46 protein-coding genes, 1 other RNA gene, 2 pseudogenes and 1 other annotated feature (2 of these 50 cut by a window edge) are annotated in these 57,671 nt (G+C 32.6%); of the genes and pseudogenes, 9 read left to right on the top strand and 40 right to left on the bottom strand.

Annotated elements, in window-relative coordinates; all coding sequences use genetic code 11:
• From hisB to GYW75_RS02475, 5 genes are all read right to left on the bottom strand, one after another.
• Positions 1-27, bottom strand: partial view of a bifunctional histidinol-phosphatase/imidazoleglycerol-phosphate dehydratase HisB gene (gene hisB, locus GYW75_RS02495; RefSeq protein ID WP_174798291.1) — the beginning only. It extends 1,041 nt beyond the left edge of the window; 27 of the gene's 1,068 nt are visible here — the first part of the coding sequence; it begins with the start codon at positions 25-27; its stop codon lies beyond the left edge, outside the window.
• Between the two features lie 8 nt (positions 28-35).
• Positions 36-1,094, bottom strand: a complete 1,059-nt coding sequence (hisC, locus tag GYW75_RS02490) for a histidinol-phosphate transaminase (RefSeq protein ID WP_174798290.1) — start codon at positions 1,092-1,094, stop codon at positions 36-38.
• 9 nt (positions 1,095-1,103) lie between these two features.
• Positions 1,104-2,405 carry a histidinol dehydrogenase gene (gene hisD / locus GYW75_RS02485; protein ID WP_174798289.1) on the bottom strand — a complete coding sequence of 434 codons (1,302 nt, stop codon included), beginning with the start codon at positions 2,403-2,405 and terminating at the stop codon, positions 1,104-1,106.
• A 4-nt stretch (positions 2,406-2,409) separates the two neighbouring features.
• Positions 2,410-3,309 (bottom strand): ATP phosphoribosyltransferase, encoded by a 900-nt coding sequence (hisG, locus tag GYW75_RS02480; RefSeq protein ID WP_174798288.1) that lies wholly within the window; start codon positions 3,307-3,309, stop codon positions 2,410-2,412.
• Positions 3,310-3,347: 38 nt separating this feature from the next.
• Positions 3,348-3,468, bottom strand: a sequence feature (His leader region).
• Positions 3,469-3,665: 197 nt separating this feature from the next.
• Positions 3,666-4,058 (bottom strand): AsnC family transcriptional regulator, encoded by a 393-nt coding sequence (locus GYW75_RS02475; RefSeq protein WP_174798287.1) that lies wholly within the window; start codon positions 4,056-4,058, stop codon positions 3,666-3,668.
• A gap of 118 nt (positions 4,059-4,176) precedes the next feature.
• Here GYW75_RS02475 and GYW75_RS02470 point away from each other — a divergent pair, with 118 nt between their 5' ends.
• The gene (locus GYW75_RS02470) at positions 4,177-4,740 is read left to right on the top strand and encodes a cysteine hydrolase family protein (protein ID WP_034913065.1); all 564 of its coding nucleotides are present in this window, start codon (positions 4,177-4,179) and stop codon (positions 4,738-4,740) included.
• A gap of 187 nt (positions 4,741-4,927) precedes the next feature.
• On the opposite strand, the pseudogene GYW75_RS12310 reads toward GYW75_RS02470, so the two are convergent.
• Positions 4,928-5,337: pseudogene (locus GYW75_RS12310) on the bottom strand (DoxX family protein).
• A gap of 110 nt (positions 5,338-5,447) precedes the next feature.
• Here GYW75_RS12310 and GYW75_RS02460 point away from each other — a divergent pair.
• Entirely contained in the window at positions 5,448-6,392 is a 945-nt protein-coding gene (locus GYW75_RS02460; RefSeq protein WP_342366953.1) for a LysR family transcriptional regulator, read from the top strand.
• A gap of 742 nt (positions 6,393-7,134) precedes the next feature.
• On the top strand, positions 7,135-8,118 hold the full coding sequence (locus GYW75_RS02455; RefSeq protein WP_065590963.1) for an AEC family transporter: 984 nt from the start codon (positions 7,135-7,137) through the stop codon (positions 8,116-8,118).
• A gap of 448 nt (positions 8,119-8,566) precedes the next feature.
• Here GYW75_RS02455 and GYW75_RS02450 read toward each other — a convergent pair whose 3' ends face one another.
• The gene (locus tag GYW75_RS02450) at positions 8,567-9,289 is read right to left on the bottom strand and encodes an outer membrane protein (protein ID WP_174798285.1); all 723 of its coding nucleotides are present in this window, start codon (positions 9,287-9,289) and stop codon (positions 8,567-8,569) included.
• 171 nt (positions 9,290-9,460) lie between these two features.
• Here GYW75_RS02450 and GYW75_RS12425 point away from each other — a divergent pair, with 171 nt between their 5' ends.
• Positions 9,461-9,604 carry a hypothetical protein gene (locus GYW75_RS12425; protein WP_238786378.1) on the top strand — a complete coding sequence of 48 codons (144 nt, stop codon included), beginning with the start codon at positions 9,461-9,463 and terminating at the stop codon, positions 9,602-9,604.
• A 197-nt stretch (positions 9,605-9,801) separates the two neighbouring features.
• Here GYW75_RS12425 and GYW75_RS02445 read toward each other — a convergent pair whose 3' ends face one another.
• The 4 genes from GYW75_RS02445 to GYW75_RS02430 all read right to left on the bottom strand — a co-directional run bounded on the left by GYW75_RS02445 (position 9,802) and on the right by GYW75_RS02430 (position 15,661).
• On the bottom strand, positions 9,802-11,325 hold the full coding sequence (locus GYW75_RS02445) for a Ppx/GppA phosphatase family protein (protein WP_202983904.1): 1,524 nt from the start codon (positions 11,323-11,325) through the stop codon (positions 9,802-9,804).
• A gap of 10 nt (positions 11,326-11,335) precedes the next feature.
• The gene (ppk1, locus tag GYW75_RS02440) at positions 11,336-13,393 is read right to left on the bottom strand and encodes a polyphosphate kinase 1 (RefSeq protein WP_174798284.1); all 2,058 of its coding nucleotides are present in this window, start codon (positions 13,391-13,393) and stop codon (positions 11,336-11,338) included.
• A 112-nt stretch (positions 13,394-13,505) separates the two neighbouring features.
• Positions 13,506-14,918: a pyruvate kinase PykF gene (gene pykF / locus GYW75_RS02435; RefSeq protein ID WP_174798283.1), complete on the bottom strand. Its 1,413-nt coding sequence runs from the start codon at positions 14,916-14,918 to the stop codon at positions 13,506-13,508.
• A gap of 323 nt (positions 14,919-15,241) precedes the next feature.
• On the bottom strand, positions 15,242-15,661 hold the full coding sequence (locus GYW75_RS02430) for an META domain-containing protein (RefSeq protein ID WP_065590958.1): 420 nt from the start codon (positions 15,659-15,661) through the stop codon (positions 15,242-15,244).
• A 111-nt stretch (positions 15,662-15,772) separates the two neighbouring features.
• On the opposite strand from GYW75_RS02430, the gene hrpA reads away from it, so the two are divergent.
• Positions 15,773-19,612 (top strand): ATP-dependent RNA helicase HrpA, encoded by a 3,840-nt coding sequence (gene hrpA / locus GYW75_RS02425; protein WP_174798339.1) that lies wholly within the window; start codon positions 15,773-15,775, stop codon positions 19,610-19,612.
• A gap of 48 nt (positions 19,613-19,660) precedes the next feature.
• On the opposite strand, the gene GYW75_RS02420 is transcribed toward hrpA, so the two are convergent.
• The 21 genes from GYW75_RS02420 to thrS all read right to left on the bottom strand — a co-directional run bounded on the left by GYW75_RS02420 (position 19,661) and on the right by thrS (position 46,201).
• A complete protein-coding gene (locus GYW75_RS02420) occupies positions 19,661-20,704 on the bottom strand; it encodes a YdgH/BhsA/McbA-like domain containing protein (RefSeq protein ID WP_174798282.1) in 1,044 nt (347 codons plus the stop codon).
• A gap of 49 nt (positions 20,705-20,753) precedes the next feature.
• Positions 20,754-21,467 (bottom strand): helix-turn-helix domain-containing protein, encoded by a 714-nt coding sequence (locus GYW75_RS02415; protein ID WP_238786377.1) that lies wholly within the window; start codon positions 21,465-21,467, stop codon positions 20,754-20,756.
• 349 nt (positions 21,468-21,816) lie between these two features.
• Positions 21,817-23,754: a peptidase U32 family protein gene (locus GYW75_RS02410; RefSeq protein WP_174798280.1), complete on the bottom strand. Its 1,938-nt coding sequence runs from the start codon at positions 23,752-23,754 to the stop codon at positions 21,817-21,819.
• A gap of 137 nt (positions 23,755-23,891) precedes the next feature.
• Positions 23,892-24,761, bottom strand: coding sequence for a protease HtpX (gene htpX / locus GYW75_RS02405; protein WP_174798279.1), 870 nt, complete (start codon positions 24,759-24,761; stop codon positions 23,892-23,894).
• A gap of 101 nt (positions 24,762-24,862) precedes the next feature.
• Positions 24,863-28,996, bottom strand: a complete 4,134-nt coding sequence (locus GYW75_RS02400) for a CDP-glycerol glycerophosphotransferase family protein (protein ID WP_174798278.1) — start codon at positions 28,994-28,996, stop codon at positions 24,863-24,865.
• A gap of 79 nt (positions 28,997-29,075) precedes the next feature.
• Positions 29,076-30,161 (bottom strand): stealth family protein, encoded by a 1,086-nt coding sequence (locus GYW75_RS02395; RefSeq protein WP_174798277.1) that lies wholly within the window; start codon positions 30,159-30,161, stop codon positions 29,076-29,078.
• A 34-nt stretch (positions 30,162-30,195) separates the two neighbouring features.
• Positions 30,196-31,422 (bottom strand): acyltransferase, encoded by a 1,227-nt coding sequence (locus GYW75_RS02390; protein ID WP_174798276.1) that lies wholly within the window; start codon positions 31,420-31,422, stop codon positions 30,196-30,198.
• Between the two features lie 23 nt (positions 31,423-31,445).
• A complete protein-coding gene (locus tag GYW75_RS02385) occupies positions 31,446-32,639 on the bottom strand; it encodes a capsule biosynthesis protein (RefSeq protein ID WP_174798275.1) in 1,194 nt (397 codons plus the stop codon).
• Between the two features lie 417 nt (positions 32,640-33,056).
• The gene (locus GYW75_RS02380) at positions 33,057-35,150 is read right to left on the bottom strand and encodes a capsular polysaccharide biosynthesis protein (RefSeq protein WP_174798274.1); all 2,094 of its coding nucleotides are present in this window, start codon (positions 35,148-35,150) and stop codon (positions 33,057-33,059) included.
• A gap of 26 nt (positions 35,151-35,176) precedes the next feature.
• Positions 35,177-35,836, bottom strand: a complete 660-nt coding sequence (locus tag GYW75_RS02375; RefSeq protein ID WP_174798273.1) for an ABC transporter ATP-binding protein — start codon at positions 35,834-35,836, stop codon at positions 35,177-35,179.
• On the bottom strand, positions 35,836-36,639 hold the full coding sequence (locus tag GYW75_RS02370) for an ABC transporter permease (RefSeq protein WP_174798272.1): 804 nt from the start codon (positions 36,637-36,639) through the stop codon (positions 35,836-35,838). Before GYW75_RS02370 ends, GYW75_RS02375 begins: the two co-directional genes overlap by 1 nt.
• Positions 36,639-37,538, bottom strand: a complete 900-nt coding sequence (locus GYW75_RS02365; protein ID WP_034913158.1) for a hypothetical protein — start codon at positions 37,536-37,538, stop codon at positions 36,639-36,641. The genes GYW75_RS02370 and GYW75_RS02365 overlap by 1 nt, the downstream gene beginning before the upstream one ends.
• A gap of 29 nt (positions 37,539-37,567) precedes the next feature.
• Positions 37,568-38,710, bottom strand: a complete 1,143-nt coding sequence (locus GYW75_RS02360) for a polysaccharide biosynthesis/export family protein (protein WP_174798271.1) — start codon at positions 38,708-38,710, stop codon at positions 37,568-37,570.
• 148 nt (positions 38,711-38,858) lie between these two features.
• Positions 38,859-38,954, bottom strand: an RNA gene (ffs, locus tag GYW75_RS02355) — signal recognition particle sRNA small type.
• Positions 38,955-39,099: 145 nt separating this feature from the next.
• A complete protein-coding gene (locus tag GYW75_RS02350; protein ID WP_034913150.1) occupies positions 39,100-39,393 on the bottom strand; it encodes an integration host factor subunit alpha in 294 nt (97 codons plus the stop codon).
• Positions 39,394-39,397: 4 nt separating this feature from the next.
• Positions 39,398-41,827: a phenylalanine--tRNA ligase subunit beta gene (pheT, locus tag GYW75_RS02345; protein WP_174798270.1), complete on the bottom strand. Its 2,430-nt coding sequence runs from the start codon at positions 41,825-41,827 to the stop codon at positions 39,398-39,400.
• A 16-nt stretch (positions 41,828-41,843) separates the two neighbouring features.
• Entirely contained in the window at positions 41,844-42,827 is a 984-nt protein-coding gene (gene pheS, locus GYW75_RS02340; RefSeq protein WP_174798269.1) for a phenylalanine--tRNA ligase subunit alpha, read from the bottom strand.
• A gap of 213 nt (positions 42,828-43,040) precedes the next feature.
• A complete protein-coding gene (gene rplT / locus GYW75_RS02335) occupies positions 43,041-43,394 on the bottom strand; it encodes a 50S ribosomal protein L20 (protein ID WP_024496189.1) in 354 nt (117 codons plus the stop codon).
• A 32-nt stretch (positions 43,395-43,426) separates the two neighbouring features.
• Complete coding sequence (gene rpmI / locus GYW75_RS02330; RefSeq protein ID WP_025315575.1) at positions 43,427-43,624, bottom strand: 50S ribosomal protein L35; 198 nt, start codon at positions 43,622-43,624, stop codon at positions 43,427-43,429.
• Between the two features lie 84 nt (positions 43,625-43,708).
• Positions 43,709-44,248, bottom strand: a complete 540-nt coding sequence (infC, locus tag GYW75_RS02325; RefSeq protein WP_065590951.1) for a translation initiation factor IF-3 — start codon at positions 44,246-44,248, stop codon at positions 43,709-43,711.
• A 27-nt stretch (positions 44,249-44,275) separates the two neighbouring features.
• Positions 44,276-46,201 (bottom strand): threonine--tRNA ligase, encoded by a 1,926-nt coding sequence (thrS, locus tag GYW75_RS02320; RefSeq protein ID WP_174798268.1) that lies wholly within the window; start codon positions 46,199-46,201, stop codon positions 44,276-44,278.
• A 242-nt stretch (positions 46,202-46,443) separates the two neighbouring features.
• Here thrS and GYW75_RS02315 point away from each other — a divergent pair, with 242 nt between their 5' ends.
• Entirely contained in the window at positions 46,444-46,893 is a 450-nt protein-coding gene (locus tag GYW75_RS02315) for a YaiI/YqxD family protein (protein ID WP_065560286.1), read from the top strand.
• A 41-nt stretch (positions 46,894-46,934) separates the two neighbouring features.
• On the opposite strand, the gene recO is transcribed toward GYW75_RS02315, so the two are convergent.
• A complete protein-coding gene (recO, locus tag GYW75_RS02310; RefSeq protein WP_065610871.1) occupies positions 46,935-47,627 on the bottom strand; it encodes a DNA repair protein RecO in 693 nt (230 codons plus the stop codon).
• Between the two features lie 155 nt (positions 47,628-47,782).
• On the opposite strand from recO, the gene GYW75_RS02305 reads away from it, so the two are divergent.
• The 3 genes from GYW75_RS02305 to GYW75_RS02295 all read left to right on the top strand — a co-directional run bounded on the left by GYW75_RS02305 (position 47,783) and on the right by GYW75_RS02295 (position 50,395).
• Complete coding sequence (locus GYW75_RS02305; RefSeq protein WP_065590948.1) at positions 47,783-49,414, top strand: Na+/H+ antiporter; 1,632 nt, start codon at positions 47,783-47,785, stop codon at positions 49,412-49,414.
• 21 nt (positions 49,415-49,435) lie between these two features.
• Positions 49,436-49,921 carry a ubiquinone anaerobic biosynthesis accessory factor UbiT gene (ubiT, locus tag GYW75_RS02300; RefSeq protein WP_174798338.1) on the top strand — a complete coding sequence of 162 codons (486 nt, stop codon included), beginning with the start codon at positions 49,436-49,438 and terminating at the stop codon, positions 49,919-49,921.
• Between the two features lie 327 nt (positions 49,922-50,248).
• Positions 50,249-50,395, top strand: coding sequence for a hypothetical protein (locus GYW75_RS02295; RefSeq protein ID WP_174798267.1), 147 nt, complete (start codon positions 50,249-50,251; stop codon positions 50,393-50,395).
• 11 nt (positions 50,396-50,406) lie between these two features.
• Here GYW75_RS02295 and GYW75_RS02290 read toward each other — a convergent pair whose 3' ends face one another.
• From GYW75_RS02290 to GYW75_RS02260, 7 genes and pseudogenes are all read right to left on the bottom strand, one after another.
• A complete protein-coding gene (locus GYW75_RS02290) occupies positions 50,407-50,769 on the bottom strand; it encodes a DUF1353 domain-containing protein (RefSeq protein ID WP_174798266.1) in 363 nt (120 codons plus the stop codon).
• Positions 50,759-52,150 carry a phage tail fiber protein gene (locus GYW75_RS02285; protein ID WP_174798265.1) on the bottom strand — a complete coding sequence of 464 codons (1,392 nt, stop codon included), beginning with the start codon at positions 52,148-52,150 and terminating at the stop codon, positions 50,759-50,761. The genes GYW75_RS02290 and GYW75_RS02285 overlap by 11 nt, the downstream gene beginning before the upstream one ends.
• A 43-nt stretch (positions 52,151-52,193) precedes the next feature.
• Positions 52,194-55,175 (bottom strand): annotated as a pseudogene (gene gpJ, locus GYW75_RS02280) (TipJ family phage tail tip protein); the annotation flags it as partial.
• Between the two features lie 253 nt (positions 55,176-55,428).
• On the bottom strand, positions 55,429-56,046 hold the full coding sequence (locus GYW75_RS02275; protein WP_174798263.1) for a tail assembly protein: 618 nt from the start codon (positions 56,044-56,046) through the stop codon (positions 55,429-55,431).
• Positions 55,989-56,702, bottom strand: a complete 714-nt coding sequence (locus GYW75_RS02270; RefSeq protein WP_174798262.1) for a C40 family peptidase — start codon at positions 56,700-56,702, stop codon at positions 55,989-55,991. The genes GYW75_RS02275 and GYW75_RS02270 overlap by 58 nt, the downstream gene beginning before the upstream one ends.
• Before the next feature lie 2 nt (positions 56,703-56,704).
• On the bottom strand, positions 56,705-57,409 hold the full coding sequence (locus tag GYW75_RS02265; protein ID WP_174798261.1) for a phage minor tail protein L: 705 nt from the start codon (positions 57,407-57,409) through the stop codon (positions 56,705-56,707).
• Positions 57,406-57,671 carry the 3' portion of a phage tail protein gene (locus GYW75_RS02260; RefSeq protein ID WP_174798260.1) on the bottom strand. The gene runs 64 nt beyond the window's last position, so 266 of the gene's 330 nt are visible here — the last part of the coding sequence; its start codon lies beyond the right edge, outside the window; it ends in the stop codon at positions 57,406-57,408. Before GYW75_RS02260 ends, GYW75_RS02265 begins: the two co-directional genes overlap by 4 nt.

Below are 57,671 nucleotides of genomic sequence, written 5' to 3'. Positions count from 1 at the left end.
ATCAATAAATAAGTACTTTTGTAACATTTTTGCTCCTATTTAATTGTTTTGAGCGCAGAAATGACTGCTTCGCACTCGGCTTGGGTTCCAATGGTAATACGAATAATATTTTGTTGCCCAATAGATCTACTTTGATCTCGTAAAATAATACCTTGGCGCCATAAAATATTAAATACATCTTTATCATGTTGAAATTTAACACACAAATAGTTGGAATAACTTGGATAAACTTTTTCGACAATTGGCAATTGTCGAAGTAAATTGGCAAATTTTTCCTTTTGATTATTTAAATTTACCACATGTAGCTTCATGGTATTCACACCATCTTTACTCAATGCTTGAGCTGCAATATCAGCAACAGGGGTTGCTAGAGGGTATGGTGCAATAACCTTCTGTAAGGCTTCGATCACAGGTTTATTAGCAATGGTGAAACCGCAACGTAATCCAGCCAAAGCAAAGGCTTTGGATAATGTTCGTAAAATCACCAAGTGAGGATAGTCATTAAGCCAACTAACGACACTAGATTCAGGCGAAAACTCAATATAAGCCTCGTCAATAATGACCAAAGCACGATCTTTGGCAATATTAAGTAAAGCTTTGATATCATCAGAATCGATTAAATTACCGGTCGGATTATTTGGTGAACAGACATAAATTAGTTTTACAGTATCAATATTTTGTTTTATACCCCCAAGATCAAGCTGCCAATCAGAAGTGGTTGGCACAGTTTTGGTTTTAATACCTAATGTCTCAGCACTTACTTGGTACATACCATAAGTTGGTGGACAGTACAAAATGCTGTCTTTTTCAGGCTCACAAAATGCACGCATTAATAGCTCAATACCCTCATCCGCTCCACGGCTAACAATTAACTGATCGGCTTGCACGCTTGCATATTGAGCATAACGCTGAATTACTTTTTCAGGCTGTGGTTCTGGATAACGGTTTAAAGTTTGCTCGGACAACTCAAAATGCGGAGCAACGGGATACTCGTTAGCATTCAGCCACACATCGCCTTGACCACCAATACGGCGAGCAGATTGATAAGGCGTTAATTGCTGAACATTTTTTCGAACTAATTGATTGATATCCATTTAAGCCACCTATTTTTGATTTATTGAATTTAATACCGCAAGCCTAAGGCTAACCGCCTGTTTGTGGGCAGTGAGTTGTTCTGCTTCTGCCATCAACTCAACCGCATGACCAATGGCTTTTAAACCTTCTGGTGATAATTTTTGCACCGTCATACGTTTTTGAAAATCTGCCAAACCAAGGCTAGAGCAGGTTGCGGTATAGCCATAAGTTGGCAAAACATGATTCGTTCCTGATGCATAATCACCTGCTGACTCCGGTGACCAATCACCCAAGAAGATCGAGCCAGCACTAGTAATTTGCTCAACTAATTCATCCGCATTCGCAGTTTGAATAATTAAGTGTTCTGGACCATAGCGATTGCTAATAGCAACACATTCATCCAAATCTTTAGTTACAATAAGGCGACTTTCTTGTAATGCTTTTTTAGCGATATTTTGGCGCGATAGTTGCGTAAGTTGCTTATCGACTTCAATCGATACTGCTTGTGCTATTTTTTCATCAGGTGTTAACAAAATAACTTGTGAATCAGGACCATGTTCAGCTTGCGACAAAAGATCAGCAGCAATAAAAGCAGGATTTGCTGAACTATCTGCAATCACTAACACTTCAGACGGACCAGCTGGCATATCAATGGCTGCGCCATCAAGTCGCTGACTGACTTGTCGTTTGGCTTCGGTAACGTAGGCATTTCCAGGACCAAAAATCTTATCGACTTTAGGAACCGACTTGGTGCCAAGCGCCATTGCGCCAATGGCTTGTGCACCGCCTAATTGATAAACCTCGCTAACATCACATAATTGTGCCGCAAATAAAATTTCGTCAGCAATGGGCGGTGGTGAACATAAAATAACTTGACGACAACCGGCAATTTTAGCAGGTGTTGCAAGCATTAACACAGTAGATAATAAAGGGGCAGAACCACCCGGAATATAAAGCCCAACTGAATCAATAGGGCGCGTTACTAACTGACATTTTACGCCCGGCATTGTTTCGACCATAATGGATTGATAGGCTTGTGCTTGGTGGAATTTTTCAATGTTGGTAACCGCTAATTGCATGGCTTGTTTTAATTCAGGATTAACACGATTTGCGGCGGTTTTTATTTCTTCTTGTGTAAGCTTTATTTGCTCAATTTGAATTTTATCAAATTTGCTACTTAGTGCTTTTAATGCCTTATCACCATCTTGTTTAACTTGTGCCAAAATATCTGCAACAGCTTGGCTAATCGAATCAGAGGCTGTAATTGCTGGACGCATTAATAATGCTGTTTGTTGTTCATTTGTACATTGTTGCCAATAAGAGAGTTTCATATTATTACTCCATCATTTTTTCAATTGGTAATACAAGAATTGAGCTTGCACCTAACGCTTTTAGTTTTTCCATCGTTTCCCAAAAAAGCGATTCACTGCTCACCATATGTAGTGCAACCCGATTTTGCTCGCCAGTTAAAGGCAAAATGGTAGGATTTTCAGCGCCGGGTAATAGTGCAACAATATCATCTAACACCTCGGTAGGGGCGTGGAGCATAATATATTTGGATTCACGAGCTTGAATAACGCCTTGAATGCGTGTCATGATTTTATCGATTAACGCCTGTTTTATTGGCGACATTTCACCTTGACGTTGAATTAAGCAGGCTTTTGATTTATAGATAACTTCGATCTCTTTTAGTCCATTGGCCTCAAGCGTTGCACCACTCGAAACCAAATCACAAATTACATCGGCAAGCCCAGCCCGAGGGGCAACTTCGACCGAACCATTAAGCAAACATGTTTTAAAGTTAACATTATATTGAGCAAGATAACGGCGGAGCAGGTGAGGGTAAGTGGTGGCAATACGCAAATCATTTAAACATTCTGGTCCTGTATACTCAAAATCACGAGGTGCTGCGATCGACAACCGACAGCCACCAAAATCTAAACTGCGCAATTTTTTAAATTGTGGATCTTCGCCTTCGGCCTGCCTATCTAATACTTCCTCTTCTAAAACATTTTCGCCGACAATCCCAATATCGACAACGCCATCAATAACCAGTCCGGGGATATCGTCGTCACGAACACGCAAGATATCAATGGGCATATTTTCAGCAAAAGCGATCAAACGCTGTTCTTGAAGATTAATTTTAATACCACATTGGGCAAGTAACTTTTTTGATTCGTCACTTAATCGACCTGACTTTTGCATAGCAATGCGTAAACGCGAATTATCCAACATATCTTTCTCCAAAGTTATCTAAAAATTTATAAACTACAAACAAAAAACCCTCGGAAGTTTGATCTTCCGAGGGTTTCTGTTTGCTTTTGCGACATCACCGGAAGACCAAAGTCTTCCAGCACCAATTGCCCGAAGACTATTCAGGAATGATGGTGATGATGTGTACTAATAGCATTAGTAATAAAAACGCAAAAACAATTCATAAAAATAAAAAACCTTTAACTGAGTTGATAATTAAAGCTACTGAACAGAATATAACAGAATTTATTTGCTCGCAACTTTTTTTGTTTTTTATGTAAAAAAATCTTTATACAAAAAATAGTCAACAAGTTTAGGTGTAAATTTTTAAAATAGCGTTATTTAATCACTTTTGACTGATGACTAACTTTATAACGGCAATAGAGCTCAAGTTTGTCTAAAAAATGTGGTAAGTTTTGGTCTGTAAATTCACTTTTTATAAAATAACACCCATCGCCTGTGATTTTATAAAATTCGATGATTTCTTTAAACGACATGACCATGTTTTCGAACGAGGTGAATTGATTTGAATTCATATAAATCGTTATAAACTGAAGCTGATTTGTTTTTTCTTTAATAGTAAATTTTTCAATAATATGATTATTATACAATTCTTGAACTCGCTGTCCAACAGCCTGTCCTGACAAATATACTTTTTCGCCAATTTCTTTCCATGATTGACGACTATTTTTTTTAAGTTCATCTAAAATAGCGCGATCTTTTTTATCCATACTTGTTTATCTTTTTCATTTTGAAAGTAGGTAAGTAATAATACTTTCAATTCATTATGTAACAGATAGCGTAATTATCGCATAATTATCAACTCAAACATAATTTAAGGACAAAACAATGAAACAAGGGTTAATAATTATCGACGTACAAAATGACTATTTCCCAACGGGTAAATTTACTTTAAACAATACAGAATTAACTTTACAAAATACCTTAAAACTACAAAAACACTTTAGAGCACAACAATTACCGATCTTTTATATTCAGCATATAAAGTCTGATCCTCATGCGGATTTTTTTGCTAACGGAAGTTTAGGCGCTGAAATTCATCCAAGTTTGTTACCGCTTGGTAACTTGCATGAGTATCTTGTCAAAAAAACATTCCCTAATAGTTTTTATCAAACTGAGCTACAAAAAAAATTACAACAAGAACAGATCCAGCAGATGGTTATTTGTGGAATGATGAGCCATATGTGTGTTGACTCAACAACACGTCACGCATCCGAACTAGGTTATCAACCGATATTAATCCACGATGCTTGTACAACTTGTGATCTCGAATTTGATGGTAAAACGATTCCATCCCAAGTGGTACATAACAACTTTATGTCTGCCTTAACCAATTTTGCATCGGTTGTAAGTTGTGAAATGTTTGTTCAAACCAAACTGGCTATTTTATAAATTATAGCATTGTAATTAAATGATTATGGATAATGGATGCCAAAAAAGCGATAACATAATTATAAACAATCTAAATTGGCTCGATTAACCCACTCAACCCTAAGTAAAGATCAGTCAGAAAAAGTATTTATTTTATTGAGGTTTTTATTCAACTGTTTTGTCAAAAAAACAACTAATATCTCCCCCTCTAATACGCCAAATATTTAGCTAATACACTAAAGCGACCACTTCCTAGCAATGCTAAACTGAGTGCTGTTAGCGCCATAAAGGCAGGATATTCCCAACCGCCACCTGCGTTACTAAATGACCAACCATTCACTGAGTGAATAAATGTAATAACAATCATTTGAATCACTGCCAATAAACTAACAATGCGGGTTAAAAGACCTAAAAGCAATAACAAACCGCCGCCAATTTCAAACATAATCGCTAAATAACCAATGAACCAAGGAACCAAGGAAAGCCAAGTGATTGAAAATATTGCGCAGTACCTGAGGGAGTAAAGACGAGTAGTTTAGTAAAACCGTGCGCCAAGAACATGACACCCAAGGCAATTCGTAACATGAGTGAAGCTAGATCTGTTTGATATTGTTTCATTTTATTTTTCCTGTAAGTTAATTATTGTGATTGGTTAGCACCATTTGTTTATGATAATGGTTATTATTTTGTAGATAAATAAGCTATTATGTGATTTATTGTCAAAATAAGTGGGACAATTGTTTGGTGTTGGTGAAAGGCAGATGGATAGATCTAATAAATTACTAGAAATGATGGTTTTTGTGGCGGTAGTTGATTGTAATAGTTTTGTTGATGCGTCAGTTAAGTTAAATATGTCTAAGCAGGCAGTGTCACGTTATATTCAAGCATTAGAAAATCGCTTGCAAGTTCGGTTGTTACAACGTACAACTCGCAAAATGGTCATTACCCATGAGGGGCAAATTTTTTATTTGCAAACTAAAGCCATTATTAATGCTACTACAGAAGCAGAAAATAGCCTCACTTTAGATCATGCAAGTCCACAAGGTATTCTTCGGGTTAATGTGCCTGTTAGTTTTGGTATTTTGCATTTGGCGCCTTTATGGCAAAAATTTATCAATAAATACCCTAAAATTGAGCTAGATATTACGTTGTCAGATCGTGTGGTTGATCTGCTTGAGGAGGGCTACGATCTTGCTGTTCGAATTGGTCGGCTAGAAAGTTTGTCGCTGATTAGCCGTAAGTTGGCAACTACGCAAATCATAGCCGCCGCGTCGCCTGATTATATTGCTAAATATGGCATGCCGAATGATCCTGATGATTTGTTGAATCATAAAATTGTGATGTATAGTCAGTGGGCAAAAAAAGAGCAATGGCATTTTTATAAAGACAATGCCCATTACTCGGTGAATTTAAAAGCGAATATCTATTGTAATAATGGCGATACTTGCCGCCAAATTATGTTACAAGGAGGTGGTATTTCGTTGCAACCTGATTTTATTATTGGTAAAGATATTAAAATAGGCCGTTTAGTTCGTGTTTTGTTGAATTATAAAGTCGAGAATTTGAATATTTATGCCGTTTATCCAAGCCGTAAATTATTACCGCTCCGAACTCGATGTTTAATCGATTTTTTAGTTAGCGAACTAAAAAATTATCAATGGTCAGTTAGTTAAAACATAACCGTTATTATTTGATATGTAAAAAATCTTTAGACAAAAAATAGTCAAATGTATTACTGATTTTACAATAACACAGAAATGATTTACATTATACTAGTTATTAATTGATTATTCAGAAACAATCTTTACTATATATTGTTTTCAAGATTTATTGTCATTATATGAATATCAATAATAAGGCTTTGTGGCAGCAATTCTATATAAATAAAGTAAATCAAATTATTATCTATAATAGGTATGTTTTTTTATAATGAATAACACATTATAAAAAAGCATCATTTAAGAAATTTTAGTGCAATATTAATTTTTACTATAATTTAACACTCATGTTTTATATTTTCTTATTGATTGTTTTTTAAAGAAATAAAACTCTATTATTAACAAGCTTAGAGCAAAGTTTTAATGTTTTTTTGAGTTTTTAAGACAGTTAGTAGATCTTGATTTACACAAGATCGAAAAGAATAAGTATAATAATACCTAAGTTACTATATTTTACATTTGAATATAACAAAGGTTTTCATTAAAGAATGTCTTTAATTAAACATAATGAGTGCGAAATCGCATTTAATAATATCAAGTTTCAACAACGAAAAATATCGTTTTACATGTAATAAATATATTTGATTTTGTTACCCACTTATTTTAGCTAGGTCTATAAATATAATATCTAATCTGAAGTTACCGACCATTTACCGAATTTGTATTTTTAGTAATATTATTTTAGGAGTTTTAAAAAATGAATCTGATCTGGTCAGCAGTTGGGCAAGTTGTTAGTTCTTGTCTTCCGGTTTTTTTGTTAATTTTTCTTGGTTGGTTATGTGTGCAGCAAGGGATCTTTTCGAAGGATTCTAAAAAATTATTATCAGGACTGGTATCAAACTTTGTCTTTCCTGCTTTACTTTTTGTGCATACGTCTCATGCTAAGCCATCGCAAATATTCAATGGCATTTGGATGATTGCATTTTTCTGTACTATGTCATTTTTATGGATAATTTGTTTTTTAACCAATAAATACATTTTGCATAAAGAGTTAAAGTCAACAGCTATGAATGCAATGCTATGCTGTTTTCCAAACATGGGCGGGATGGGTGTTCCTTTCTTGACGTTAATGTTAGGAGCCGCATCAACTATTTCCGTTGCGATTGCTAATTTTGTTGTTGCATTATCATTGATTCCAATGACAATATTTTTATTAGAACTTTGTGATACTAAATTGTCTGGTGGTAAAGTCACCGGTGGTATGATCTTTAGTGCAGTAAAAAATTCACTTATGAAGCCAATGTTTTTAGCCGTTATTTTAGGGTTAATTGTGAGCGTTACCGATGGAACTAAATGGCTACCACATTTTGTGTTTAACACTTTTGATATTATGTCAAATGCCTGTAACTTCATTTCACTTATTGCGGTCGGTGTTGGTATTCATGGTGTTAAATTGAAATTATCTAAACCATTAATGATTAATGTTGTGTTGAAAAGTTTTATTACACCAATTGTTGCACTTATTTCCGTATATCTATTTGGCATAACAGGTATGGAAGCAGAAGAATTAGTTTTCTTATTGGCAATGCCAACGGCATCAACAGCGGTTATTTTGGCTTACAATTGGAATGTTGAGCAAGAACAAGCATCAAGCATTTTCTTTGCATCAACAGTTTTATCTATCTTCATTTTACCAACCTTATTGCTTATTATGGACTTCACCATTCCAGGTGTTGCTTAATTAAAAGCTAAATATAAATGCTCTCATTTAATTTTAGATGAGAGCTTTTATTATCAATTACACGTTTCTTTGGCAAGCCATGCTGGAATTACTCGGGTTGTTTACAGTAATAATAACCACCGTATTTCAAAAATCAACTAAACTTGCTGCTTACAAACGAATGGAAAAGTAAAAAGAGTAATACCAACTTTGGATTAAAATACGGCATAATCAACAAGTATATAGTGATTCAAAAGGTGAAGACTAAGTCTTAATTGATTAATTATTATAATTTTGTTAACCCCCATAAGGTGATTTTAGAAAAAACGCCTTATGGGGTTTTGGAGTGGTTACTTAACCATGAAGTGTAAATAACCCAGTTTTTTTCTACATATTAACAGTAGCAAGAAATGTAGCGATAATATTGGTAACTAAACTAAAAAGAGCCATTGTTTTTTTAGTTTATTAATTAGAAGCTATAGCGAACACCAGCTAATAAATCAATTGAACTTAGCTCAGCACTAGCATTAGTTCGATAGTATTCATTATGTTTTTTGATGTTTACTTTACCTGCATCCACATAACGAGCAGTGAAATCAACAACCATATTATTATTCAACTTATAAGCTACGCCAGCAGCAACATTCCATGCAAACTTTGTTTTTGTTTTTGATAATGAACGTTCATAATCAACACCATCAACAGAAACGTTATATTTTTCCTTATGGCTATTTTCTAGTTTAGTGAAGGCAACACCAAATCCTGCACCAATAAATGGAGTAATTGGTGAGTCAATATCAATATCATAATAACCATTTAACATTAATGTATTCATGCGGGCTTTGACTTTTTGAGTAGTACGAAGACGATATTCTTCATAATCAGTGTATCTATTTTCTTTTTTATCTGTATTGCCACGTAAGGTAAGAGATAATTCTACACGTGCAGGAATATCATAATTAGAAAAGTTGTAACCTAAATTTAAAGCACCTGCTAATTTAGTTTTATGCATTGAGTCAAAAATACCATCGTTGATAACACCGCCGTGATTATAATGTAAGGTATCCTTAATATTTTTCACTTTTATTATAGAAGCTCCTAATTGACCTCCTAGGTAAAGTTCATTTGTTTCAGCATAAGCAAAATTTGAAAAACAAGCAAAAGTTGTTAGTGCAATTAATGTCTTCTTCATTTTATTTCCTTTATTTATTATGGTTGTTTAAGATTTGCCAATTATAAAGCAAATAAATTAAAAATCAATTTGAGGTATTAGGAAATTATTTCAACGAAAAACAAAAGCCGTAACTGTAACTATCCCTTAAAATAGTACAGCAAGAAAGTAGAAAATTCTCTATAGTAACAAATGCTTGCCGAGTTAAATCTAAAATCGCAGCCTCAGGAAGAAATCATAAAAGCTGTAGTGCCCACAATGCAACGAAAAACATGGGCAAGAGAGCTACAAGCCACTAAATTAATCTCAATTGCCATTAGCTGTCACATTGTGTAATTAAGTCGTTGTGTCTACTATTATCAACCTCACACAGTATTACCATATTTTATACTTGAATCTTGTACTAAGTTTGAGGTATTCACAATAGTTACAAACTTACAAATATACAAAATTTAGGGTGGGTTTAGTTTACTATGAAGTGTAAACAACACGTTTTTTTCTACATATAAATTGATTTACAGGGGCTTTTATAATTAACAGACTACAATCGATAGTTTCCAATCCTCAATTTCTTTCCAATATTTTTTTTCTTGTTCTAAATCAAATAATATCAATTTATTATTTTCAACAAATTCCCGATTAATTTCTATAGTCACTTTAGTTAGTTTATTTTTTATTAATTTTAAACGAAATGCTTGTAAATTAATTTCTGTATTTCGCTGATTATTGATGAGTATAGATAATCTTAGGATTTGCATTAGCGGTATTATATGTTTGTATTCGAACAAACTAAAATAGGGTAGTGTATCTATATTGATAGTCTTTCTATGGTAACGTACAAGAGTAGACAAAAGTAATTGCTGTTCTTCGTTAAATCCGGGTAAATTACTATTTTGTAAAATATAGCTTGAATGTTTATGAACTGAAGAAAAGTTAATTTTTAACCCTACCTCATGTAACAAAGCAGCCCAATATAAAATAGATTCAAGGCTTGCCGGAATAGATGTTGGTGCTTGTTGTTGCCATTGAGAAAATAAATATTTTGCAGTTTTAACAACTTGCGTAGCATGGCGTTGGTCTATATTGTAATGTTCAGAAAGAGTTTGCGCGGTATTTTGTCTAATATCTCGGAAATTAAGACCTCCAACCAACTCATAAAGCACCCCTTCACGTAATGCGCATGGGCTAAATTGTAAAGTATTTAACCCAAATGCGTTAAAAACCCCACTAAATATAGCTAGCCCGCTGACAAATACACTTTTTCTTTCACTAGAAAGTGAAGGGTAGTCAATATCTTGAAAAGAGTTGAATTCTAAAACATAACTAATTAAATCATCGAGCCTTTTTTGGGTAATAATTCCATCACAAACCCCAATATCTAATAAGATACGATAAATAGACTTGATGGTTCCCGATGTACCAAATGCAACAGTAATATTTTGTTTTTTTATAATATTAATCAAGCTTTCAATTTGTTGTTCGGCGGCAAGCTTTGCTTGTTCGAATGAAATAGCGTTAATTTTTTTTTCATGAAAAAACTGTTTAGCATAAGTTATGCATCCCATAGGGCGACTAGCAACAATCAACGGTTTTAGATCATTTCCTCTACCTATTGCAATTTCTGTAGATCCTCCACCGATATCTATTACAAATTTAGTATCATTTGACGATGTTGGTTCTGATGTCATAGTACCTAAATAAATAAGACGTGCTTCTTCTTGTCCCGATATGATTTCTATAGGAAATGGAAATACTTTAGCCGCAGCCATTAAAAATTTATATCTATTTTTTGCAACCCGTAATGTATGAGTTGCTACAACACGAACATTTTCGGGAGGAAAGCCAATTAATCTTTCGGAAAATAGTGTAAGACATTCCAGACCTCGCATAATGCTTGATTCACTTAGATGGTTATTAGCATTAAGCCCTGTGGCAAGATGAATATTTTTTTTATTTTTATAAATGATCTGTATAGCACCATCTATAATACGAGCAATAACCATGTGAAAACTATTTGAACCAAGATCAACTACCGCATATTCATTGAATTTATTCACTTTAAATCCCTTATTCAACCGTTTCTAACTGATTCAAATAATCATAAATGGCATATTGTGCTCTAATTTTTTTCTTATTACCTCTTTGTACATAATTATTAGTTGCATCTTTATCAATAATACGAGCCTTTACATTATCATTGCATTGAATATTAAAAATATTATGGATAGTTGATTTTATTATTGGATCGAAGATTTTTACACCTACTTCAATACGATTATCTAGGTTACGAGGCATCCAATCAGCAGAAGAAATATAAGTATCTTTTTTCCCATCATTTTCAAAAATATACACACGAGCATGTTCTAAAAACTGATCAACAATACTTGTGACAGTAATATTTTCGCTTAAATTAGGAATTTTGGGTATCAAGACACAAGTTCCTCTTACTACAATTCTAATTTTTACACCTGCACAAGATGCACGGTATAATTGGTCTATCATATCTTTATCGGTTATTGCATTGAGTTTTAAATAGATACCAGCTACTTTACCTGCTTTAGCATTATTTATTTCTTGTTGGATAAATTCATAAAATCTCAATCGGGTATTTTGTGGAGACACAAGTAAATGATGGAATGAAACTGGTTTAAATGGGTTTTCAATGAAATTAAATACATTTTTAACTTCATCTGTAATTACAGGATCTGCAGTTAATAACGAAAAATCGGTATAAATTCTTGCAGTCCTTTCATTAAAATTACCTGAACCAATATGGGCGTAACGAACAATTTCGTTATTCTCTTTACGATCAATCAAAAATAATTTAGCGTGGATCTTTAGTTTTGGTTGTGAATAGATAACTTTAATTCCACTACTAATTAATCGTTTTGCCCATTTTATATTTGCCTCTTCATCAAACCTTGCTTGCAATTCAACAACTACATTGACCTTTTTACCATTATTGGCAGCATTAATGGCCGCATGAATAAAGCGGGAATCTTTTGCAACTCTGTAGATATTCATGCGAATATGCGTAACAGATGGATCAAACGAAGCTTGGCGCATAATCTCTAATACATGTCCAAAAGAGTAATAGGGATAATAAAGCAATACATCTCGATCTTTAATCGCATCAAACGAATTACGAAATTGTTTAAATCGATTATAGCTTAGGCTTGGAATTTTTTTATTTAATAGCTTTTTTTGACCAAAATCAGGAAATTTCACAAGATCTTTAAAATTAGGATAGCGTCCACTTGGCATTGCGTCTTGTTCAGTTAATAACAATTTATTAATCAATAACTCAAATAATGCTTTTGGCATATCTTTTTGATAAGTAAAACGAACTGGCTGAGCAGTCAAACGTTGTTTTAAACCTTGTGACATAAGTTCAAGCAAACTGTCTAATTCTGTGTTTAATTCGTATTCAGCATCTCTATTAATATTAATAGAATAGGCATTTAATTCTTTGGCATCAAAAAACACTTTAAAAATATCGGGTAAACAGTAACGTAATATGTTATCCAAAAAAATGATCGATTTATTTTTAGTTGAAACTTCTGACGGTAATAAAACAAAACGAGAAATATTATCCGTCGGTAACTCAAGTAACGCATAATTGGTTTTATCTTCACAAATAATTTCTACAGCCAAATAGGCATGATCATCTTTTAAAAATTGAATAAGTTCGGTATGACTATCGAGTAAAATAGGGGTAATATATTGTCTAAGATTTTGTTTATAATAGTTTTTTATCCAACCTTCTTGATAAGAAGAAAGTTGTCTTTCGTTAATCAAAAAGATTTGATTTCTCGCCATTTCTAATAATAGTTCATTATAAAGCTGGTCAAACTGTAATTCTAGTTGAATAACTTTTTGGTTTACTTGGCGTAATAAGTTTTTAGAGTTAGAAGATGAGTTGGCTTGTTCTTGTTCAATAAGTACATATTTTTTTAAGTTGGCAAACTGTACTTTATAAAATTCATCAAGATTACTTGAGTATATACCTAAAAAATGTATCCTCTCTATAAGTGGATTACTTTTATCAGCAGCTTCTTGTAAAACTCGCTGATTGAAAGATAACCAACTTAGTTCCTTAGGTAAATATACTTTTTCTTCAATCATTTTAATCTTTCAAATTCTATTAATAGTATTTTATACAGGATATCTTATGTAAAAAAAAAAGCTAGCATGTAGCTAACTTTTTTATTTCAGGACAAATAATAAGTATGCCGTTTTAAATACGGTGAACAGATGTTGTGTTAGTAGTTCCACTTGGTACTAAAGCACCAGATACCATTACAATGATATCACCTTGTTGTAAACCGCATACTTTCACAGCCATCTCTTTACCTAAACGATAAAAATCGTCAGTTGAGTTAATTGAATCAATTAAAATAGGCTCTACACCTTTTGTCACGGCTAACTGATTAACTGTCTTTTGACTTGAAGATAATGCTAAAATACGAGCTCTAGGAAAATAATGACGAACTTCCCTAGCTGATTTACCGCTACGAGTTGCTACAACAATTAATGGAGCATTTAAACGCTCAGCAATTTCTACAGCACCACAGCAAACAGCTGAAGTTATACTCAACTTTTCTTCTTTTGATGTCAATTCTAACGATGCTGGAATTATGCTATCAGTTCGGTTACAGATAGTTGCCATAACATTCACAGTTTCGAGCGGATATTTACCTTTAGCACTTTCACCCGAAAGCATAACTGCATCTGTACCATCAATAATTGCATTAGCTACATCACCAGCTTCCGCACGAGTTGGACGTGGGTTTTTAATCATTGAATCAAGCATTTGTGTTGCTGTTATGACTGGTTTAGATGCTTTATTACATTTTTTGATCATCATTTTTTGAGCAAAAATAACTTCTTCAACAGCGATCTCAACCCCTAAATCACCACGTGCAACCATAATACCGTCAGAAGCATCAAGAATTTCATCAAAATTATCTAAACCTTCTTGGTTTTCAATTTTAGATATAATTTTAATGTTTTCACCACCATGAGCTTTTAAGTGAGTACGAATATCATCTACATCAGAACGTTTCCGAATGAATGATGCAGCAATAAAGTCAACACCTTGTTCACAACCAAAAATCAGGTCATTTTTATCTTTTTCTGCTAGTGCTGGCAATTTAATTGAAACGCCAGGTAAATTAATACCTTTATTTTCACCGAGTTCACCGTTATTTAAAACAGTACAAATAACCTCATTACCTTTAATTTCTTTAACGTCCATAGCAATTAAGCCATCATCAACTAAAACACGATTACCTGGTTTAAGGTCATGCGCAAAACCATCGTAAGTTACGGCTACACGGTCTTTGTTTCCGATAACATTTTTGTCTGTAGTAAACGTGAATGTTTGACCTGCAACTAGGGATACATCATTACCGCCTTCTAATTTAATAGTGCGAATTTCAGGGCCTTTGGTGTCTAGCATAATAGCTGCTTTTAAACCAGTTTCTTGCATTACTTCACGTAAATTTTTGATGCGGTTGCCATGTTCTTCGTAATCACCATGCGAAAAATTTAAACGCATAACATTCATGCCTGCATTTAATAATTTTGCTAACATTTCTTTTGATTCAGATTTTGGTCCGATCGTACAAACAATTTTTGTCTTTTTCATAATAGTATCTACTTAGTAATTTATTTAATGTTAAGGTTAATGTTTTAATTCAATTTAAAAAATTCGATAAACCAACTTTTTGCAAAAAAAAAACCAATGGCAAAGCATTGGTAGTTTTATTGGTTAAAAAAGGTATTTGTAGCTCAATATGGCTACCAAAATCACATAAAATCTTTGAAGAATATAATAATTTCATCAATAAGTTAAACCCTTTAAAATTCTTCTTATTATATTCTTAACAGTATTTTAAATAAAGTATTTTATCTTTAATATATTTTGTTATTTATAATAACATACTAAATTATAGCAACTAAACATTTGGCTTACATTAAGTCTTTAAGTTGATAAATTAGTTCATTATTGTTATTTTTCAAGGTTAGTTGATTATTTTTTAAATTGATTTTTGTACCTTCAGTAATTAAGTTCTCAATAATATAATCTAATTGATTTAATTGATCATCATTACAAAGCATTTTAGTCATCACAATTCCACTACCTTTTATGCTACCGTTGTCTAAAGTAACTTTACCAGAAAAATGGTTACACATTTTACCTGTAATTGTCATATTTTCCCCAAATATAAGCTCTGCTTGATCATCTAACGGAATATCTTGACCATTTACTTTAGTGAGTACAAAACGGTGGTGCATGAGGTCGGTCTCTTGTAAAGTACTTGAGTCATTACATCCTGATAAAGCCAGTAAAGCCATAAATAGAGCAGTTAACAAAAACGTTTTTTTCATTTGAACTCCTAATAATAGGTTAAATTTGTTATAATCGTGCATTAATGTAACTATAATTGAAATATCTGAAACGCTATGCTATCTCAACAGCAATTAAAAAATCTTGATTCAATGACTTTCTTAAATAAGCATAAAATAATCAAATTAGCTAAGAAAAGTCAAACTATAGCTGATATAGATTCCGCCATACAAAATGCTAACTTACATTATCAAAGCAGACTAGAGTCGTTACCGAAAAATATTATTTTTCCCAAAAATTTGCCTGTGACTGAAAAAAAACAAGAAATTTATGATGCTATTAAAAATAATCAAGTAGTTATAGTTGCAGGTGAAACTGGCTCGGGAAAAACAACACAGATTCCCAAAATCTGTTTAGAATTAGGCTTAGGTGTCAAAGGCTATATTGGTCATACCCAACCAAGACGATTAGCAGCACGTTCAGTAGCTAATCGTATCGCTGAAGAGCTAAAAACAGAGATAGGGCAGTTAGTTGGTTTTAAAGTCAGATTTTCTGATCATGTCAATGACACAACTCTGATTAAATTAATGACTGACGGAATATTGCTTGCTGAAATTCAGAAAGATAAATTCTTACTACAATATGATACTATTATTATTGACGAAGCACATGAACGCAGTTTGAATATTGATTTTATTTTAGGCTATCTTAAGCAGTTATTATCTAAACGTCCAGACTTAAAAGTCATAATAACATCAGCGACTATTGATGTGGAACGTTTTTCTAAACACTTCAATGAGGCTCCAATTATTGAAGTATCGGGTCGTACCTATCCAGTCGAGGTTAGATATCGTCCCCTAATCCTGAAAGAAGATGATAATAATGATAAAAGTTTTGATTTTCAACCGATTATAGATGCCATTGATGAATTATCAACTGAAAGTCTTGGGGATATATTAATCTTTTTAACAGGAGAACGAGAAATTCGAGATCTTGCCGATACACTTAATAAGTTAGAACTCCGTCATACGGATATTTTGCCATTATATGCAAGGTTATCAGCATCAGAACAAAATCGAATTTTTCAATCACATACTAAACGTCGAATTGTCCTTGCTACTAATGTGGCAGAAACATCGTTAACCGTTCCGGGTATTAAATATGTGATCGATTCGGGGTTAGCCAGAATTAGTCGTTATAGTTACCGAACTAAAGTTCAACGTTTACCTATTGAACCAATATCACAAGCCTCTGCCAATCAGCGTAAAGGACGTTGTGGACGAACATCTAATGGTATCTGCATACGTTTATATGATGAACAAGATTTTTTATCTCGCCCCAAATTTACCGAACCCGAAATATTACGGACCAATTTAGCTTCAGTAATATTACAAATGACATCATTAGGCTTAGGAGATATTGCCGCTTTTCCTTTTGTTGAAAAACCTAATTCAAAATATATTCGTGATGGACTTCGCTTATTAGAGGAACTTGGGGCAATTCATACCATACAGAATAGATATCATTTAACTGAAATAGGTAAAATTTTAGCACAATTACCAATTGATCCAAGATTAGCTAGGATGCTGGTTGAAGCAAGGCGCCTAGGGTGCATTAAAGAAATAATGATAATTACTGCTGCTTTATCGATTCAAGATCCAAGAGAAAGACCTTATGATAAACAGCAAGCTTCTGATGAGAAACATCGTCGTTTTGTTGATAAAGAGTCAGATTTTATTTCTTTAATTAATTTATGGAACTACATTAAAGAACAGCAGAACGTATTATCAGGGAATCAATTTAGACGATTATGCCAAAAAGAGTTTTTAAATTATCTTCGAATCCGTGAATGGCAAGATGTCTATACGCAAATTAGACAAACAATTAAGCAATTAGCGTTTCCGATTAATAGTAAAGAGGCTGATTATAATTCATTACATATCTCGTTACTAAGCGGTTTACTATCTCATATTGGAATGAAAGAGCTTGAAAAGCGTGAGTATATAGGTGCACGTAATATAAAATTTGCAATTTTTCCTAATTCAGCACTTTTCAAAAACCAACCCAAATGGTGTATTGCTAGTGAACTTGTTGAAACAAATAGATTATGGGGAAGAACAGCAGCAAAAATTGAAGCTGAATGGATTGAACCTATAGCTAAACATTTAGTGAAATATGACTATAACGAACCTAGGTGGTCTAAAAAGCAGGGCACAACAATAGCAAACGAAAAAGTAACTTTATTTGGGTTACCAATTGTTACTAATAGAATAGTAAATTACAGCAAAATTGATCCTATTCTAAGTCGCACTCTGTTTATTCGACATGCATTAGTTGAAGGTGATTGGTTCACAAGTCATAAATTTTACAAGCAAAATCAAAAATTGATTAATGAAGTTGAAGATTTAGAACATAAATCACGTCGTCAGAATATTTTAATTGATGATGATGAATTATTTGATTTCTATGATAAACGCATAGATAAATCCGTTATTTCATCTAAACATTTTGATAAATGGTGGATGCAGAAACAAAAATCTGATCCTGATTATCTTAATGTACAAAAAGAGATGCTGATCAGGCAATCAGCACAATTAATTAACTTAAATGATTTTCCTGATTTCTGGTATCAAGATCATTTTAAGCTAGCACTTAGTTATCACTTTGATATTGGTCATAACCGTGACGGCGTCACTATAAAAATTCCACTTGATATCTTAAACCAAATTAAAAACAAGGGATTCGATTGGCAAGTGCCAGGTTTTAGAAAAGATTTAATAATTGCATTAATCAAATCATTGCCTAAATCTTTACGACGAAACCTTGTCCCTGCACCAAATTATGCAGATGCATTTTTAGATAGGGTAGATACTACAGAAAAACCGCTTCTTGAATGCTTAGAAAATGAATTTCATAAAATGACTGGTGTGAAAATTACATCAGAAAATTGGCAATTAGAGCAAGTCCCTGAACATTTAAAAATGAATTTTAGTATTATTGATAGTAATCATAAGGAAATTGCTTCAAGTAAAGATCTTGATATGCTAAAACAGCAACTCAAAACTCAACTTCAACAAGCTTTATCATCTATTACTATTAATAAAAAAGATAACTCAATTGAGCAAAATAATTTGACAGATTGGACATTTGGAAAACTTCCTGATGTTTATGAAGAAAAACAAAAAAACTATACTGTTAAGGCTTATCCAGCTATTATTGATAATCAAAATTCCGTAAGTATAAAGTTAGTTGATAATCAATCAGAGCAACAAAGATTAAATAAATTAGGTTTAAGACGCTTATTAATGCTTAATATTCCTTCTCCAATCAAGTATTTACATGAAAAATTACCCAATAAATCGAAATTAAGTTTATATTTTAATTCGTTTGGTAACGTGTTAATGCTTATTGATGATTGTATCGCTTGTGGTATTGATTATTTAATTGAAACAAATAATAAAGCAATACATTCAACTGATGATTATCAGCAATTACTTGATTATACTAAAACTCATATTAATGAAATAGTTGTTGATATTGCTAAGCAAGTCGAATCAATACTAACTTTGCATTTTAGCATTAATAAAAAGTTAAAAGGGCGCGTTGATTTATCTTTAGCATTTGCCTTGTCAGATATCAAACATCAACTTAATAGATTAGTTTATAAAGGATTTGTTACTCAATCAAGTTATAGAAGATTGAATGATATCTCTCGATATTTATCGGCAATTGAGAAAAGAATTGAAAAATTATTTCAAAATATGGCAAGAGATAGGCAATCAATGAGTATTATAGAAGATGTTCAGAATCAGTATGATAATTGGATTAATAGTTTACCAAACAATCAACGATCGGACACTAAAGTGACAGATATCCGTTGGATGATTGAAGAATTAAGAGTAAATTTATTTGCGCAACAGCTTGGTACATCATATCCAATTTCAGCAAAACGCATCAAGCAGCAAATTGATGTAGTTAAATCACAACTATAGCTTCATACAAAAAAATAGGGCGCTTATGCGCCCGATTGTCTATATAAACTATCGATACAGATCTACAAAAACAGTTATATTTGGACCATTTGAATCATGGGCAATTCTAGCAATATGATAATACTTGGCCCCAGCATCAATAGCTCGTTTACCCGCTTGATAAGAAATTTCCTGATCAGTTACATAGTAACCTCTGAATTTAATTGTATCAAACGCAACCATTTTTGCTGCAGTTGCATCATTCAATTCTTGGATCTTTCGTCCATCGGGTAGAGTGACAGTGTAACGTGTAATGCGTTGTGGCTCAGTTGTTATCGTCGTAACTTGAGATGCAGAAGCATTAGTTGTTGCAGAAGTTGTTGCTTTTTGTGTGGCTTGATTAATGACTTTTACTTTATTATTAAATTTATCGGCATAAAATTTTTCATTAAAAGCTGAAGAAGAATAATAGCCAGGTTTTTCTACCTGCATAGCCGCATCACCACCTTGTGCAAGAGCTTGTTGACCAGCTTCAGAGTCATATGGAATTGCATCCTCAGGTTGAAGTTTACGTTCAGGTGCATCTTTCTTAAACAAATAAGCAGCAACTTGTATATTACTACCTAATTCACTACGTGAATCAATATAATAAGCATAAGCACCTTTTGCTGATGCTTCTCTAGCAATTGCTTGGTTAATATCATATTCACTAGGAAAATAACCACGAATACGCACAATGTTGAAAGGCTCTAAACGTATGGCTTTAGATTTTGGATATTCATAAATACCTTCAAACTTGCGAAGGCTTTCAGCTTGTTCTTCTGCTTTAGGAGCATCGGCTTTATATAATTTCGCATACACAATCCTTAAAGTATCATTAGAAGGACTGATATTAGTTGTGGTTATATAAAAGGAAGCAGCTCCTTCTTTATCCGCAGCTCTCGACATTGCCATGATATAATCACTATCAGTATAAAAAGCTCCGCGGATAGTTATACTTTTAAATGACTGTAAACCTTTAGCTTGTTGCTCCGTTAATTGTTGAGCAGCAAACGAAGAAAAAGAGGTTAGGGACATAGCAACTACAATAAGCGTGTTCTTTAAACTTGCCATATATTAAGACCTTACAAAATTTATTCTGATTATTTTAACATAAATAAATCTAATTACCTAAATCTATTAAACCGTTTAAATTTTTGATAAATAAATATTTTCCTCTAGCTAATAAAATATTTTGTTCTTGCAACTTTGATAAATTTCTGCTAACTGTTTCAATTGTTAAACCTAAATAATTAGCGATATCGGCTCGGCTCATCATGAGCTTAATATTCAATGAAGAATGACCTTTCTTTTCATAACGCTGATAAAGTGAATAAATAAAAGTTGCTACTCGTTCATCAGCCTTTTTTTGAGAATAGCATAATACTAATTTTTGGTAATTATAAATATCAGAGCTTAACAAATTAAACACAAGGTCTCTAATATTTTTTTGAGTATCAACTAACGACATCAGCTCATCATAATAAAGCTCACAAACCAATGTATTACTAAGAGCTTGAATATTATTATTATACACTTGAGTTGCAATTGAATCTAAACCAACAATATCTCCTGGTAAATAAAAGCCATTAACTCGTTGATGATTATCAGAAGTTGTAACAAAAGTTTTTAATGCACCCGAATGAATAATATAAAATTTAGTAAAGGGCGTATTAGATTTTGCTAGGATTTCATTTTTAGCATAAGATATTTTTCTTTCTAATATACTGTTTAATTTATTGTTAAGCAACATGGGAATGCAGAAAGATCCCATACTACATAATTCACATGGAACGGAATAACTTTTTGAACGTAATGTCTTAAAAATATTTTGCATATTAACGAAAGGAAATAATTAAAATTTATTAATTTATTAGAGTAGCATATTTTATAATAAAACAACAATTGCTCATTAATTAATATTTATATTTATTCGTTAAAAAACATTATTTAACATAATATACATTATGCGAACCACGATAAACGTACGTAAAACTAGACGATGAAACCTGTATAATCATGACCTCAATTTAAAAAAACACGATTTACCAGTAAAATGTTAAATTAATCAATCTACTAACAAATTAACAAAAATAAATAATCATTAAAATCAATATGTTACAATAATGTATATTATGTTAAATAATATTTGGTATTATGAACTTAAACCACCATTTTTAAATACCTTATTTTTTTGCCATAAATATAATCTCACTTCCAGAAAGTGGCATTTTTAAAATGTGTTTTTTTATTTTACCCCATACTTGCATTTCGCAAGCTTTACAATTGAACTTTAACAATAATTCTTCATTATTTTGAATTAATTTCATTGGCGTAACTTTAGTTTTAACACCTTGAATTCCTTTTGCTTGTTTTGGACATAGATTAAACGCAAACCGTAAACAATGTTTGGTTATCATTAAGGGCGCATCGTTTTTAACTTCATGTGCTTCATAGGCACTTTCAATTAATTCAACTCCATGTTGTGTATAAAATTCTCTTGCTTTATGATTATAAACATTTGCCAAAAAGCTCAAATGATTTTCAGGATAAAACGGAACTGGGTTTTGTTCTGGTTTACGTTTTTGGCGACAATAACTTGTTAATCTTTTAGCAGTCAATTTATTAATAGTATCCCTTCGAAGCTGATTTAGTTGACTACTTGGAAAAAAATAAATTTTTGATAAATTTAAATCAAAATCAGTAAGATAATATATAGTTTTTCCTAATTTAGATAAATTATCTCTAATATTTTTTAATGATTTATCTGGTTGTTCCGCAAGTTCGAATTCCCCATTAAGTTCTACCTTGACACAAACGCCCTCTTCGCTTTTTGCAATTAGCTCTATACCTTTTTCAATATTATATAGTTTAAGTAACACACCAATTCTGCGATTACTTGATGCTTTCAATAAATTTTGTTGCCACACATGATCAAGATTTCGATTCACTATATAAGGTAATTTAACTGAAAAAAGCGGCTTAGGAATTTCATTTGGATAAATTCGATATTGATTAGCCGAAAGTTTCTCCACCTTATCAGCTCTAAACCCAAAGATCTCTCGTTTTATTAGTACATTTAAGCCATCTCCATTAGTTAATATTTTCTCAGATTTAATATCGATAGTTTTAGGTGTAATTTGAGTTATCTCACCAATTTGCAAACCAATGAATTTAGGTGAATCGAATGCACCTATATTGGATTTTCTTCCATGTACAAAATAATCTGTACTTCCTCGATGAAATGTTTGGTGAGGATCTGGTATAAAAAAGTGCTCAGTTCGACCACTTGATGCTGATTGTAAATTAGACGAATTTGACAAAATAGTATCTAATTTTTGACGATAAAAGGCTGTAATGTTTTTAACATAACTTAGATCTTTATAACGTCCTTCTATTTTAAAGGAGCGTACACCTGCTTGAATTAATTCGTTCAAATTATCTGATTGGTTATTATCTTTCATTGATAATAAATGTTTTTCATAAGCAACAATGCGCCCTTGATCATCTTTTAAGGTAAAAGGAAGTCGACAAGCTTGGGAGCAATCTCCTCGATTTGCACTACGCCCTGTCTGTGCATGTGAGATATAACACTGTCCTGAAAATGCCACACAAAGCGCACCATGTATAAAAAATTCTATTTTTGCATCAATTTGCTCATGAATTTTAGCTATCTCAGTTAAATTAAGCTCACGAGCTAATACTATTTGTGAAAAACCAACATCAGATAAAAATTTGGCTTTTTCAGGTGTCCTTATATCCATTTGAGTGCTAGCATGTAAATCAATAGGAGGAATATCCATTCTCAAAATGCCCATATCTTGCACAATTAATGCATCAACACCTGCGTCATAAAATTGCCATATAAGTTGTCTTGCTGGTTCAAGTTCATTATCGTGAAGAATGGTATTTAAGGTTACAAATACTTTTGCATAATAATGATGAGCAAATTCAACTAACTGGGCAATATCACTAACCGAATTACCAGCATTATGCCTAGCACCAAAATTTGGCCCGCCAATGTATACGGCATCTGCGCCATGTAAAATAGCCTGTTGTGCAATCTCAATATTTTTAGCGGGACTAAGCAATTCTAATTTATTATTGGTGACAAGATTTGACATTATAAACTCTTTGAAAATCTAACTAGTGAATAATTTGGTTTTTATTTTACAAGCATTATTATAAAATTAATAATACTTGTAAAAAACTTTCAGGAAAGTATGTGTTTGAATATAAATTTGATATAGATCATCTAGCCTTAGTTGCGATAAGTTTCATTCCTTAAAGCTTCTATACGTTTTTCTAATGGCGGATGAGACATAAACAATTCAGAAAATTTTGCTTTTTTAGCTCCATTAATGCAGAATGCTAAAATTGAAGTATCTTCACTTGGTTCATGGCTAGTTTTTAGTTTTTCTAACGCGGCAATCATCTTTGTACTGCCTACTAATTTAGCCGAACCAGCATCAGCGTGAAATTCTCGATAACGAGAAAACCACATAGCTATAAGGCTTGCTAAAATACCAAATACGGTTTCAAAAACCATAACTATCAAGAAATAGGTTAACTGTGATAAACCACGATTACGATCATCCAATGCTTGAGCTACAACGGATGCTAACATTCTTGAAATAAAAATAACAAAAGTATTAAGAACTCCTTGTAATAAAGTCATTGTGACCATATCACCATTAGCAACATGACTCATTTCATGACCGATTACTGCTTCAGCTTCATCTTGAGTCATAGTACTTAATAAACCAGAACTTACTGCAACAAGAGAACTATTTTTAGTTGCGCCGGTTGCAAAAGCATTAACATCTTGAGCATGATAGATGGCAACATCTGGCATTTTTATATTAAGTTCCGTTGACAATCGACGAACAACATCAAGTAACCATTGTTCTTGACTATTACTAGGTTGAGTAATGATTTGTCCCCCTACTGACCTCAAAGCCATTCTCTTAGATAATAGAAGAGATATAAAAGATCCTCCAAAACCGAAGATTGCTGCAAATATAAGTAATCCTAAAGTACTATGCGCATCAACGCCTAAAATACTTAAAATGATTCCAAATACAAACATAACGGCTAAGTTAGTTAGAATAAATAATCCAATTCGCATCATGAAAGTGTCCTTTTTTATTGGTGTTAATGAAACTAATAATCAATAAGTAATATTTATTAGCAACCTATCTATTAATAAATAGGTTGCCTTTTAAAAATAAGTTATTTTTTATTGTCCGCAAATTTAATGATCTTTTCTAAATTAGCTATTTCATTATTTACAAACATAGTCAAACCTTGAATATAATCAGCTAAAACTGATGGTGGCATTGACTGATAATTATTATCAAATAACCTATTCAGTAAACTTATAACTTTCTGGTGATCCTTCTGAGAGAGAGCTAGCTTTGCCATTTGTATATGATTCTCCACATCATTTGGAGTATGTTGTTCAAATTCAATTAATAATTTATTTGATTTTTGGTATTCTCCTAAATTACGAAAAATATTAGCCAAAATTAATTGAGGTAAATATTTTCTTAAAAAATATTTGCATGTATTGGAATTTATTAAATGATTAAATTGGGAAATCGCTTTTTCCCATTTTTGTTGCGTAATATATACAAGCCCATTTAACATATATAATTCTTTTTGTTCAAATAATTCGTTTTTTAAATAATTTGAACTAATTTTTATTGCATAAGAAGAATCCTGAAGATTATAACAACAAATTAGCTGATAAAAGAGGTTTATTGCTTTTTTATTAGTAATTTTTTCCCAACATTGATAAGCTTCATTCCATTTTTCTTGTGTCATAAAAAGAAATGCTTTGGTTTTTTCATCTTTAATATCCTCAATTTTTTCCTTTATATTATTAGTAAATAAAGATATTTTATATGTTCTATAGCTTGCTTCAGCTAACATTTGCTGTGCTATAATTTTCCAATATCCATCTTTCTTCAATAACGCTTTAGAGAAAGCTATAATTTCTTCCCAATTTGCCGACATTTTTAAAGCTTCAATATAATTAATTAAAGCTGAATTAGGAATTATCATAAAATTATTTTTAAATGTTTTTTTTAAATAGGAAATTACGTTGTAATATTCTTTTTTAGCTAAATCTAGTTTAACTTTTTGTAACTTATATTCAAAATTATCAGTAGTATGTTTTTCAAAATTAGCTAATTGTTTTTGACAGTTATCTAGTTTATTAATTTTTATATATACATCTGCCAAAATTAATTCAGGAAAATATTTCCTCAAAAAGGATTTAGTTACATTACTCTTAAGTAAAAGATTTAATTGTTCTATAGCCCCATTCCAGTTTTTATTAGATATGAATATTAATGCATTGATTAAATATAACATTTTTTTATCATTATTAAAGTTTTGCAAATACTCATTTTTAACTGTAACAGCATAACTACTGTTGGTTAAATAGTGGCAACAACATATTAGCTGATAAAATAAATCGGAGCTTGATTTATTTATTACTTTACTCCAACTTTTATAAGCATTTTTCCACTCTTCCTGTGCCATAAAAAGAAATGCATCAATTTTATTATTTTTAATACTATTCTTATTAACATTATTAAGAAATACTGAAGGTTTTCTCAGATAATAACTTGCCTCAGATAATACAAGTTGGGCAAGTTCTACTTGTTCTTTATTACCTGATAACAACAATTTTGCTCGCTGAATTGCTATTGGCCAATTTTGCTCTTCGTACGCTCTTAACATAAAATCAGCTAAAACTGTAAAATTAATTATTTCTGGGCTTTCAGATTTTTTATCCAACGCTTGGATAGCATCAAAAGTTCTTTTACAGCATAGTCCATCTCTATAAGGGTAAACATTCTTAATTCTTGATAAAAATGGTTCTTCAATAGTAAAACCATTTTTGATAATAGTTTTTAAAGTATTATTTAAATCATCCTCTGTAGTAACTACAGGACCAAAACCATGTTGTCTATAATCAAAATAACCTTTTGAAAAAGTATGTTTACCTGAAAAGAAATCATGCTCATCAAATTGATAATATATGATTTGTTTTTCTAAATATGCCATATCAAACGCTACCGATGAATAGTCAGTTATAAGGAGTGTGGATTTCAAAAATAATTCTTGAATACTACAGCTGTCAGAGTGCCATTGCTCAATATAAGATGGAATATTAAAATCATCTAAATATGGTTCTATGTTTTTATGAAGAGCAAAAATAACTTTTATTCCTTCATTTGTTATTTTTTTCAATACTTCGTTATGTAAAAAACTTCGCCAATGTATAGCATAATCTGTAGTTATAAAATCAGGGTTTATATCTCGCTCAGAACAATCTGTTTTCGCTTTCGGTAAAATAGAATCACGCCATGTTGGCATTATTAAAATAGTCTTATTATTAGATCCAAATTTGTTTTTTTGCGAAAACAAAGCATCATGCCTAGCTAAACCTGTTAATATCACTTCCTTATTAGTTAAATAATATTTATTATCAAATGCAATGGAGTTAAACTCTGCTTCGGTACTAGTGATCATCAAACTTATATTTTTCTTTGTATTGATCCAATTTGATAAATCGTCTTTAATAACACCATGTTGTAAAAATATAAATTGTTGCTTTAACATTAAGCCATCAGAAAAATAATCATTGACATATTTATCAATATGGCTACTAATCACTTTTGACGCTGTTTTTAATAATTTTTTATGTTCAAATGATCCAAAATTTAACAAATTAAAATTATCTTTTTTTAAACGATTCCAATCATGAGATTTATTTGACAATACATAATAAATTTCTTGCTCAGGGTGTTGAGATCTAATATATCTATACAAATGTTCTGCATTATCATCCGCTTTAGTATCTCTATCCATAAGAATCCAATGATCCTTTTTATTTTTTTGAACAAAATGACTTAAATGTTCCATCATTTTTTGATTAGAAACTCCTGTATAAAAAAAAGTTCCTTTAATAAAAATTTTTGAATGAACACCATTAAATTTGATTTCAAATTTGCTAAAATTATCTGGTAAACTAATCCATAATTTATACGTTGTTACAAAATATTTATCGCCAAATGTATGTTTTTTCTTTTTTTGATACTTAGGTATTGTATCTTTATTATCAAACAATATAGAAATATCACTTTCTCTATAACTGTGATATGAAATCAAAATTTCTCTTTTAGTTTGATCATATTTTTCAATATATGCTATCTGAGTTATATCAGTTATACCCTTGAAGGAGCCTAGTAAACCTACTTTATATAAGAACCAAATTCCAGCTAAATCAAAATTTAAAATTGTTTTAATATCAATAAAGGATAAAATCTTTTCAGCATTTTCATAAAATTTTATTTTTTCATCATTACTCAGAATATTTAGAGGATTAGGATTATTAAGTAAATGTCTACAAATCCAAGCAAAATCATATAAAGCTTGTCTTTGTATAAACTCTGGTATTTGTTGTAATTTTTTTTTGTAGAATTCCAAAACAAAAATTGGACCATATTCTAAAGCATCTAAAAATTTACGTTTATCGTTCCATGATGTATCTAAAGTCGATGAACTATCTTCTCTTTTCCTGTAATAATATCTAGCAGATGGTAAAAAAACCACTTTTGATGATTTGATATAATATATGTATTCTGAAGCAAAGCGAGCATCTTCAAACGAAGGTCTTAGCCTAGGATCAAAAAATAAATCATTTTCAAAGATTACCTTTGCAGAAAATACCCCTGAATTAACAGACATCACTATATTTTTACCAAAATCAAAATTTGAATTATATGTAATTCCTTCAGTGAAACGATATTTTAATGGATGTGAATCACTGTATTGATCAATACTTTCACGATAAAAAATAAAATTACAACTAACTAGTCCAATATCTTCAGGATTTTTATCAATTACCTTAGCTATTTCTTCAAAATAGTCCAAACTAACAAAGTCATCGGGATCAATGAAACTGACCCACTTGGTTTTTACATAATCCATACCTAAATTACGTGCAGAAGCTTGTCCACCGTTTTCTTTATGAATATAAGTAATATTATTAGGATATTTTCTTATCCATTCTTGAATTATTTCCGAAGACTGATCTGGAGAATCATCATCAACTAAAATTAAATTAATATGTGTTTCAAATCCAATAGTTTGATTTACTAAGCTTTCAAAATAATCTTTCAAATATTTATCAACGCCATAGACTGCAGATACTACAGTAAATTTTTGTTCGGTCTTATATATCCTTTTTGGAGAATATTTTAATATATTCTCTCTCCTATTTTGATACATATCGTAAAAAAAAAGTTTAGGATTTTTTTTGAATTTTCTCCATTTCTTACTTATTGACATAGTCGTACAATTCCTATCGTAATACAAAAAAGTTAACCTAATATTATTATAGTAAATAGGTATGTTATTAATAAAAAAATCACTGCATATAAAAAGATTCTAAAAATTTGATTAAATTCTTCCGGTATAGTAATTCTGTATTTATTGTAGTCACAAAATCATTCGCACAAATAGAATGAGGAGATGTTTTGCTTTTATAACTTAATATATCATAATAAGTATTAGCAGAGCTCGATCGGATATTGAAGTAATAACAGATATCTCTCGCTAATACTGATTGCTGTTCAAAATACATAATCCATGGAACTAAAAATGTGGCTAAATTAAGATCATTATCATCCCTAAATCGATTATTAATAAAAGAGTTAACTTCAAAATTAAAAAGTGACCATGCAAGAGTAAAATAAGATTTTTTTAATGGGATATATGTATGCGCTAAGGGAATGCATACATTTTTTTGATACTTTTTAAGTAATAATTTTCTTGAGTTAAAACAAGCTTTTAGTGTTGGAGTTGTTACACCTTTTTGCAACATTTCATCTAAATTTCTTTTATTTAAAAAAAGAGAGGATATATTATTTCCTGACAAAAAGTGGGATTTTGGTAAATATCTAGCAACAAATACATCATCATTAAAGTAAATGAAATTTTCAGATAATTCTGGAATATTATGTAAATGAGCCTCAATAACATGGGAATTGAAAGTAGGAAGATATTTTTTATCTATAATTTGGCTATGATCAATAATCTTAACTTTGCTAGGGAGATCAAAGGTGGGTATTTGATTATCTGTAATTAAAAAAATTGTTCTTACCCATGGCATATGTAGTTGAATACTTCTAATTACGTAAAATAACTCCCCATGATCTTCAAATCTCGCATCATCTACAGAAATAGGATTAATATCATTAATTTTTTGATTTTTATAATATTCAAACTTTGCTAACCAATCAGGATCTTTATTATTTACCCATGTAATAACTACATCAACAGGTTCATTACTTTCATTTGCAGTAATATCATATAATCTCAAATCATTTTCAATTAGAATATTTTCATGCAATAAATTATGGTCTTGTTCATCTAAGGACAAGGGATATTTTTTTATAAAATAATCTCTAAAAAATATTCCTGGTTTTTTTAAAAGTTTATTAAGTTTACTCATATTATGAATCTAATGTATATTGATAATAAATTTATTATATTAGAATTTTGGTTGTTTTTTCGAAATAAATAATATTTTGAATAACATATAGTTTTAATATTAATTCATCATTTTGATAAAACGATTCTTTAAAATTCTCACATTTAAGATCAATATAATATTCTAATTTATTGAAAGTTAATTTTATCTTCAATTTATAAGTCCCATCAGGAATATCATCAATTGATAAACCTTCATTTCTAAAACTGAACATACCTGCTTTATCATAACTAATATAATCACCATTAAATAACTTCCTACTAATATTCGGATCTGAAAATTTTGCTAATTGCTTTGAGTGACATGAACTTTCATTGATAAATAATAAGAAGTTTTTTATACTTGGACTATATTCTGGACAGGGAATTCCAATAATAGCCGCAATTCCCTTTAAATAAATTCTATTTTCCTGAAGAAATATATAATATAATTCAACATAAGGATGATATTTTGTTTTATTAGTGGATTCTTCAAAGGGATTTAATTTGTGTATATTATGAAATACGCCTTGACCTACATAGATGGGTTTATTTTCAATTGTCTTATTCCAATATTCCTTTTTAGATTTTATTTGATTTTGATGGGTTCTAATCCAAGGTTCTCTGAGCATTACATGAGGTCTTTCCCAAGCAATGTTATATTTAGTAGCTCTTGCGGGAGCTCCTACAATTATACAATTATTTAGGTATTTCCCTTTTACTATGCTAGCAAACCCGACAACTGAACCTTCTCCAATTTGACTTCCAGATAAAACTACTGAATTAAAAGCAAACCATACATGTTCACCAATAATAATATCTTTAGATTTATTTACTCGTTCTCCTGAATTAACATCATAAATTGCGTGAGCATCATCAGAACGAATTTGGTTACCTGTAGCAAACATACAATCATCGCCAATGATGATTTTTGTTTTTTCTGCTGATGTGATATATATTTTATTTGTACAAGTAACATTATCACCAATGTTAATGTGACAAGAATAGCCTGCTCTTATTTGTCCTGATAAGTTTCCATTTTTCCCTATTAGGATAACCGCATTATGCGATGGAAAATCAAAATTAATATTACGAATTTTACTTGTATCCGCAATAATTAACTTATTATTATCGCCAACAAAATTTACTGTTACATTATGCAAATTTTTTGGTGCTACAATCAAATTTCCTTTATCATCTGAATAATCACCATCCACATTGATATTTGCCACTGTATATTTCATTTATGTTTTCTCGTATGAATAAACTATTCAATATTTAACTTAAAGTCAGCATAATAAATAGATCCCTTAATTTGGGACTTATTACACAAATAACTACGATATCTTTCAAACAACTGAGTATCGGGTTTATGCCCTTCCATCCAAAAACGGTCAAGTCCATTTTGAAAAGTTAACCCTTTTATATCATAATGTGCTTTACCGAGAGCAATAACAGGTAATCCATGAATCAAAGCTGAAAGTCCACAAGTGCTGTTAACTGTTACCAATCCGATTGCTTTTCTAAGTAAAATTGGCATAGGAACGCCATGGATATATATCACCCGTTTACTAACACCATAACGACTAGCCAGTTTTTTTATTAGTCGGTTATAATTATTAAAACCTTCATCCATCGGATGATGCTTGATTAGTAAATAGCTTTTTTCATCAGCAAATAAAGAAAATGAGCGTATAACTCTGAAAATATATGATTTCATAGAGTGATAATGGCTATGCTCTTGAATTTGAAAATCTTGATTGCATTGTAAAGGAAAAATGTAGAATGGTTTATATTCATTGTCAATAACATTTTTTATCAATCTAGGCTCTATTAACTTTGATTTCAATTTTCTAATTAAAGCTAAAGCCCAATGAAAAGCATAAAAAGATAATGATGTTTTCCTATGATGTATATAATTAGAATATTTATATTTCTTTAATAGCATAAAAAAATAATAAACAATACTGTAGTAAATCATTGAATAATAATGAGACTTCCCATTACTATCATCTATAGAGGTAATTTCAATATTTTGATAAAAATCATGATTTTTAGGTAAGAGAGAAAAACCATTAACCCCATCTTTCTCAAAAGTAATATAATGCGGTCTAAGATAACCTTCTTCAAACACCCAAAATGATAAATTTGGATTAGAATTTACTATTGACTTAGCTATTTTGTGGTATATCCGACAATCGCCAAAAACAATAATTGCGTCGATAGAATGTTGATAGATATAATCTTGTAAAAATTGAGGGAACTCTTCAACTGATTTACAGAAAGAAACACTATTTTTTGAATAAAAATACTCATCACCTCCATTTAAATTTATTTTATAAACGTTACATCCTGATTTTTTCAACCACTCTGCAACGTTTTTAAAAAAAGGACCAATAGGACCTTGTAGAAATAATATATTTCTTTGAGTATGGATTAGTTCGTATAAATAGTGGTTCATTGCTTCATTGAAAGTAACAAATTATATATCAAAAACTATTTACTACTTGAATAATTTATTTTATTGTAATAAAAAATATTTATGAAAATTTAATTTATTAATCTATTCCTATAATATTTATTTTCAATTAGTCAACAAAATTAAACGTCCACATTGAAACATGAAGAAACAAAGAAAGATTAACTTCAGATTCTGGGTAATTAATTAAAACGTTCTATTTTTGCATATATTTTGAATATTCTAACATAAAAATACTAATTTGTAATTTTTTGTTAAAAAATATAGAAATCTTATTTAATCACATAATTGTATGGTTAAACCCAATAAAAGCGATTTAGGAAAAAACGCTTTATGAATTTTTAGTGGATTATTTTAACCATGAGTGTAAATAACTCTATTTTTCCTACAATAAAAAATTTATAGTTGTTTAATTTTCTTTAATTTTAATTTACAAATAATAAAAACAACTTGTTTTAACTTGTTAAATTGTTTTTTTAACCAAACCTGCCTAATTTCTCTTGAAGCTTTTAATTTTTTATCATTTAAATAATTTATTAAAGTTTCTGGATCGGTAAAATTTAAAGAATCAGGATGAATATAAATCGGGTAATCATACATAACTATATAAATTAGTTCATGGAGTGTTAATGACCTATTTCTTCTAACATTAGGATATATATCAATTGTTAACCCCCAGCCTGAGTAAAATGGTTGCCCATAACACACTACTAGTTTATTTCTGATTAAAGCTTCAAAACCTGCTAATGAAGTGATTGTATGGACTTCATCAACTTGCTCAATACAATCGATAATATCAACAAACTCAATAATATTATCAACATATTTTTTTATTTCAAATGCATCAACTTGACCTCTTCGATTACCACTTAAAACATCTGGATGAGGTTTATAAACAATATAATCGTCAGGGTTATTTTGTCTAACAGCTTTTATTAATTCTAGATTTGTTTTTATAACAGGAGAACCATATAAAATAGATGCGTCATCCTCAACCTGTCCAGGTATTAAAATGATTTTTTCCTTATTTCCAATAGGTCTAATATTCATTTTCTTACCAACATTGTATTTACCTAATTTAGTTACAATTAGTAAGTTTTGTAGTGAGCTGGCTTTTTCTTTTTCCTTTTTAGTAACTTTTTTATTTGTTAATAAAATCTCTAATTCACTAATATTTTGGGAATTAAAATAAATACCTAGTTTATCAATAACCAGTGAATATGGCATAACTAGATTGGATCCTAAACCAATAGAACGGATAAAGCCATCCTCAATACGAAATGGATTCATACTGTTAATAATTGGAAGTAACTCTTTTTTTCCTTGCCCCCATATTAATAATTTTTCAGTTTTAAGTTTATTTTTTGCATCTTTGTTATTGAGAATTTTTATATATCTACGCACTGAATAGAATCGACCTTTTACAGAAGGTAGCCTTAAATAAGGTAACAGTACTTGTTTCTTCCAGAATGAAAACCCAACTAAGTCAATATTACCTCTAAGTTTATTATTGAGTGTTTTGATTTTGATTAAATAGTTAATAACATCAAAAATAGTTCCTTTTTTGCCTGTATAAGGATTAATGTATTTACAATATAATATGTAGCTTGCGATAAAAAGCTCTAAGACTGTGGCTTGAGTTCTTCTATCATTTGCTCGTAAATGGTTTATATTTTTATGTCGATCATCAGTACATCCCCAACCAGCATACCAAGGTAAACCAAAGGTAACAACATGTTTACCCAATAAAAGTGCTTCAAATCCCATATGCGATGTAACGACATACACTTTATCAAAATGTTTAAGCAATGAAAGAGGGTTTACATCTTCACTAAATAACATAACAGACTTTTGGTTAACTATTTGAGTTAAATAACCTTTTTTATATCCATTAATTACATCTGTATGGGTTTTTACATAAATTGTTGAAAGTGGGTTCTCATTGACTGCGCAATTTAGCATTGATATAAAGGTTTGTTGATTTGCTCCACCTAGCTCGACAGCCATATCTCCAAATGTTTGATCAATAACTAATACTTTTTTATTTTTATTATTGGTTTTATCCTCGAAACCACAAAAATCAGGTGCATGATTATATTTTGATAACTGTGCTTCAATAATTAATTTTAATGCAAAGGTTGCTTCATTTATATATTTATTTAAATTTGTTTTATTTTTAATTAATATTTCTAATTCTGAAGGCTTTCTAGAATCATAATAAATTCCAATTCTATCGGCAATAAGTGATAGTGGAGGATAGCCTTCTAGACCTAAACCAATAGAACGTAAAAAGCCATCTTCAAGAGCAATAAATGGTAGTAAATGTTTAGTTGCATATGCCCTAGCTTTTATTGTTGTTGGGCGATATCCCCACCCTGCAACTGCATCAATTTTCTTCTTAGTATTTTTTTTACTAAATGACAGATCAGAAAAAAAGTGATTAATACTTTTTATTGTCAGGATTTTTTTTGAAAAGACTAGAACATTTTTCATTTAGAATAATTCTATTAATAATAAGCTTATGTAATTTTTTGTTGTTTATTATGGTAAATATAAGCTTGTTCAATTGTATCAAATTGATATAAGTAACCAGCATCAAGCACCATAGCTTTATCACAATAATTTTTTATAGCATTCATATTATGTGAAACTAAGATAAGAGCGCGATCTTTTTTATTTTCAAATAATTCTGTTTTACATTTTTCTGTAAATCTAGAGTCACCAACAGCAATTACTTCATCAATTAAATAACAATCAAACTCAATTGATAAAGACAACGCAAAAGCTAAACGAGCTTTCATGCCAGAAGAGTATTTTTTTATTGGTTCATATAAATAATCACCTAATTCCGCAAAATTTTCAACATACTCTTTCGTTTTTTCGATATTACATCCATAAATTCGACAAATAAATCTTAAATTATCCATTCCCGTCAAACTACCTTGAAAAGCACCAGAAAAAGCTAATGGCCAAGAAATTGACATATTCCTTATTATTGAACCTGTAGTTGGTTTTTCTATTTCACTTAGAAGTCTAATTAGTGTAGATTTACCTGCACCATTACGTCCCAAAATGCCAATTTTTTCTCCTCTATATAATGAAAAATTGATATTATTTAGGACTGTTTTATATCCTTTTCTTGTTGAGTACCGTTTACCTACATTTTTAACAATAATCATCAATTATCCTCAAGAATATAATTCTCATTAATTTTTACCATGGTTAATCCCACAAATAATAAAACTATATTACAAAAAACTAAATAACTTACACTTTGATGTGTTATAGTTGAGGGGCCAAAATAACCTGCTCTAAACATTTCTGTTCCATTAATTGGTGGAATATAAAGCAGTAACTTTTGTATTTCATGGGGAAAGGTATCAACCCAAAAGAAAGCTCCAGATAAAGGCATAAGGATAAAACTTAAAGTACCCCACATTTTATCAAAAGCACCATATTTGGCAGATAAAACAAAAATGATTAGACCTAACCCCAGAGAAAACCAACACATCAACCCCCATGCACATAACATATAAAAAGGATCATAGGGTATAGCAATTAGCCCAGCAAAAATAAAAATTGATATAACAAAAACTTGAGCAGCACTTGCCCCAATCACTTCAAGAAATACACGTGCATAGACTAGATCTAAAATTTTGATATTACGATGATATAACAATGCTTTATTGGCAGTTACTGAACCTTTTGCTCGAGATGAAGCATTACGCCACATCATTACCATTGGATAGCCTGTTAATACAAATGCAATAATATTAAGATTGGATACAGAATTTATTTTAAAAAAAAACCACATTAAGCTTATTAACAACGTTAACGACATAGGTTCAACAAATAGCCAAAGAAAACCGATATTATTACGTCCATAACGGGTAATTATTTCCCTTAAAATTAAAGCATTCAATACATTAATTTGTATTTTTAATGAACGCATAAATGATGTTTTACTAATTACTTCCGTCATCAATCTTTATGTTCTCTTATACCAGCTGAAAGTAAATTAATAATACCATATACTAAAAAGCTAATTATAAAAGTTGCAATGATATTATAAATGCGTGCGGGTTTAAATGATACATCTGATATACTCGGCTGCTCTATTCGCTCTAGATAAAGTTGCTTTTTAGTTATTTCCACCTGAGCATTACGTAATGATAATGTGGCTGCCTCAAATTGTTGTTTAGCAACCGTATTATTAATTAATATCTGTTGATACTCAGCTAAATTAGCATCTCTATTTTTATTTCTTTGAAATTCAGCTAGAGCATGAGCTTCTTTCTTCATCTGTGATTCAGCATTTTTCAGTTCTGCTAGCGATGCGGTTATGAGATCTTGTTTGGCTCGTAAATTTATTTGGTTTACAAAACCTTCAGCTTGTTTTAATAATTGTTCATTTATTTTGAATGCATCTTGCATATCAAAAGCATTTACACTAATTGTAGCAATACCTGTAGAACTGTCAAAATTGACACTTATCATATTACTCATGTATCGATAGAAATATTCTTTTTTATTATACGAGTCAAGATTAAATCCATTAAATCGAGATATTATATCGCCTTTTTGAGTATACCACTTTTGTACTGGTAAAACTTTTTCAACAGAGGATAGAGCATCTCTAGATTTTATATATGACAAAACAACATATGAATCATCATTAGAGCGTGAAATTCCAACTTTTGAAAAAAAACTTCCCAATCCTCCCAATGATGATTGAGTATCCGAAGAACGTATAATATATGTTGCTTCAGATGTATAAATATTTTCAGCAATTAATCCAAAATAAATTATCGATAATAAAGTTGGTAATGATACAATTAGATGTAATAACCAACTTTTTTTTCTTTTAAAATTTAAAAACATAAAATCTCACGAGTGCAATAATTAAAAACTTATTCACTAATCTGGTTAATTTGATTAACAACTCCAACACCTGGTGAGAAAATCGCATATAAGAATTTTTGTAGTTCTAGAATTGGTGCAGATGCAACATAAACAATATCATTATTCTTAATTTGAAAATTCTTCATTATGAAGAATGAATTAGGATTATTTAAATCTATTTGGTAAACAGTTGGTACAAGCTCTTTCTTATTATCTATCGACAAAGTGTCTTGATATCTAAACACAAAAACACCTCGGGCATCAGATTGACTATCTCGTAAACCACCAATACGAGCTAATGCTTGTGACAAATTAATTCCAACAGCTTCAAATCTGACTTCTTTTGTTGAGCCTATTGCCCCCATAGAAATAAAAGAACTAGGCTTATTAATCAAAGTAATAACATCATCTTTTTGAAGATGAACATTAAATTTAGGATTAGATAATACTAAACTTAGTGGAATTTTATTAACTTTATTATTCCTAGTGACTTGTATTAAAGTATCTTTAATATCATACATATTGCTACCTAACATGGTAACGGCATCTAATAAACGCTCCCCCTTAGCTGTTATAGGCATTTTACCACTAAATTTATCACCAATAACTGTAACATTTGAAGAACGTTTTTCTAAAACAGTGACAATTACTTGGGGTCTATTTGCAATTCCAGATAACTTTTCAATTATTTCTTTTTGTAGCTGAGTGGGAGTTTTATTAGCAACTTTCACATTTCCAACAAACGGCAAAGAAATAAACCCTTTAGAATCAACAATTACTATTGGTAATTCAGTTAATCCAGTTTTTGGAGCACCTGTATCACCTGAACCTACAAACAGTATTGCTGGAGGGGTTTCAATTACAGAAATCTTTATACTATCGCCTTTACCTATATTATCAACTTTTTTATCTTGGCTATCCCTTTCATTAATAAGCTTTGTAAAGTTAAATAAATTAGTTTGCGCTTCTTTTATAGAATCAGATGAAATATTTAAATCAACGATTTTTACTTTATTATAAATTTTATCTAATTCAGCATGTTGTTTATTTATATTTTTTATAGATAAAAAATTTGGTCCTGAATGAGGTAAAACAGTACAACCACTCAAAATAATTGCTAGCGTTATTGGAAGAAGGGACGGTAATTTCAAAATAAATTTCCTTACTCATCAATTAATTATATATTTTTAAAAGTTTTGGATTAGAAATTTACACATGTATTTTAGTTGATAAAATATATTTAATTTTATTTATAATTAAAAAATAGGTAAATTTACTGCAAACATGCATTGGAGGAGACCCTATCAGCTACATCCCACACACATGTATTTTACTTTGGCTGCTTCCTTCCGGACCTGACCTAGTGAGCAAAAAAATGTTGCAAGAGAACCCATAGAGCCTCCATTGAATCGGAGGTATCATACTCGAATTATTAATTTTTTACAACTACTTTTTAGTATAACACAACTGTTCGGCTTTTCTTTAGATGCTATATCAAAAGAAAAGCCATTATTTGAAATGATAGTATGTAATTAAGAAATTAGATTACTAGATTTTTCTCAACACGCTCTCTAAATTTTATACCTGGTCTAAATGTAACAACTCTACGAGCTGAAATATCAACACTTTCACCTGTTTTTGGGTTTCTACCTGGGCGTGAATTTTTATCACGTACTGTAAAATTACCGAATCCAGATAATTTAACTGGTTCACCTTTTTCTAAAGCCACCCGAATCTCTTCAAAAAATAGCTCTACAAGGATTTTAGATTCTTGTCGATCAATATTAAATTTTTCGGCAAGACGATCTGCAATATCTGCTTTAGTTAATGTCATATTATTATTCTCTTAATAGGGCTTTAAAACGATTTTGTAAGGTAGTAACGCATTTGCTTACAATGTTAGTTATATCTTCTTCTTCAAGCGTACGTGATTTATCTTGTAAAACCAAACTAATAGCAATGCTTTTTTGATCTTCTTTGATATTTTCACCTTGATACACATCAAAAAGAGTAACTTTAATAAGTTGCTCACCACCCGCTTTTTTACACTCTAAAATAATATCCGCTGCTGGTATTGTATTTGAAACAATAATAGCTATATCACGTTTATTTGACGGATACTTGGATAAATCCTGAGCTACAGGTACCTCTTTTTTACTAATTTTAGCTAAATTTATTTCAAAAACAAGCGTTTTACTATTTAAAGACAATTTTTTTTCAATTTCTGGATGCAAGACTCCTAAATGACCTAATAACTCATCATTTAAATAAATCGCAGCACTTTGTCCAGGATGTAAAGCTGGGAGTTCAGATTTTTTAAATTGTATTTGATCACCACACCCTAAAAGAGAAAAAATTGACTCAAGATCACCTTTAAGATCATAAAAATCTACATTCTTTTTAGGGAGTTGCCAGTGTTCTTCGTATAAATTACCAGTAACAATACCAGCTAACATTAACTCCTGACGTACACCAAATTCACAATTTTCATCAGGAATAAAACGCAAACCAGTTTCAAATAATCGGGCACGCGTTTGCTGACGATTTTGGTTATATAGTATCACATCTAATAACCCAGACCAAAGTGATAAACGCATAACTGACATTTCACTTGAAATTGGGTTAGGTAATTTGATTTCTGAATGTTCAGGATATAATATTTGCTGAACTTTTGGATCGACAAAGCTGTATGTTACCGCTTCTTGATACCCTCTATCGACCAATAAATCCTTTACTCTACGTAATGGGATTTGACTTTCTGGTTTTGGTTTCATTACTGATTCAATTTTCAAATTAGCATTTGGGATATTGTTATATCCATAAATGCGGGCAATTTCTTCAACTAAATCCTCTTCAATTTGTAAATCAAATCGCCAACTTGGTGATTTTACAATCCAAATGTTATTGTTATTGTTATTGTTATTGTTATTGTTATTGTTATTGTTATTGTTATATTCAACTTCACAACCAAGTCTGTTTAAAATATCACTGATCTTTTGTGTTTCAATTTTATAACCAATGATACGATCAATTTTATTGCGGTGTAACTCAATAGTTGCCTGTGTAGGAAGATCATTTTGATTTGTGACATCAATAATTGGACCTGCTTCACCACCACAAATTTCAATTACTAATTGACTAGCTCTTTCCATTGCCACCAACTGTAAAGCAGGATCAACGCCACGCTCATAACGGTGAGAAGCATCGGTATGTAGACCATACTCACGAGCTTTTCCTATTATTGCTAATGGATTAAAAAATGCTGACTCAAGAAAAATATCTTTAGTTGATTGTGTTACGCATGATTTTTCACCGCCCATAATTCCTGCTAATGCCAAAATTTTTTGGTGATCAGCAATAACTAAGGTTTTATTATTAAATTTAACTTCATTACCATTGAGTAAAACTAGTTTTTCATTTTCTTTAGCATAACGGACAACAATGCCCTTTTCTATCTGAGCCAAATCGAAGGCATGCATTGGATGACCAAGCTCTAATAACACATAGTTAGTAATATCAACAACGGCATCAATTGAACGAATCCCACCTCTACGTAATTTTTCTTTCATCCAAAGCGGTGTTGTAGCATTAACATTAATATTTTTTATAACTCTACCCAAATAACGTGGCGCAGCTTTAGTTTCATCAACCTGAATGGGTAATGTATCGGTCATTGTTGTCGGAACGCTGTCTACTTTCATTTCTTTCATAACTATATTGTTAACTGCAGAAATATCTCTAGCAATCCCAACAATACCAAAACAATCTGCACGGTTTGGTGTTACACTAATATCAATTATTACATCATTAAGATTTAAATATTCGCGAATATCCATACCTAAAGGAGCATCATCAGGTAATTCAATAATACCATTATGTTCATCAGCAATCCCTAATTCTGAGTATGAACATAGCATGCCTTCTGACGGTTCACCTCGTAACTTAGCTGATTTGATTTTAAAATTACCTGGTAAAACAGCTCCCACTGTAGCACATGCAACAGTCAAACCTTGTCGGCAATTTGGTGCTCCACAGACAATATCAAGTAATTCTGGTTTACCTATATCAACTTTTGTAACACGTAATTTATCTGCATTTGGATGCTGCATACATTCAACAACTTTGCCAACAACCACACCAGAAAAATCACCTGCAACCTTTTCAATATCATCAACTTCTAAACCAGCCATTGTTAATTGATCGGCTAGCGTTTCGCTACTAATTTCTGGATTGATCCATTCACGTAGCCAACTTTCACTAAATTTCATGCTTTGATCTCCAGAATCAATTAAATTGTTTTAAAAAGCGTAAATCATTTTCAAAGAAAGAACGTAAATCAGTGACACCGTAACGTAACATAGTTAATCGTTCTATCCCCATGCCAAATGCAAAACCGCTATATACTTCAGGATCAATACCAACATTACGTAATACATTAGGGTGAACCATTCCACAACCTAATACTTCTAACCATTTACCATTTTTAGCTTTAATATCAACTTCGGCTGAAGGTTCAGTAAATGGGAAATAGCCTGGTCTAAAACGAATTTCCATATCATCTTCAAAAAAGCAATGTAGGAAATCGTGTAATAATCCTTTTAAATGAGTAAAGCTGATATCTTTATCAACAAGCAACCCCTCCATTTGGTGGAACATTGGTGTGTGAGTTTGATCGTAATCATTACGGTAAGTCCGCCCTGGAGCAATAATTCGAATCGGTGGTTTTTGATTTTCCATTGTACGAATTTGTACGGTTGAGGTTTGTGTTCTTAATAATCGTTTTGCATCAAACCAAAATGTATCGTGATCAGCACGAGCTGGATGATGAGCAGGAATATTTAATGCATCAAAATTATGGTAATCGTCTTCAATTTCTGGGCCTGTTTCAACAACAAACCCTAATTCACCAAAAAAATCGACTAAGCGATTGATTGTTTTAGTAACGGGATGCAATCCACCTAATTCAAGAGTTTTACCTGGTAAAGTAATATCTATTGTTTCATTAGCTAATTTTGCATCAAGAGCCTGACGCTCTAAAAAATTGCGCTTTTGATTTAATATTTCAACGACTTTTTGTTTTGCGTCATTGATTTTTTGACCGACTGCTGGGCGCTCATCAGCAGGAACATCACGTAATGAGGCCATATGCATTGTAAAATGGCCTTTTTTACCAAAATATTCTACTCTAATTTGTTCGATCATATTAATGTCATTAGCACTTTCAATAGCGGATTTGGCTTTATTTACCAGTTCAACTAATTGAGACATACAGTTCTCCTGCTTATTGTTCATTATATAAAAAAAGCCTCTTTTTGAGGCTTTTATAATCATTTTTTGTTTTTTCTTTGCCTCACGAATTAGTATTACTAAAGAAGCCAAAAAAGAAACAAAAAACAACTAAATTCATAATTAAATTACTCTTTATGATAAAAATCAAAAATTAAAATAATAAAAGCCGAGATAACTCGGCTCTCATAAATATTATAGTGCAGCCTTAGCTTTTTCAACTAATGCAGCAAATGCATTTTTATCAAATACTGCAATATCAGCAAGGATCTTACGATCGATCTCAATTGAAGCTTTCTTTAAACCATTAATAAAACGGCTATATGAAAGACCACATTGGCGTGCTGCAGCATTGATACGCACAATCCATAATTGACGGAATTGACGTTTACGTTGACGACGGTCACGGTAAGCATACTGCCCAGCTTTGATTACAGCTTGGAAAGCAACACGATACACACGTGAACGAGCACCATAATAACCTTTTGCTTGTTTTAAAATTTTCTTGTGACGTGCACGAGCAATAACACCACGTTTAACACGAGCCATAAACTATATCCTCTAAATAATTAACCAATAAATTAAGCGTATGGAACACACGCAGTAACTAAACCTAAATCGCCTTTTGACACAGTTGTCAAACCACGTAAATGACGTTTACGTTTGGTTGATTTTTTAGTTAAGATATGACTCTTGTTAGCTTGCTTATGCTTAAAGCCACCAGAAGCTGTTTTTTTAAAGCGCTTTGCTGCGCCTCTTACAGTTTTAATTTTAGGCATTTTATTAATTTCCACTTCGCATTGTTAATAAAAATAAAATAATGGTGTAACTTTCAATAAATCAAAAATTAGCTTGTAAAACCATTATTTCTTCTTCGGCGCTAGCACCATAATCATTTGTCGACCTTCAATCTTAGTTGGATAAGATTCAATAATCGCCAAATCAGCTAAATCCTTTTTAATACGATCAAGCATTTCAGAACCTAACTGTTGGTGAGCCATTTCACGACCACGAAAACGTAACGTGACTTTAGCTTTATCGCCATCTTCAAGAAAGCGAATCAGGCTGCGGAGTTTTACCTGATAGTCGCCTTCGTCTGTACCAGGTCGGAACTTAATTTCCTTAACCTGAACAACCTTTTGCTTTTTCTTCTGCTCTTTTGTTGCTTTACTCTTTTCATAGAGGAACTTGCCATAATCCATAATTCGACAAACAGGTGGCTCTGCATTAGGGCTTATTTCAACTAAATCTAAAGTTGCTTCTTCAGCTTGTTTTAAAGCTTCATCTAAGCTTACTATACCGAGCTGCTCACCATCGACGCCGGTTAACCTCACCTCACGAGCTGTAATTTCATCATTGATTTTATGTGCTCGTGTTGACTGAATTCGTTTACTGACTTTAATATCTCATTCCTCCAAATTAATTTATCATTAATTCATTTGTTCTAATGAACGACTATGAATTTCGTTAAGCAACAATTCTATAACATGTTTCACTTCAAAGCTACCAAGATCTTTACCTTGACGAGTTCGAACTGAAATTGTTCCTGATTCCATTTCTTTGTCTCCACAAACAAACATATAAGGAACACGTTTTAGAGTATGCTCGCGAATTTTAAACCCTATTTTCTCATTTCTCAAGTCCGCTTTTGCTCTAATGCCAACTTTTTGTAATTGTGCGGTTAATTGTTTGGCATATTCAGCTTGATTATCGGTAATGTTAATTACTGCAACTTGCAATGGAGCAAGCCAAGTAGGGAAAAGACCTGCACAGTTTTCAGTCAAGATACCCATAAAACGCTCCATAGAACCTAAAATAGCTCTATGAATCATAACCGGGACATGACGTTCATTATCTTCACCTACATAAGTCGCATCTAAACGTTCAGGTAGCATAAAATCAAGCTGAACTGTACCGCATTGCCATGCTCTACCTAAACAGTCATGCAAGGTAAATTCTATTTTTGGGCCATAAAAAGCGCCTTCACCTGGTAAATATTCGAATTCAATGCCATTTTCTGTTAAACATTCAGCTAAATCTTTTTCAGCAAGATCCCAAGTTTCATCCTTACCAATTCGTTTTTCAGGACGGGTTGATAACTTAACAGTAATATCATTAAAACCGAAAGTACTATAAGTATCATAAACCATTTTGATACAGCTATTTACTTCACTGCGAATTTGATCTTCAGTACAAAAGATATGTGCATCATCTTGTGTAAAACCTCGAACGCGCATCAAACCATGTAAAGATCCTGAAGGTTCATTACGATGGCAACTACCAAATTCCGCCATACGTAATGGTAAATCACGATAAGATTTTAAGCCTTGATTAAAAATTTGTACATGTCCTGGACAGTTCATTGGTTTAATACAATATTCACGATTTTCAGAAGAAGTAACAAACATTAACTCTTTATAATTACCCCAGTGACCTGTTTTTTCCCACAAAACACGATCCATCATAAATGGACCTTTTACTTCTTGATAATCGTATTCTTTCAATTTAGTGCGAACAAAAACCTCAAGTTCACGGAAAATAATCCAACCATCATTATGCCAAAACACCATACCAGGCGCCTCTTCTTGCATATGATAAAGATCTAGTTGCTTACCAATTTTGCGATGATCTCGTTTAGCGGCTTCTTCTAAAAATTGTAAATAGCTATCAAGTTGTTTTTTATCTGCCCATGCTGTTCCATAAATACGTTGTAACATTTTATTATCACTGTTACCGCGCCAATAAGCTCCAGCAATTTTTTGCAATTTAAAATGATGGCAAAAACGCATATTAGGTACATGTGGTCCACGACACATATCAATATATTCTTCGTGATGATAAAGAGCTGGTTTTGAATCTTTTGGAATATTTTCATCTAAAATAGCAATTTTGTATGGTTCATGTCGCTCCCAAAAAACTTCTCTAGCGCGCTCCCAACTAACCACTTCTTTTTTTACTTCATAATTTTTTTTAGCCAACTCATGCATGCGTTTTTCTAGTGCATCAAGGTCTTCCTGAGTTAAAGAGTGATCTAAATCAACATCATAATAAAAACCATTATCAATTGTTGGACCAATAGCCATTTGTGTATTAGGCCATAGTTGTTTAATTGCGTGACCCAATAAATGTGCACAAGAATGACGAATAATTTCGAGTCCATCTTCATCTTTGGCTGTAATGATGGCTAATGTTGCATCTTGATCAATGACATCACAGGCATCTTTACGCTCGCCATTTACACGCCCAGCTATACAAGCTTTAGCAAGACCTGCTCCAATACTTTGAGCAACTTCTAAAACAGTAACGGGTTTATCGAATTGACGTTGGCTTCCGTCAGGAAGAGTAATAATTGGCATAACAAATCCTTATAACAGTGGTGCGCCACACGAAAGCGCACTTGCTTACTTAAAAAATAGGTCGAATATACTACCACTTATCATCTGGATTTAAAATAGAAAGAATCATATTAATATGAAGCTTAATAAATATACTAAAACACATAGTTACCGGAAACTTTTTTACAAATAAATGGTTATTTTTGTATAACAAAGATTATAATCATTAACTAATAAAAGTTTATAATATGAACACATATGCTATGAATATTTGGATTGATGCTGATGCCTGCCCTAACCCAATTAAAGAGATTTTATATCGAGTTGCAAATCGAAAAGCAATAAATACAACATTAATTGCAAATCAATGTTTAACTATCCCCTTGTCACCTTATATTAAAACTTTATTAGTTGAAAAAGGATTTGATGTAGCAGATAGAAAAATAATTGAGTCGGTTCAAAAAAATGATTTAGTTATTACCTCAGACATTCCACTTGCATCCGAAGTTTTAAATAAAAATGCATTAGTGCTCACGCCACGAGGTGAACAATATACACTAGATACAATTAAAGAACGATTAATTATGAGAGATTTTATGGAAACCATGCGAGCAAGTGGAATACAATCTAAAGGTTCAGCTCCATTTTCCAGCAAAGACCGAGAAAAATTTGCTAATCAGCTTGATATATTACTTAATTCAACATCGAAATGAATTTAATAACTCTTTTAAATCGAGCAGCCAAATTAGCAAAACTAAATTTTTAGAAATAGCTCTCTGCTTTTGAATGGTTTTGATCCTACATAAGGTTTCAACGCCATCCTAGTAAAGCGTTTAGCTGCTTTTAACGTATCGATATTATCAAATTGACGTTTTCCTAAAGCTAAAACCTGCTCGCCAGTAAAGCTGATGCTATTTTGTAATAAACTACTGATAAATCCTTTTTCCGATTGATATTGATAATACATCGATTTAACAATGTCATCGCCAGTTACACAGCAGTGAAAAAAATCAACGTGATATCCTAAATTTTCTAATAACGATAATTCAAAAGCTCGCAACACATTTTCAGCAGGAACCTGTTGGGCTAATTGTTGCAGACTTTTTAGATAATCATCAAAAAGAGTTGGCAATTCTGCTTCTGCAACTAAAACTCGATGTAATAGTTCATTTAAATAAAATGCGCTATACAAAAAAACAGATACCAATGGCAATGCAAGCGACATAGCTTCAACCTGACGCAATGTTTTTATTTCACCTTGGCCTGAGTATTGCACAATAAGTGGAGTAAAAGGTTGCAACATACCTTTCAAGGCAGAGCTTTTTCGTTTAGCACCTTTAGCTAATACCTTTACTTTTCCGATATTTTCAACAAATAGATCGACTAATAAACTAGTTTCAGTATAAGAACGAGTATGTAGTATAAATGCTCTTTGCCAATTTTCCATTCAAAATACCTTTCAATTACACTACTGTTTCTTGGTTAATAATTGTATCTGAGTAAAATTTAGATAAATCTATGAAATTTTCAACTGAAATTTAGTTGAAGATCCGATATAATCAATGTAAACAATAGGATTATAGGATAAATAAAAGAGGAACTATGGATCTTTTTTCAATAATTTTACTACTAGTTTTAATTGTATCACTTTCTGGTGTTGTTATTAAAATGCTACCAATACAAATCCCATTGCCTCTAATGCAAATATTATTAGGTTGTATATTGGCTGCCTTTGGAGTTTATGTCAAATTTGACCCAGAGTTATTTCTTGTTTTATTCATTCCACCTTTACTCTTTGCCGATGGGCGCAAAACATCGGTAAAAGATTTTGTGCACAATGTTAGAGAAATTGTTGGGCTAGCGCTAGTTTTAGTTGTAATAACAATTGTAGCTGTTGGTTATTTACTTTATTGGATGTTACCAAAAGGAATCGATCTAGCTGCAACATTTGCATTAGCAGCAGTTTTATCGCCAACAGATGCCGTAGCATTAAGTGGAATTGTAGGTAAAGGTCGTATTGAAAAAGAAAAGATGGAAATCATCGAAGGTGAAGCATTGATGAATGATGCTTCAGGTTTGGTTTCTTTAAAATTTGCTATTGCTATTGCCGTTGGTGATGCAGTATTCAATATCTTTGATGTTAGTGTCCAGTTTTTTGTAGTTGCTATTGGTGGATTAGCTATTGGTGTTTTATTTACTTGGTTATATGCACGTATCTTACGTAAAATAAATAAGCTTACTCACAATGATCCCGCTATTCAAATAGTATTACTATTTTTACTACCTTTTGCCGCCTATATCATTGCTGAGGAATGTCATTGCTCTGGTATTTTAGCAGCAGTAAGCGCAGGTATGACAGTCAATCATTCTGGAATGATGCGAAACGCACCTTTAACTGCACGTTTGCAATCAGATAGTACATGGTCAATGTTAACCTTTGTGTTTAATGGATTTGTATTTGTTTTATTAGGTATTCAACTACCAAGCATTTTTAATAATACTTTTGTAGAAAACCAAATTGATACCTCAATTGAGGTATGGCAACTATGTTTAATTGTTTTATTCGTTTTTGCTGTATTGATGGGAACTAGATTTGCTTGGTTATGGTCAATGAAACATATGCCAACGATGCCTTTTGGAACTAAGAGACCTCTTGCATTTAGGGCATACTCAACCAGAGATCTTTTAATTTCAACATTTGCTGGCGTTAGAGGAGCTATCACTCTAGCTGGTGTTTTATCTATTCCAATGACAATTAATGGACGTTATCAACTGGTCTTTATTGCGACAGGTATCATATTAATATCATTGATTGCAGCGGTGATAATCTTACCTATCTTGTTACGAGGTAGTGTAATTTTAGATAATTCTGAACAAAAAAATGAAATTTTATCAGTTAAAGGTCAAATGGCAGAAGAAGCGATTATCAGTCTTGAAAAAATGCAAAATAATTTATTGCAAGAAACGTCTGAATCTGGCTTAGATCAGGAAATTATACATGAAATTGGTTCTCGTGTCATTGGTTCATTAAGACGCCGAACTGGACTTAAAGATTTAGAACAAAAAGCACTAGAGGCTGAAAACTTAGAAAGACGTATGCGTCTAGTTGCAATTGGTGCAGAACGTACAGCTTTACTACAAATGAAAGTTCGTAATGAAGTGAGCGAAGAAGTTTATGAACATTTAAATAACGATCTGGATATTTATGAAAAAATGATTTCTGGGGATGCATAAATGATTGGAGCAAAAAGCCAAATTCTAAACAAAATTCATTCACAGTTTGTCAATAAAGCGCCCCATATTTTGGGGCTTACCTTACGATACATTCCTTTTAATGTCAAAAAACAAACCATAGAACAATTATTGAAATTACAATTTGAACATTCTCTACAAGATGGTGATCTAGATTTTTTAGAAAATCGTTGGCTTAAAATTCAAGTTACTGATCTAGAGCTTGTGTGGTTTGTTAGTTTAATCGATAACAAATTAGTTGTTAGCCGGGAAGAAATTGCTGATGTAAGCTTTATAGGTAATGCTAATGATTTGATTATGATAGCAACTAGACGACAAGATCCCGATTCACTATTTTTTCAACGTCGCTTGATTGTTGAAGGTGATACTGAATTGGGGTTATATGTAAAAAATTTAATGGATTCTATTGAGTTGGAAGCTATGCCAAAATTTTTAAGGCTAACACTCGAAAAACTAGCAGATATTATCGAAAGTGCACCAACTAATTAAGAATAAATTATACTCATTTTAAATCATTCAAAATTTTGAATTGATTAATTTCTACCTTGCTAATAATAAATTATTCTAAGCCCCCTATAAAATGGGGAAAAGAAGCTGATTATTTTGAGTATATATAATGAAATTTATGAGTTTCTTGACAGAAAACATAAAATATATGGTTACACAATGAAAAATAACCAAGAACAGCCAACTTTTTACTTCCACGATTATGAAACATCTAACGTATAACTTTGTTTATTATAGATTTTAACTTCAAACGCAATTAAATCTGTACTCAAATATGTACTCACTTTTATACTTCAATACAACATATATATGATTACACGATTTCGAAATAGGGCTATCGGGAAGTGCTACATTATCAACAACGAAGAAGATCACAATTACGTGTTCTATCAAACAGCAAAAACGCTATACGATATCGCCGATTTTGTGATGCTACATGACGCCGTTGAAGATTGATAGTGTGTTTGTTATCGATAGTTACCAGAGCCGAACAATCTAACAGCGAAATATTTTACATATCTTCGCCAAAAACTAACATTCAGTTCAGTGTTAGCTTGCAGATAAATATCATCTGCAATTTTTCGAGTAAATAGTGCTTTCCCGTACATGTAATCGTGCAATATTGCCGCTTTTAACGCTTTATTGAATTTCGGAAACATGAATTTAGCATACTTTGTTGAATCACCGTCGCTAACAAATCCTTTTTTAACAACAATTTCAACTTGCTCACCATTGATAATTGGACGTGCAATTAGCGGTTTTAAAATGCGGATTTTTTCACCACCCTTTAAAAAAGCACAATGAATTTCATCTGATTCATCAAATATCATCCGATACCTCGCTAACTATAACTGGATTTAACGTGCTCGGTATCGGCTCTTCATTTTCAATCACTTCAATAACGGGCATTTCTAATCGAACATCAATCCATCTACCATCAGTTATATCAATCGGTTTTCCTGCGACAATCTGACAGCTTTCAAAGTCAAATTTTTTAGTATACGTTTTAACTGTGATGATATTATTTTCATCAACTGAATACTCAGCAAAGAATTTTTTATTTCCGTTGGCATCTTCGGGTAACGTGATGTACCAGCCCTCTTTTGCAAAGCCTAAAGAGCCGTGGATTTCGTAATGACCAACTTCAATACGTGTAGCTGTTACACCGCTAGCCAAATCGTTAACTAAAGCACAACCTGATTTTTTGAAACCATCAACTTCCTCAATGTTATCATTTGCAAACAGTCTTAATATCGGCGATGCTTTTTTCAGAAAACCATTACTATCTACTGTTGAGTTTGCAGTTGTAATTGCTTCATACCAGTTTTCTTTGCCTCTTGATGTAGAACATCGATAGAAAATTTTAGGGGTTTTACTGTTTATGACTGAGAGCATTTCGACGCCCCATGTCGCTGAGGATGTAGGCAACGGCAACAACGATGCAGTGCTTTTGCCGCCGTTAAACGGCAAACCATTTATTTTATCTGTCGTTGTAAAATAAAACGCCGTTTCTAATTTATCATCTAAATTAGAAACGGGGATACCGGTGTTTGAACCAAGCCCATAATCCCCTTTTTTCAATACTGATTTATTGTTAATTGTTACATCATCAATATTTTCAAAACGCCACGTGTTGCTACTACTAACATATCGTAATTTATTCGCCCACTTATCTAACTCAGCATTATAGTATGCGTATATAAAACTATCACCGGACGGTCGCATTACGAGTTCATTTCCATTTTCGTGAAAAAATTTTATTCCGTACGACGTCGGCGAAAAACGCATCTGTCCAGTTATTTCATCGCCTGATTTTTTTACAAGTTTAGATGTATCAATTGTTGATGCCCATTTTTTTGCGTCATCAGCCGATTTTTTTGCTGCATTGCGAGCATTAACAACTTGTTGCAGTATTGCTGGTGTAATTTCACTTTCAGGTGGATTCAATAAAAAATCATTTAATGAGCCATCTTTTGAATCTGAAAATACTTGAATAGTGCCGAGCCTCTTCGGCGGAAACCCATTTATAATCAGCTTTACTTCATAGTCACACGGCAAAACGTTCATTGTGTAACTACCATTGTTTGCGACTTGAAATACTTGTGTTTGTGTTAGTACTTTGCTTGTTGTTTTTTTTGCGTATAACTCGATAGTGCAGTTATTAATAATATTACCCGCACCGTCGGTCAAAACGCCTGATATTTTGGCCATAATTTTAATTTCTCCAGATGATAAAAACCGCACTAGGCGGTTGTTATTTTTTTAATGTCATAATCGTAATGAAATTTGGTATACCATTTTGTTTGCGTTTGTCTGGCGTTCGAGTGCTAACAACAAAAGTTGAATTTGCAGGTATTTTTGTTAAAAAAGTTTCACTTGCTGTTAAATTTATCTTTGACGTCTCTATCTTTATTGCGATAAATTTAGAATTTACATTATTTCTGATGACAATATCTAGCGCGCCGTATGTCCAGTAATCTGGATACCAGTGATTGTCATTACCGCCACCCTCATGCCCAACTGCGACCAGTGTTACTGGCAGTATAACCAAATCTCGTTCGAACGGTTCAGGTGCTATAGTGACAGAGCCATTTTTTGCGCACGTGTACATTTTTACAATATCACCCACAATTTGCATTGCCGTTAACTTCCCTTTAATCTGACAATTCTCATTAATAACAACATTGTTTAATTGCCCAGAATTCGCATAAATATTGCCTGAGATGTTAGCCCGTCTAGCGTTTAACGTGCCGTCTTCTAGTAATTCAAAAGCAGGGGGATTACCTGCACTGATAACATTACCCGCAACCATCCTGCCACCCGTAATTAACGGTGCTTTGATTTCAGTGCCAGCAATTAATCTATCACCTCGCATAGTGCCAGTAGCAATTAAATCACCATCTAAAAACATAGCAGGCTCAATCCATTGTGCGCCGTTGTACATGCGGGCTTCTGAATGTGCAACTTTCCCCACACCATCTAATGAGTAGATAATTAATGTGGTATCACGAGCTGGATAAAATCCGAATTCACGATAAAACATCAATGTAGCATCATCATTATTAGCTGGAAATCTACCATCTCCCGTTTGAATTCTAAATAATCCCCCTGCCCCGTTTTCTGCAATTAAAGTTTTTGTGTTAGCAATGAACATTTCTGAACGACCGACAACATTAACCGCATTTACACCGTACCAATATTCAGTGTCTGGCTGGCAATCAACATCGGTAAGCGTCATAGCTCGACCAAGATAATTGGTTTTTGCTTCAACTTCGGACTTTGTTGTACCTTTGTAGAATTCGAATTGTGTACCTAGACTGGATACAGACGTCATAACAGGGCGAATCGCTACATTAAAACTACTTGGCGTGAGTACCAAGCCTGATGGTTTAGACGGCGGCAGAATCGAAAAAGCAATCGTGGTTTCATCGCCTAATCGTCCATCTTCCGCTACCCCTCTAACTGTTGCGATAAACTTGCCTTGTTGCAGGTCTGATAAATAATACTCGGTATCGTTAACCGTTTCCCTGCTAATCAATTTATCATCACGATACACTTTTACTTCAAACTTCAAGTTTTGAATTGTTCTCGGTGTAGACCATGACAAGCGAGCTTGATATAAATCAGATTCGGGGATAATCTCGGCTTGCAGTTGTTCAACGGGTGGAATCGACCAGCCAAAAATTGTATTACTCTCAGCTTCGAATTTAGCGCCGTTATCAACAATTTCTTCTTTCTTTGGCTCATGTTGTAACGCGGTGATTGAGTAAGTGCCATCACTGTTTTCAGCAATGGTTATTGCTTTGAACAAGCGTGGTTTGATTTTATTGTCATATAGACCCCAAACAGAATATTCATCGACATTAACATTGCTTACTAAAACAAGCTTATTGGGTTTAATCTGTGCTTGGATTTTGACTTTTTGTAGTTGCATATTTGTGTCAGTCACACTTAAATACGCACTTTTCATGTTATTAATGTCAATGTCACGGTCTAACGTAATCGTGCTACCATTAGCTTCTAAAATTCGCCCACCAATGGTTGTACCCAAAAAATCATTATCAGCAATACCGATAATATCGCCGGGTAAATGGCGAATACCCTCACGACCTACCGAAAAGGTGACGGTTTGTGTTTCCAATTTTTCAGTTTGAATTAGCCATTTACCAACTCTATGCGCCTGTCCTCGTGACGTACAACCGAACGCATCAATTTGCGCAACATTCAGCCCAAATCGTTTGATTAACTCATCATCGGCAACGTACTCAGTTGTTGTTTCCCAATTGTTATTCGGGTCAATATAACGCACATGCACAGCCGTATGCCGTGATTTTTGCGCTGCTGAGGTGTAGTTGAACTGCCCTTCTACCACGTTTGCATTTGCATAAATTGCCACAGGGTCGCTTGGTCTATCCATCACTGCAGTGTACTGCGTACCGTCCCAAATCGGCATAGCTCGAAAGATTGAGCACAGGTCGTGAATCACATCATACGCTTGGCGTTGCTCGGTAATGTAACAGTTGCATGTAAATCTTGGTTCTTTGCCGCCGAAACCGTCATCGACTAACTGGTCGCAATATTGAGCGATAGTGTATAAAGCAAATTTATCAACACCAAATTGACCAATACGATTACCCATACCGTAACGTGCATTAGTCAAAATATCGTAAAATATCCACGCAGGATTATTGGTCCAAGCCAATTTAAAATTACCCGACCAAAAGCCCTTATACTCTCTCGTTTCGGGAGTGTAGTTATCAGGCACTTTAACTATCATCCCTTTAATGAGATAGTTACGACGAGGTACACCGCTAAACTGCGATGAATCGAATTTTAATCCAACAACTGCGGTATTCGGGTATGAAAATTTAGTATCGTAGATTTCAGTATACGAACTCCATAGTGTGTTATTGACTAATAATGATGATGTACTATCTGGCGTTCTGCGCAATACCCGAATATTAAACGGTTTCGGTGGTAAATCATCTAAAATAACCGAAGTTAAATACTGCGAGCGTGTTTTTTTATCGATTAAATCAACCTTTTTTACCGTTTTCCATATACTGCCCACACCGATTTGAATTTCCATTGATACTGAGGTTCGGTTAATATTTCCCTTGTTATCGGTTGAGCTTAACGACTGCACCCCAACCGTAACACGTACTCTATCAATGTTCGGGTCGGTAATAGTACGTACAATCGGCGTTGTTGCTTTTACTTCAAGATTAACAGGCACTTCATTTTCAGTGGCAGGAAAACCTTCAAGCGGTGCTTGCGCTTGAATGCCTGCCGTCCATTCAACATTAACGCCGTTAAAATTGTACGAACCATCGGGCGCTTGAATTGGCGTATCATTTAAAAATATGCTTTGTAGACCGTTTGCTGGACCCTCTATCTGTCCTTCGCATAACAAATCAATAATACTAAGCTGTTGGTGTGACTTGAGGTTATCCTGCGCTTCCTTTGGCGTTTTTGCTTTTCCTGAACCTTTACCCATTTTCCTTCCCCTTTATGATTTCCGCCCACGGAATTGGTGTTGTTGGTTTTTTATCTGTATTCGTTGCGTCGTCTAATGTTTCAAGCCCTTGTGATAGTACTTTAGAGCCGATTTTTGTTAATCCATAGCAAAGTGGTACTGGCGCACCTTGTGCTATCGTATTATCCAGATTAGAAAAATAGGTGTTTTTATTAGTACCGCCGTCTGCTGATTTGTCCGTTTTTGGCAATTTGGTTAGCATCATGGCCACACCGCCGACCATCATCCCGACGCCCATTCCAACTAACCAATATTGACCAGTCCACGCACCAACAACAACCATGACCGCTCCTGCTATAGCGCTTAAAAAACCACCTTTAGCTCCAGCAACTTGGGGGACAATATGAATAACGGCATCTTGTGGAATTCGACTGTGTAGACCAAACCGTAAATTGTCCTCGTTCATATCTACGCCGTTAATTCGTACGCGGAAATAGCCATCCATAATCTGCTTTTTCAAGCCTTTTATCTGGCAATACAAACCATTCATCGCTTCCGCTGCTGTTTCTACGCTCATATTGAACTTATCGCCATATTGTTTAAGATTGCCGTAAAGTTTAACGATTGCCATTGTTTGTGTCCCCAGATTGAATGTGTGTACTTAAGCCAAAACCCGTCATATAAATCTCTTTTCGATAAGCGGTTTGGGCAGTGATGTAGGATGAATTGATTGCCGATATAGATAGCTGCATGATTAGGTGTTGTTGAGCCGAGGCAGACTAAAACAATGTCGCCCTCTTGGACATCCTCAACTTGTTCAAACTCATTTTTCGGTAATAAATCTAAGTAGAGATTTTGCCCGTTATGCCACCAATCATCTTGACGCTCATAATCAGGTAAATCGATACCTGTTAACATGTACGCATCTCGTACTAGCGTTAAGCAGTCAGTTTCACCGTGCTTGAATTCACGACCGAGTAACGGCTTAATGTATCTGAATTTGTGAATTTGCTTGTTGCAAACTAGCCACCAATCTACTCCCGTTTGTTGCTGATAAAACTGGTCGGCTTGGCTGAGTATCGGTAAGCCGTTTGGGTGAGAGTGAACAATTGCAGTTATTTCGCCCTGTTGTTCGGCTCTAATCCAGTCATCTGACGAAATTTCGAATGTTTCGGTTGGTGTGGGTGAGATATTGTTGCATGGCAGATAGGATTTATTATCAATAACAAATCCGCAGCACTCAGCCTCACCGCATTGTTTAGCGTGATTAAGTATTTGTGTTTTCATAATTAAGAGAGTTTAGCGGCAGTTGGAAAACCACCGAATGGAAGAATACCATGTTGGCCATAACGCAGTTTACAGCCAGTAAGGCAACCGCTACATTTGTCTTTTGTGATGTCATTAGTCGGTTTATCAAATTCATCAGCTACAGGTCCACCTGTGTAACCGCATTCCGACGAGCGATATATCCAGCTACAGGTATTAGCGACAATAACACGAGCAGGAATTAAGGCGCCGTCAGACTCGCACGGTAACGCTAATTCAAACGTAACAACCATCGAATTTTGTTGTTTAACTTGTTCGATGACATAATTTGAGATGATTTCGCAAAACGGATCGGCATATTGATTGCTGTTCTCGAAATTCACCGCATCCAGATATTTAACTGGTACTTCGTGACGGGTGACAACTGCGCCAAGTAAGCCGTCAAAATCGGCAATTAAGCCAGTAACAAAACCCATTGCATTGCTAACGCTCATTGTCGGGCGGTTACTTACACCTTGCCCACTCTTTTCAAAACCATCAACTTTAATAGGATATGGCTCATAAATATTACCCTGCCATGTTATCGGGCGTCTCAGCTCATTTAATCCGTTATGAAATCGAAATATCGTTTTATTACCCACGATCTTCGTTAAATCGACTTCATACAAATCAAGAATCGCATCTTGCGCTATTTTAGTTATATCAAGTAACATTTTTTTGGGGATCATGCGACTACTTCCTCGAATGTTGCTGTTATTGTTGTTGCTGTGTTCATAACGTTAGATGTCCAGCTTGGGCATTTAACAGTAATTAACCGATGAGAGTTAGGCTCTCTCCATTTAAATGCATACAATCCGCCGTGGCGTGTTAAAAAGTCATTGATGTGTTGCGCATCTTCTCGTGCTACTTTTAGCGTGACACTGTATGAGCGCAAGTCGTTGTTAATGCCGTCTTTAATTCGTTGCTCGTAGCCGTCGCCAAGCTTAATGG

Origin of the sequence: Gilliamella sp. ESL0232, assembly GCF_013346885.1 — a bacterium.
GTDB classification, from domain to species: Bacteria; Pseudomonadota; Gammaproteobacteria; order Enterobacterales; family Orbaceae; genus Gilliamella; species Gilliamella bombi.
Note: the sequence above shows the minus strand (reverse complement) of the source record. Positions and strands in the feature narration are given on the sequence as shown.

Bases quoted from the DNA above. Each gene is read 5' to 3' on its own strand.
- GYW75_RS02410 (WP_174798280.1), bottom strand. From the start codon at position 23,754: ATGTCAAATCTTGTCACCAATAATAAATTAGAATTGCTTAGTCCCGCT.
- GYW75_RS02450 (WP_174798285.1), bottom strand. From the start codon at position 9,289: ATGAAGAAGACATTAATTGCACTAACAACTTTTGCTTGTTTTTCAAAT.
- GYW75_RS02430 (WP_065590958.1), bottom strand. From the start codon at position 15,661: ATGAAAAAAACGTTTTTGTTAACTGCTCTATTTATGGCTTTACTGGCT.
- GYW75_RS02275 (WP_174798263.1), bottom strand. From the start codon at position 56,046: ATGGCAATCGTTAAACTTTACGGCAATCTTAAACAATATGGCGATAAG.
- pheT (WP_174798270.1), bottom strand. From the start codon at position 41,827: ATGAAATTTAGTGAAAGTTGGCTACGTGAATGGATCAATCCAGAAATT.
- GYW75_RS02315 (WP_065560286.1), top strand. From the start codon at position 46,444: ATGAATATTTGGATTGATGCTGATGCCTGCCCTAACCCAATTAAAGAG.
- recO (WP_065610871.1), bottom strand. From the start codon at position 47,627: ATGGAAAATTGGCAAAGAGCATTTATACTACATACTCGTTCTTATACT.
- GYW75_RS02285 (WP_174798265.1), bottom strand. From the start codon at position 52,150: ATGGCCAAAATATCAGGCGTTTTGACCGACGGTGCGGGTAATATTATT.
- htpX (WP_174798279.1), bottom strand. From the start codon at position 24,761: ATGATGCGAATTGGATTATTTATTCTAACTAACTTAGCCGTTATGTTT.
- ppk1 (WP_174798284.1), bottom strand. From the start codon at position 13,393: ATGATTGAAGAAAAAGTATATTTACCTAAGGAACTAAGTTGGTTATCT.
- GYW75_RS12425 (WP_238786378.1), top strand. From the start codon at position 9,461: ATGCTTGCCGAGTTAAATCTAAAATCGCAGCCTCAGGAAGAAATCATA.
- GYW75_RS02375 (WP_174798273.1), bottom strand. From the start codon at position 35,836: ATGATTATTGTTAAAAATGTAGGTAAACGGTACTCAACAAGAAAAGGA.
- GYW75_RS02385 (WP_174798275.1), bottom strand. From the start codon at position 32,639: ATGAACCACTATTTATACGAACTAATCCATACTCAAAGAAATATATTA.
- thrS (WP_174798268.1), bottom strand. From the start codon at position 46,201: ATGCCAATTATTACTCTTCCTGACGGAAGCCAACGTCAATTCGATAAA.
- hisD (WP_174798289.1), bottom strand. From the start codon at position 2,405: ATGAAACTCTCTTATTGGCAACAATGTACAAATGAACAACAAACAGCA.
- GYW75_RS02270 (WP_174798262.1), bottom strand. From the start codon at position 56,702: ATGAAAACACAAATACTTAATCACGCTAAACAATGCGGTGAGGCTGAG.
- pheS (WP_174798269.1), bottom strand. From the start codon at position 42,827: ATGTCTCAATTAGTTGAACTGGTAAATAAAGCCAAATCCGCTATTGAA.
- GYW75_RS02415 (WP_238786377.1), bottom strand. From the start codon at position 21,467: ATGCAAAATATTTTTAAGACATTACGTTCAAAAAGTTATTCCGTTCCA.
- GYW75_RS02265 (WP_174798261.1), bottom strand. From the start codon at position 57,409: ATGATCCCCAAAAAAATGTTACTTGATATAACTAAAATAGCGCAAGAT.
- hisC (WP_174798290.1), bottom strand. From the start codon at position 1,094: ATGGATATCAATCAATTAGTTCGAAAAAATGTTCAGCAATTAACGCCT.
- GYW75_RS02290 (WP_174798266.1), bottom strand. From the start codon at position 50,769: ATGATATTTGATGAATCAGATGAAATTCATTGTGCTTTTTTAAAGGGT.
- GYW75_RS02390 (WP_174798276.1), bottom strand. From the start codon at position 31,422: ATGAAATATACAGTGGCAAATATCAATGTGGATGGTGATTATTCAGAT.
- GYW75_RS02475 (WP_174798287.1), bottom strand. From the start codon at position 4,058: ATGGATAAAAAAGATCGCGCTATTTTAGATGAACTTAAAAAAAATAGT.
- pykF (WP_174798283.1), bottom strand. From the start codon at position 14,918: ATGAAAAAGACAAAAATTGTTTGTACGATCGGACCAAAATCTGAATCA.
- hisG (WP_174798288.1), bottom strand. From the start codon at position 3,309: ATGTTGGATAATTCGCGTTTACGCATTGCTATGCAAAAGTCAGGTCGA.
- GYW75_RS02370 (WP_174798272.1), bottom strand. From the start codon at position 36,639: ATGACGGAAGTAATTAGTAAAACATCATTTATGCGTTCATTAAAAATA.
- GYW75_RS02295 (WP_174798267.1), top strand. From the start codon at position 50,249: ATGATTACACGATTTCGAAATAGGGCTATCGGGAAGTGCTACATTATC.
- GYW75_RS02395 (WP_174798277.1), bottom strand. From the start codon at position 30,161: ATGAGTAAACTTAATAAACTTTTAAAAAAACCAGGAATATTTTTTAGA.
- GYW75_RS02470 (WP_034913065.1), top strand. From the start codon at position 4,177: ATGAAACAAGGGTTAATAATTATCGACGTACAAAATGACTATTTCCCA.
- rpmI (WP_025315575.1), bottom strand. From the start codon at position 43,624: ATGCCTAAAATTAAAACTGTAAGAGGCGCAGCAAAGCGCTTTAAAAAA.
- hrpA (WP_174798339.1), top strand. From the start codon at position 15,773: ATGACTTTCTTAAATAAGCATAAAATAATCAAATTAGCTAAGAAAAGT.
- GYW75_RS02305 (WP_065590948.1), top strand. From the start codon at position 47,783: ATGGATCTTTTTTCAATAATTTTACTACTAGTTTTAATTGTATCACTT.
- GYW75_RS02455 (WP_065590963.1), top strand. From the start codon at position 7,135: ATGAATCTGATCTGGTCAGCAGTTGGGCAAGTTGTTAGTTCTTGTCTT.
- GYW75_RS02400 (WP_174798278.1), bottom strand. From the start codon at position 28,996: ATGTCAATAAGTAAGAAATGGAGAAAATTCAAAAAAAATCCTAAACTT.
- GYW75_RS02380 (WP_174798274.1), bottom strand. From the start codon at position 35,150: ATGAAAAATGTTCTAGTCTTTTCAAAAAAAATCCTGACAATAAAAAGT.
- GYW75_RS02420 (WP_174798282.1), bottom strand. From the start codon at position 20,704: ATGGCAAGTTTAAAGAACACGCTTATTGTAGTTGCTATGTCCCTAACC.
- GYW75_RS02350 (WP_034913150.1), bottom strand. From the start codon at position 39,393: ATGACATTAACTAAAGCAGATATTGCAGATCGTCTTGCCGAAAAATTT.
- rplT (WP_024496189.1), bottom strand. From the start codon at position 43,394: ATGGCTCGTGTTAAACGTGGTGTTATTGCTCGTGCACGTCACAAGAAA.
- GYW75_RS02365 (WP_034913158.1), bottom strand. From the start codon at position 37,538: ATGTTTTTAAATTTTAAAAGAAAAAAAAGTTGGTTATTACATCTAATT.